At 36.6% G+C, this 57671-nt stretch carries 71 protein-coding genes (1 of these 71 running past the window's edge); 58 read left to right on the top strand and 13 right to left on the bottom strand.

The features are described 5' to 3' along the window. The 41 genes from tuf to rpsI all read left to right on the top strand — a co-directional run. Window positions 1–749, top strand: partial view of an elongation factor Tu gene (gene tuf, locus CD29_RS04085; RefSeq protein WP_036183171.1) — the 3' portion only. The gene continues 439 nt to the left of window position 1, outside the view; the window shows 749 of its 1188 coding nt (coding positions 440–1188); its start codon lies beyond the left edge, outside the window; it ends in the stop codon at window positions 747–749. 140 nt (window positions 750–889) lie between these two features. Beyond that, window positions 890–1579, top strand: coding sequence for a response regulator transcription factor (locus CD29_RS04080; protein ID WP_036183169.1), 690 nt, complete (start codon window positions 890–892; stop codon window positions 1577–1579). A 3-nt stretch (window positions 1580–1582) separates the two neighbouring features. After that, window positions 1583–2599, top strand: a complete 1017-nt coding sequence (locus CD29_RS04075; protein ID WP_036183168.1) for a sensor histidine kinase — start codon at window positions 1583–1585, stop codon at window positions 2597–2599. A gap of 100 nt (window positions 2600–2699) precedes the next feature. Next, the gene (locus CD29_RS04070; protein ID WP_036183166.1) at window positions 2700–3461 is read left to right on the top strand and encodes an ABC transporter ATP-binding protein; all 762 of its coding nucleotides are present in this window, start codon (window positions 2700–2702) and stop codon (window positions 3459–3461) included. 19 nt (window positions 3462–3480) lie between these two features. Continuing rightward, a complete protein-coding gene (locus CD29_RS04065) occupies window positions 3481–5427 on the top strand; it encodes an FtsX-like permease family protein (protein ID WP_235801772.1) in 1947 nt (648 codons plus the stop codon). Between the two features lie 135 nt (window positions 5428–5562). Continuing rightward, window positions 5563–6879, top strand: a complete 1317-nt coding sequence (locus CD29_RS04060) for a Na+/H+ antiporter family protein (protein WP_036183160.1) — start codon at window positions 5563–5565, stop codon at window positions 6877–6879. A gap of 367 nt (window positions 6880–7246) precedes the next feature. Then, entirely contained in the window at window positions 7247–7555 is a 309-nt protein-coding gene (rpsJ, locus tag CD29_RS04055; RefSeq protein ID WP_036172433.1) for a 30S ribosomal protein S10, read from the top strand. Between the two features lie 47 nt (window positions 7556–7602). After that, on the top strand, window positions 7603–8232 hold the full coding sequence (rplC, locus tag CD29_RS04050) for a 50S ribosomal protein L3 (protein ID WP_036183158.1): 630 nt from the start codon (window positions 7603–7605) through the stop codon (window positions 8230–8232). 26 nt (window positions 8233–8258) lie between these two features. Beyond that, complete coding sequence (rplD, locus tag CD29_RS04045; protein ID WP_036183156.1) at window positions 8259–8882, top strand: 50S ribosomal protein L4; 624 nt, start codon at window positions 8259–8261, stop codon at window positions 8880–8882. Then, window positions 8882–9160: a 50S ribosomal protein L23 gene (gene rplW, locus CD29_RS04040; protein WP_036183153.1), complete on the top strand. Its 279-nt coding sequence runs from the start codon at window positions 8882–8884 to the stop codon at window positions 9158–9160. Before rplD ends, rplW begins: the two co-directional genes overlap by 1 nt. A 58-nt stretch (window positions 9161–9218) precedes the next feature. After that, a complete protein-coding gene (gene rplB / locus CD29_RS04035; RefSeq protein ID WP_036183151.1) occupies window positions 9219–10049 on the top strand; it encodes a 50S ribosomal protein L2 in 831 nt (276 codons plus the stop codon). Between the two features lie 60 nt (window positions 10050–10109). Next, complete coding sequence (gene rpsS / locus CD29_RS04030; RefSeq protein WP_036183148.1) at window positions 10110–10388, top strand: 30S ribosomal protein S19; 279 nt, start codon at window positions 10110–10112, stop codon at window positions 10386–10388. 22 nt (window positions 10389–10410) lie between these two features. Continuing rightward, entirely contained in the window at window positions 10411–10755 is a 345-nt protein-coding gene (gene rplV, locus CD29_RS04025; protein WP_036183146.1) for a 50S ribosomal protein L22, read from the top strand. Between the two features lie 3 nt (window positions 10756–10758). Then, window positions 10759–11415, top strand: a complete 657-nt coding sequence (gene rpsC / locus CD29_RS04020; protein ID WP_036183143.1) for a 30S ribosomal protein S3 — start codon at window positions 10759–10761, stop codon at window positions 11413–11415. Window positions 11416–11417: 2 nt separating this feature from the next. After that, a complete protein-coding gene (gene rplP, locus CD29_RS04015) occupies window positions 11418–11852 on the top strand; it encodes a 50S ribosomal protein L16 (RefSeq protein WP_036183126.1) in 435 nt (144 codons plus the stop codon). Then, window positions 11842–12039 carry a 50S ribosomal protein L29 gene (rpmC, locus tag CD29_RS04010; RefSeq protein ID WP_036183124.1) on the top strand — a complete coding sequence of 66 codons (198 nt, stop codon included), beginning with the start codon at window positions 11842–11844 and terminating at the stop codon, window positions 12037–12039. Before rplP ends, rpmC begins: the two co-directional genes overlap by 11 nt. Window positions 12040–12064: 25 nt before the next feature. Then, window positions 12065–12328: a 30S ribosomal protein S17 gene (gene rpsQ / locus CD29_RS04005; RefSeq protein ID WP_036183121.1), complete on the top strand. Its 264-nt coding sequence runs from the start codon at window positions 12065–12067 to the stop codon at window positions 12326–12328. Between the two features lie 42 nt (window positions 12329–12370). Beyond that, window positions 12371–12739 (top strand): 50S ribosomal protein L14, encoded by a 369-nt coding sequence (gene rplN / locus CD29_RS04000; RefSeq protein WP_036183120.1) that lies wholly within the window; start codon window positions 12371–12373, stop codon window positions 12737–12739. A gap of 97 nt (window positions 12740–12836) precedes the next feature. Further along, entirely contained in the window at window positions 12837–13145 is a 309-nt protein-coding gene (gene rplX / locus CD29_RS03995) for a 50S ribosomal protein L24 (RefSeq protein WP_036183118.1), read from the top strand. A gap of 28 nt (window positions 13146–13173) precedes the next feature. Further along, window positions 13174–13713 carry a 50S ribosomal protein L5 gene (gene rplE / locus CD29_RS03990; protein WP_036183116.1) on the top strand — a complete coding sequence of 180 codons (540 nt, stop codon included), beginning with the start codon at window positions 13174–13176 and terminating at the stop codon, window positions 13711–13713. 21 nt (window positions 13714–13734) lie between these two features. Next, complete coding sequence (locus tag CD29_RS03985; RefSeq protein ID WP_036183114.1) at window positions 13735–13920, top strand: type Z 30S ribosomal protein S14; 186 nt, start codon at window positions 13735–13737, stop codon at window positions 13918–13920. Window positions 13921–13949: 29 nt separating this feature from the next. After that, window positions 13950–14348, top strand: coding sequence for a 30S ribosomal protein S8 (gene rpsH / locus CD29_RS03980; RefSeq protein ID WP_036183111.1), 399 nt, complete (start codon window positions 13950–13952; stop codon window positions 14346–14348). A 30-nt stretch (window positions 14349–14378) separates the two neighbouring features. Continuing rightward, window positions 14379–14918 carry a 50S ribosomal protein L6 gene (gene rplF, locus CD29_RS03975; RefSeq protein ID WP_036183108.1) on the top strand — a complete coding sequence of 180 codons (540 nt, stop codon included), beginning with the start codon at window positions 14379–14381 and terminating at the stop codon, window positions 14916–14918. A 34-nt stretch (window positions 14919–14952) separates the two neighbouring features. Further along, entirely contained in the window at window positions 14953–15312 is a 360-nt protein-coding gene (gene rplR, locus CD29_RS03970) for a 50S ribosomal protein L18 (protein ID WP_036183106.1), read from the top strand. Window positions 15313–15333: 21 nt separating this feature from the next. Beyond that, window positions 15334–15834 (top strand): 30S ribosomal protein S5, encoded by a 501-nt coding sequence (rpsE, locus tag CD29_RS03965; RefSeq protein ID WP_036183104.1) that lies wholly within the window; start codon window positions 15334–15336, stop codon window positions 15832–15834. Between the two features lie 13 nt (window positions 15835–15847). Continuing rightward, window positions 15848–16030, top strand: coding sequence for a 50S ribosomal protein L30 (gene rpmD / locus CD29_RS03960; protein ID WP_036183102.1), 183 nt, complete (start codon window positions 15848–15850; stop codon window positions 16028–16030). Window positions 16031–16065: 35 nt separating this feature from the next. Continuing rightward, on the top strand, window positions 16066–16506 hold the full coding sequence (gene rplO / locus CD29_RS03955; protein WP_036183100.1) for a 50S ribosomal protein L15: 441 nt from the start codon (window positions 16066–16068) through the stop codon (window positions 16504–16506). Then, window positions 16506–17801 carry a preprotein translocase subunit SecY gene (gene secY, locus CD29_RS03950; protein ID WP_036183097.1) on the top strand — a complete coding sequence of 432 codons (1296 nt, stop codon included), beginning with the start codon at window positions 16506–16508 and terminating at the stop codon, window positions 17799–17801. The genes rplO and secY overlap by 1 nt, the downstream gene beginning before the upstream one ends. A 61-nt stretch (window positions 17802–17862) precedes the next feature. Continuing rightward, window positions 17863–18519, top strand: a complete 657-nt coding sequence (locus CD29_RS03945) for an adenylate kinase (RefSeq protein ID WP_036183094.1) — start codon at window positions 17863–17865, stop codon at window positions 18517–18519. Window positions 18520–18939: 420 nt separating this feature from the next. Further along, window positions 18940–19158, top strand: coding sequence for a translation initiation factor IF-1 (gene infA, locus CD29_RS03940; protein WP_016429904.1), 219 nt, complete (start codon window positions 18940–18942; stop codon window positions 19156–19158). 37 nt (window positions 19159–19195) lie between these two features. Continuing rightward, complete coding sequence (gene rpmJ / locus CD29_RS03935) at window positions 19196–19309, top strand: 50S ribosomal protein L36 (RefSeq protein ID WP_000868344.1); 114 nt, start codon at window positions 19196–19198, stop codon at window positions 19307–19309. A gap of 24 nt (window positions 19310–19333) precedes the next feature. Further along, window positions 19334–19699, top strand: coding sequence for a 30S ribosomal protein S13 (gene rpsM / locus CD29_RS03930; RefSeq protein ID WP_036183092.1), 366 nt, complete (start codon window positions 19334–19336; stop codon window positions 19697–19699). A 24-nt stretch (window positions 19700–19723) separates the two neighbouring features. Beyond that, on the top strand, window positions 19724–20113 hold the full coding sequence (gene rpsK / locus CD29_RS03925) for a 30S ribosomal protein S11 (RefSeq protein ID WP_036172483.1): 390 nt from the start codon (window positions 19724–19726) through the stop codon (window positions 20111–20113). Between the two features lie 122 nt (window positions 20114–20235). Beyond that, the gene (locus CD29_RS03920) at window positions 20236–21180 is read left to right on the top strand and encodes a DNA-directed RNA polymerase subunit alpha (RefSeq protein ID WP_036183090.1); all 945 of its coding nucleotides are present in this window, start codon (window positions 20236–20238) and stop codon (window positions 21178–21180) included. A 45-nt stretch (window positions 21181–21225) separates the two neighbouring features. Further along, window positions 21226–21606: a 50S ribosomal protein L17 gene (rplQ, locus tag CD29_RS03915; RefSeq protein WP_036183087.1), complete on the top strand. Its 381-nt coding sequence runs from the start codon at window positions 21226–21228 to the stop codon at window positions 21604–21606. A 472-nt stretch (window positions 21607–22078) separates the two neighbouring features. Further along, the gene (locus CD29_RS03910; protein ID WP_036183086.1) at window positions 22079–22924 is read left to right on the top strand and encodes an energy-coupling factor ABC transporter ATP-binding protein; all 846 of its coding nucleotides are present in this window, start codon (window positions 22079–22081) and stop codon (window positions 22922–22924) included. Next, window positions 22900–23772, top strand: a complete 873-nt coding sequence (locus CD29_RS03905) for an energy-coupling factor ABC transporter ATP-binding protein (protein WP_036183085.1) — start codon at window positions 22900–22902, stop codon at window positions 23770–23772. Before CD29_RS03910 ends, CD29_RS03905 begins: the two co-directional genes overlap by 25 nt. Further along, window positions 23769–24566 (top strand): energy-coupling factor transporter transmembrane component T family protein, encoded by a 798-nt coding sequence (locus CD29_RS03900; RefSeq protein WP_036183084.1) that lies wholly within the window; start codon window positions 23769–23771, stop codon window positions 24564–24566. Before CD29_RS03905 ends, CD29_RS03900 begins: the two co-directional genes overlap by 4 nt. Window positions 24567–24579: 13 nt before the next feature. After that, window positions 24580–25320, top strand: a complete 741-nt coding sequence (gene truA, locus CD29_RS03895) for a tRNA pseudouridine(38-40) synthase TruA (protein WP_036183083.1) — start codon at window positions 24580–24582, stop codon at window positions 25318–25320. Between the two features lie 168 nt (window positions 25321–25488). Then, window positions 25489–25926 (top strand): 50S ribosomal protein L13, encoded by a 438-nt coding sequence (rplM, locus tag CD29_RS03890; RefSeq protein ID WP_036183082.1) that lies wholly within the window; start codon window positions 25489–25491, stop codon window positions 25924–25926. Window positions 25927–25948: 22 nt separating this feature from the next. After that, complete coding sequence (gene rpsI, locus CD29_RS03885; protein WP_036183080.1) at window positions 25949–26341, top strand: 30S ribosomal protein S9; 393 nt, start codon at window positions 25949–25951, stop codon at window positions 26339–26341. Between the two features lie 128 nt (window positions 26342–26469). Here the strand turns inward: rpsI and CD29_RS03880 are convergent, their stop codons facing one another. Next, window positions 26470–28002 (bottom strand): glycine betaine uptake BCCT transporter, encoded by a 1533-nt coding sequence (locus tag CD29_RS03880; RefSeq protein ID WP_036183079.1) that lies wholly within the window; start codon window positions 28000–28002, stop codon window positions 26470–26472. Between the two features lie 396 nt (window positions 28003–28398). Between CD29_RS03880 and CD29_RS03875 the strand changes: the two genes are divergently transcribed. Then, the gene (locus CD29_RS03875; protein WP_036183077.1) at window positions 28399–29481 is read left to right on the top strand and encodes a nitric oxide synthase oxygenase; all 1083 of its coding nucleotides are present in this window, start codon (window positions 28399–28401) and stop codon (window positions 29479–29481) included. 60 nt (window positions 29482–29541) lie between these two features. On the opposite strand, the gene CD29_RS03870 is transcribed toward CD29_RS03875, so the two are convergent. Both CD29_RS03870 and CD29_RS03865 read right to left on the bottom strand, forming a co-directional pair. Continuing rightward, window positions 29542–31644 carry an MMPL family transporter gene (locus tag CD29_RS03870; RefSeq protein WP_036183076.1) on the bottom strand — a complete coding sequence of 701 codons (2103 nt, stop codon included), beginning with the start codon at window positions 31642–31644 and terminating at the stop codon, window positions 29542–29544. 105 nt (window positions 31645–31749) lie between these two features. Continuing rightward, entirely contained in the window at window positions 31750–32322 is a 573-nt protein-coding gene (locus CD29_RS03865) for a TetR/AcrR family transcriptional regulator (protein ID WP_036183075.1), read from the bottom strand. A 380-nt stretch (window positions 32323–32702) separates the two neighbouring features. On the opposite strand from CD29_RS03865, the gene CD29_RS03860 reads away from it, so the two are divergent. The 8 genes from CD29_RS03860 (at window position 32703) to CD29_RS03825 (ending at window position 38261) form a co-directional block, all read left to right on the top strand. After that, entirely contained in the window at window positions 32703–33005 is a 303-nt protein-coding gene (locus CD29_RS03860) for an urease subunit gamma (RefSeq protein WP_036183074.1), read from the top strand. Between the two features lie 17 nt (window positions 33006–33022). Further along, window positions 33023–33346, top strand: a complete 324-nt coding sequence (locus tag CD29_RS03855) for an urease subunit beta (RefSeq protein ID WP_036183072.1) — start codon at window positions 33023–33025, stop codon at window positions 33344–33346. After that, complete coding sequence (ureC, locus tag CD29_RS03850; RefSeq protein ID WP_036183070.1) at window positions 33343–35055, top strand: urease subunit alpha; 1713 nt, start codon at window positions 33343–33345, stop codon at window positions 35053–35055. The genes CD29_RS03855 and ureC overlap by 4 nt, the downstream gene beginning before the upstream one ends. A gap of 10 nt (window positions 35056–35065) precedes the next feature. Beyond that, entirely contained in the window at window positions 35066–35521 is a 456-nt protein-coding gene (ureE, locus tag CD29_RS03845; RefSeq protein ID WP_036183068.1) for an urease accessory protein UreE, read from the top strand. Further along, window positions 35514–36200 carry an urease accessory protein UreF gene (locus CD29_RS03840; protein WP_036183066.1) on the top strand — a complete coding sequence of 229 codons (687 nt, stop codon included), beginning with the start codon at window positions 35514–35516 and terminating at the stop codon, window positions 36198–36200. The genes ureE and CD29_RS03840 overlap by 8 nt, the downstream gene beginning before the upstream one ends. Before the next feature lie 41 nt (window positions 36201–36241). Continuing rightward, complete coding sequence (gene ureG / locus CD29_RS03835; RefSeq protein ID WP_036183063.1) at window positions 36242–36850, top strand: urease accessory protein UreG; 609 nt, start codon at window positions 36242–36244, stop codon at window positions 36848–36850. Window position 36851: 1 nt separating this feature from the next. Next, complete coding sequence (locus CD29_RS03830; protein ID WP_036183059.1) at window positions 36852–37676, top strand: urease accessory protein UreD; 825 nt, start codon at window positions 36852–36854, stop codon at window positions 37674–37676. 111 nt (window positions 37677–37787) lie between these two features. Beyond that, the gene (locus tag CD29_RS03825) at window positions 37788–38261 is read left to right on the top strand and encodes a hypothetical protein (protein WP_036183057.1); all 474 of its coding nucleotides are present in this window, start codon (window positions 37788–37790) and stop codon (window positions 38259–38261) included. A gap of 87 nt (window positions 38262–38348) precedes the next feature. Here the strand turns inward: CD29_RS03825 and CD29_RS03820 are convergent, their stop codons facing one another. From CD29_RS03820 to CD29_RS03805, 4 genes are read right to left on the bottom strand one after another with little or no spacing between them, the layout of a single operon-like run. Further along, window positions 38349–39920 (bottom strand): ABC transporter substrate-binding protein, encoded by a 1572-nt coding sequence (locus tag CD29_RS03820; RefSeq protein ID WP_052123990.1) that lies wholly within the window; start codon window positions 39918–39920, stop codon window positions 38349–38351. 28 nt (window positions 39921–39948) lie between these two features. Beyond that, the gene (locus CD29_RS03815; protein ID WP_036183052.1) at window positions 39949–41502 is read right to left on the bottom strand and encodes an ATP-binding cassette domain-containing protein; all 1554 of its coding nucleotides are present in this window, start codon (window positions 41500–41502) and stop codon (window positions 39949–39951) included. After that, the gene (locus tag CD29_RS03810) at window positions 41499–42335 is read right to left on the bottom strand and encodes an ABC transporter permease (protein ID WP_235801771.1); all 837 of its coding nucleotides are present in this window, start codon (window positions 42333–42335) and stop codon (window positions 41499–41501) included. The genes CD29_RS03815 and CD29_RS03810 overlap by 4 nt, the downstream gene beginning before the upstream one ends. Next, window positions 42332–43300: an ABC transporter permease gene (locus tag CD29_RS03805; RefSeq protein ID WP_036183050.1), complete on the bottom strand. Its 969-nt coding sequence runs from the start codon at window positions 43298–43300 to the stop codon at window positions 42332–42334. The genes CD29_RS03810 and CD29_RS03805 overlap by 4 nt, the downstream gene beginning before the upstream one ends. Window positions 43301–43489: 189 nt before the next feature. Here CD29_RS03805 and CD29_RS03800 point away from each other — a divergent pair, with 189 nt between their 5' ends. The 3 genes from CD29_RS03800 (at window position 43490) to CD29_RS03790 (ending at window position 46245) form a co-directional block, all read left to right on the top strand. Next, entirely contained in the window at window positions 43490–43747 is a 258-nt protein-coding gene (locus tag CD29_RS03800; protein ID WP_036183048.1) for an alpha/beta-type small acid-soluble spore protein, read from the top strand. A gap of 378 nt (window positions 43748–44125) precedes the next feature. Then, a complete protein-coding gene (gene uvsE, locus CD29_RS03795) occupies window positions 44126–45091 on the top strand; it encodes a UV DNA damage repair endonuclease UvsE (RefSeq protein ID WP_036183045.1) in 966 nt (321 codons plus the stop codon). Window positions 45092–45159: 68 nt separating this feature from the next. Beyond that, window positions 45160–46245 carry a PQQ-dependent sugar dehydrogenase gene (locus CD29_RS03790; RefSeq protein WP_036183043.1) on the top strand — a complete coding sequence of 362 codons (1086 nt, stop codon included), beginning with the start codon at window positions 45160–45162 and terminating at the stop codon, window positions 46243–46245. 85 nt (window positions 46246–46330) lie between these two features. Here CD29_RS03790 and CD29_RS03785 read toward each other — a convergent pair whose 3' ends face one another. The 4 genes from CD29_RS03785 to CD29_RS03770 form a co-directional block, all read right to left on the bottom strand. Beyond that, a complete protein-coding gene (locus tag CD29_RS03785; protein WP_036183040.1) occupies window positions 46331–47290 on the bottom strand; it encodes a cation diffusion facilitator family transporter in 960 nt (319 codons plus the stop codon). A 33-nt stretch (window positions 47291–47323) separates the two neighbouring features. Beyond that, window positions 47324–47659, bottom strand: coding sequence for an ArsR/SmtB family transcription factor (locus CD29_RS03780; RefSeq protein ID WP_328286472.1), 336 nt, complete (start codon window positions 47657–47659; stop codon window positions 47324–47326). A gap of 139 nt (window positions 47660–47798) precedes the next feature. Next, the gene (locus tag CD29_RS03775) at window positions 47799–48461 is read right to left on the bottom strand and encodes a GNAT family N-acetyltransferase (RefSeq protein ID WP_036183038.1); all 663 of its coding nucleotides are present in this window, start codon (window positions 48459–48461) and stop codon (window positions 47799–47801) included. A gap of 12 nt (window positions 48462–48473) precedes the next feature. After that, window positions 48474–49331 carry a carbon-nitrogen hydrolase family protein gene (locus tag CD29_RS03770; RefSeq protein ID WP_036183034.1) on the bottom strand — a complete coding sequence of 286 codons (858 nt, stop codon included), beginning with the start codon at window positions 49329–49331 and terminating at the stop codon, window positions 48474–48476. A 205-nt stretch (window positions 49332–49536) separates the two neighbouring features. Between CD29_RS03770 and CD29_RS03765 the strand changes: the two genes are divergently transcribed. The 4 genes from CD29_RS03765 (at window position 49537) to CD29_RS03750 (ending at window position 55215) form a co-directional block, all read left to right on the top strand. Continuing rightward, window positions 49537–51276 (top strand): ABC transporter ATP-binding protein, encoded by a 1740-nt coding sequence (locus CD29_RS03765; protein WP_036183033.1) that lies wholly within the window; start codon window positions 49537–49539, stop codon window positions 51274–51276. Beyond that, window positions 51269–53110 carry an ABC transporter ATP-binding protein gene (locus tag CD29_RS03760; RefSeq protein ID WP_052123988.1) on the top strand — a complete coding sequence of 614 codons (1842 nt, stop codon included), beginning with the start codon at window positions 51269–51271 and terminating at the stop codon, window positions 53108–53110. The genes CD29_RS03765 and CD29_RS03760 overlap by 8 nt, the downstream gene beginning before the upstream one ends. A gap of 190 nt (window positions 53111–53300) precedes the next feature. Then, window positions 53301–54014 (top strand): N-acetylmuramoyl-L-alanine amidase, encoded by a 714-nt coding sequence (locus CD29_RS03755; protein ID WP_036183032.1) that lies wholly within the window; start codon window positions 53301–53303, stop codon window positions 54012–54014. 142 nt (window positions 54015–54156) lie between these two features. Further along, the gene (locus CD29_RS03750) at window positions 54157–55215 is read left to right on the top strand and encodes an Mrp/NBP35 family ATP-binding protein (protein WP_036183030.1); all 1059 of its coding nucleotides are present in this window, start codon (window positions 54157–54159) and stop codon (window positions 55213–55215) included. Window positions 55216–55251: 36 nt separating this feature from the next. On the opposite strand, the gene gerD is transcribed toward CD29_RS03750, so the two are convergent. Beyond that, window positions 55252–55878, bottom strand: coding sequence for a spore germination lipoprotein GerD (gerD, locus tag CD29_RS03745; RefSeq protein WP_036183028.1), 627 nt, complete (start codon window positions 55876–55878; stop codon window positions 55252–55254). A 154-nt stretch (window positions 55879–56032) separates the two neighbouring features. Between gerD and CD29_RS03740 the strand changes: the two genes are divergently transcribed. Continuing rightward, entirely contained in the window at window positions 56033–56716 is a 684-nt protein-coding gene (locus CD29_RS03740; protein ID WP_036183025.1) for a KinB-signaling pathway activation protein, read from the top strand. Window positions 56717–56770: 54 nt separating this feature from the next. On the opposite strand, the gene CD29_RS03735 is transcribed toward CD29_RS03740, so the two are convergent. After that, window positions 56771–57424, bottom strand: a complete 654-nt coding sequence (locus CD29_RS03735; RefSeq protein ID WP_052123987.1) for a hypothetical protein — start codon at window positions 57422–57424, stop codon at window positions 56771–56773. Window positions 57425–57671 lie beyond the last annotated feature (247 nt).

Genomic DNA, 57671 nt, shown 5'->3' with positions numbered 1-57671 from the left:
TAGAATTAGTAGAGATGGAAATCCGTGACCTACTTTCTGAATACAACTTCCCTGGTGATGACATTCCTGTAATTAAAGGTTCAGCTCTTAAAGCTCTTGAAGGTGAACCAGAATGGGAAGAAAAAATCGTTGAGTTAATGGATGCTGTTGATAGCTATATCCCAACTCCAGAACGTCAAACTGACAAACCATTCATGATGCCAGTTGAGGACGTATTCTCTATTACTGGTCGTGGAACAGTTGCAACTGGTCGTGTTGAACGCGGTCAAGTTAAAGTTGGAGACGTAGTAGAAATTATCGGTCTTGCTGAAGAAGCTAAATCTACAACTGTAACTGGTGTAGAAATGTTCCGTAAATTATTAGACTATGCTGAAGCTGGAGACAACATCGGTGCATTATTACGTGGTGTTGCTCGTGAAGAAATCCAACGTGGACAAGTATTAGCTAAACCAGGTTCAATCACTCCACATACAAACTTCAAAGCTGAAGTTTACGTTTTATCAAAAGAAGAAGGTGGACGTCATACTCCATTCTTCTCTAACTACCGTCCTCAGTTCTACTTCCGTACAACTGACGTAACTGGTGTTATCAACTTACCAGAAGGCGTAGAAATGGTTATGCCTGGTGACAACATCGAAATGACTGTAGAACTAATCTCTCCAATCGCTCTTGAAGAAGGTACTAAATTCTCTATCCGTGAGGGTGGACGTACTGTAGGCGCTGGTGTAGTAGCTACTATCCAAAAATAATTAGCTTTTATTAGCTTTAAAACCAACTTTAAGGGACGCCTTAGAGTTGGTTTTTTTATTTTAAGATTTTTTACTATTCTTCTTTACATTATCTATTGGAAATACATGTTACAATGTAAACTAATGAGAGGTGAAAATCTGTGGATTTTAAAATTTTACTTATTGAAGATGATCCATCAATTTTTGAAACAATACAAGACAGATTTCAACAATGGACTTTTGAAGTTGTAGGTCCAATAGATTTTCAAAAAGTGATGGATTATTTTTTAGAGGAAAAACCTCATTTAGTCATTATTGATATTCAGCTTCCTGCATTTGATGGATTCCATTGGTGTCGAGAAATTAGAGCTTTTTCAAAAGTTCCTATTATCTTCTTATCATCTCGTGATCATCCAATGGATATGGTAATGGCAATGCAATTAGGTGCAGATGATTTTGTTCAAAAACCATTTCATATGGAAGTTCTTCTAGCAAAGGTGCAGGCATTACTTCGTCGTACATATGACTATTCAGATGAACAAACAGATATTGCTCGATGGAATAATGCTATCATTGATTACGCAAAAGGAACAATTAATCATCACAACCAATCAATTGAGCTAACTAAAAATGAACTTTTTATATTACGTGTACTTGTCCAGCAAGTGGACCATATAGTGTCAAGGGATGAGTTAATGAGGAAGTTGTGGGATGATGAACGATTTGTTAATGACAATACATTATCAGTGAATGTGAATCGATTAAGGATTAAACTTGAAGAGATTGGGCTTATTGATGTCATCGTAACTAAAAAAGGACTAGGATATATGGCAGTAACACAAAAGAGGTGACATATGATCTTATTATTTCTCAGGGAACGATGCGCATGGATTGTATTCTTTTTATCCTTACTTGTCGTCATCAATGGATTATTCTATCTTGATATAGGTTTAGCTGGGATATCAGTTGGATACTTTAATTTAATAATAATCATCTTGTTCGTAATGTTTTTGATTTGGCGCTATTTTAAAGAAACAACACAATTAAAAAATTTCCTAGGAAATATATTTGAAAATAATAATATTCCCGAAATAAATGGTGAACTATTATCACCATATCAAAGGAAGTATTTAGAACATATCGTAACAATCCTGCAAGCAAAGGATCTTAGATTAAATTCAATGAAAGTAAGAACGCAAGAGGATACAGAAGATGTTCTTGCTTGGATTCATGAAATGAAGACACCACTTACTGCAATGAAGCTAATGATTGAACAAGTTGATGATTATAGAATTAAGCAAAAAGTTGATAAGGAATGGGTACGTATAAATTATCTACTCGATCAACAGCTCCATAACACTAGATTAGATACTATTGAAAAAGATAACAGATTTGAAACAGTTACTTTAAAACCAATCGTCCATAAGGAAATAAAAGATTTTCAGTCGTGGTGTATGGAAAAAGGCTTAGGGTTTCAGATTGATGGTCTAGATTGTTGCGTAATAACAGATAAAAAGTGGCTTTCCTTTATCGTTAGGCAAATATTATCAAATGCAATAAAATACAGTTATGAAAATACAGATATCAATCTATATACTGAGATGGATGCTAAGGGTCACTTATTGCTTCATATTAAAGATCAAGGTATTGGAATACCGGACGAAGATTTACCACGAATCTTTCAAAAATCTTTTACTGGTACAGTAGGAAGAGAATCATTTCAATCTACCGGTATGGGACTGTACTTAGCAAATAATGCAGCAGAAAAATTAGGAATAACAATCTTTGTTAATTCAAAGGAAAATGTAGGTACGATTGTTACATTACAATTCCCAAATCAAAATGAATATCAACACATTCTCGGTAGATGACAAAATTGTCACCTACCGTTTTATTTTGTCATCTAAAACAAGGGAAGAAATTAATTGTTAACGATAAAATGAAAATAGTTAATAGAGAGGAGCATATTACATGGCTGTATTAATAGGAAGAAAAGTAAGGAAAACATATGGGAAAAAGTCAAACGCACATGAAGTGTTAAAAGGAATAGATTTAGAAGTAAATGAAGGAGAATTTGTAGGAATCATGGGACCTTCTGGATCCGGGAAGACAACGTTGCTAAACGTATTATGCTCTATTGACTTTCCAACAGAGGGTATTGTAGAAATTAACGGGCAAAATTTAAGAGGAATGAAAGAAAAAGCGTTAGCCAACTTTAGACGTGAACAACTAGGTTTCATCTTCCAAGATTACAACTTGCTTGATACTTTAACTGTTAAAGAAAACATTCTACTACCACTCTCTATCAGTAAACTACCTAAAGTTGCTGCTGAAAATCGTTTGAAAGAACTGGTAGGCTTATTAGGGATTACCGATATATTAAACAAATATCCAAGTGAAATATCAGGTGGTCAAAAGCAACGTACTTCTGCGGCACGAGCTTTAATCGCAAATCCAACATTAGTGTTTGCAGATGAGCCAACTGGGGCCCTAGATTCAAAGTCAGCAACTGCATTACTTACTAATTTAGAAAAAATAAATCAACAAAAGTCTGTAACTATCATGATGGTAACGCATGATTCAGTGGCAGCAAGTTTCTGTTCCAGAGTGCTATTTTTAAAAGACGGACAAATATATACAGAGTTATACCGAGGGGACAAATCACGAAATCAGTTTTTCCAACAAATATTAAATACCCAAAGTGTGCTGGGTGGTGACGGATATGACGCTTAGTAAGTTAGTACTCCGAAGTATGAGGAAAAATTTAAAGCATTATTATCTCTATTTCTTCGCTCTTATTTTTAGTGTTACACTATGTTTTTCTTTTACAACGTTATACACTAATCCATCCGTTATTGAAACATTAAAATCAAGCGGAACTGCAAGTACTGGATTTGAAGTTGCAAGTTATATACTTTATTTTATAGTGACGTTTTTTGTCTTATATGCAAATCATCTTTTCATGAAAAGACGAAGTAAAGAAATCGGTTTATATCAACTAATCGGGATGACGAAGGGGTTAGTAGTAAGGCTAATTGCTTTAGAAAATATCATATTATTTATCCTTGCTGTTGGTGTAGGGATGTTATTTGGCTATTTAAGCTCAAGGGTTTTTGCGATGATTCTTCTAAGATTAGTAGAACTAGAGGCAGTTGTAGATCTAACATTTTCATTTGAAGCATTAAGACAATCAATATTTGTATTTACTATTCTTTTAGTTGTAATTCTTCTTCAAATGATATGGATAATTCAAAGAGTATCGCTATTATCACTTTTTAATGCGTCAAAAAAAGCAGACGAGCGTATTAAGCCATTTGGTTTATTCCAAATGATTATGGGGATTATAGGCATTGCACTAATCATTTACGGTTATTATAAATCAACACAATTGTTTAATATTGCAGATGCAAATGCAGCGAGTAATCTCTTTTTAAATATGTTAATAATTTTAGTATCAACAATTTTTGGTACATTTTTATTTTTCCGTTACTCTGTAGCGTTCTTAATGAATCTGTTACGAATTAGAAAGAAAGGCCATTTAAATGTAGTCGATGTATTGGCTGTTTCGCCAATAATGCACAGAATGAAATCTAACGCAAAATCGTTAACATTAATTACAACATTAACGGCATTAGCGATAGGGATTACAAGTCTCTCGTACATTTCATATTATTCATCGGAAAATAATGCAAGACAGTCTTCACCGTACGATTATATGATTATTGACGATCAAGGTATTGAATTTCTTGATTTACTGACAGATGGAGGAATTGAGTTTGAAAAAGAATTCTACCAGATGTCTGAAGTAGAACTAAATATTGAGGAATTGATCAGTGATAATTTAAAGGATAGTCCTTTATTCACTAATGAAATGGAAACTAGCGTTATATCTATAAATGATTTCAATAAGAGGGTACCAAACGTTGATATTAATGAAGGTGAAGCGATATTGACTAGTTATGTGAATATACTGTCTGAAATTATGCCACTTCAGAAAGAGAAGAACTTAGTAGCAAAAACAGATGACTTAGAAGTGTCTTTATTTGTTACTGATATACGAAAAGATTTCTTATTATATAGTGCGGTAAATATGGGAGGGCCAGTTCTAGTTGTAACGGACGAATTGTTCGAAGATATTGCTGAAAGTGGATTAGTTAGAACTCAAATAGGAATAAATTTAACTGATAAAGATGATATTGAAAAGGCAGAGGCCATTTATAAAAGTTTAGCAGAAGTACGAGGAATTGAACTTGAGATAGTAGAAGGTCATCCTTTTATACACACTCCATCATCTTATGAAGAACTACGTAAACAAAACATAGCAACCTTTGGGATGACCATTTTCGTAACAGCCTTCTTAGGTTTAGCGTTCTTATTAACTACAGGAAGTATTTTATACTTTAAACAAATGGCAGAAGCTGAGGATGAAAAAGAGTCTTATACAACATTAAGAAAAATTGGTTTCTCTACATCACACCTTTTGAAAGGTATATATGCAAAACAACTGTTTAGTTTTTGTGTCCCGTTACTTATTGGATTATTCCATAGTTACTTTGCGGTGAAATCAGGGTGGTTTTTATTTGGTACAGAATTTGAGGCCCCTTTATTGATAATAATGAGTCTCTACATTTTGATGTATGCAGTATTTGCTGTGCTCTCGATTCAATATTATAAAAAGGTAGTTAGGAATTCACTATAAGATAGAAGAAAGTCGTTATAATTTCTCGAATTTAGGGAAAATTATAACGATTTTTATTTGCATTGACATTTATACTAGATGCGAATACACTTTAACACGTTAGTATATTAGTATTAGAAAGTATGGGGTTTAATCATGAATGCAGTTTTAATAGCAGTTTTCGTTATGTTAGTCTTAAGCTTATTACGTGTCAATGTTGTCCTATCTTTAGTAATTGGGGCTGTTGTAGGTGGGTTATCCGGCGGCATGACATTAATGGATACTATAGATGCTTTTCATAATGGCTTAGGTGGGGGAGCGCAAGTCGCTTTAAGCTATGGTCTACTTGGTGGGTTTGCTATAGCTATATCTAAAACCGGTATAACGGAATTACTAATAGATAGAATATTAAAGATTGTAAACGGAAATGGTCGTTCGCAAAAGAAAGGTTTAGTAAAAGCATTAGTCTTTCTGTTTTTACTTATGATGGCGATTTTTTCACAAAACCTAATACCAATACATATCGCCTTTATTCCGCTGTTAATACCACCAATTTTAAAGATATTAAATATGTTGGAAGTGGATCGTCGATTAATCGCATGTATTTTAACATTCGGATTAATTACACCTTATATCTTTCTACCATATGGGTTTGGTTTTATATATCAAGATATAATTGCGACACAAATGGGCCTTGCAGGGTTACCGATAGAAATTGGACAAATATCAAAAGCAATGGCTATACCGGTATTAGGGATGGTTGTAGGACTGATTTGTGCATTCTTCTACTTCCGTAAACCTCGGCAATATAAAGACATAGATATAATAGAGAAAAAGTTAGAAGTTACTATTAATAAGAGAAATATTTTGTTTACCGTTTTGTCATTACTTATTGCGGTAATAGTACAAGTTAATACAGATTCGATGATTATGGCTGCACTTGCTGGAATTCTTGTATTGTATATTACAGGTGCATTAAAGTGGACAGCAGCAGATGCGATTTTATCCGATGGTTTACGTATGATGGCCTTTATCGGATTTGTAATTATATCAGCTAATGGGTTTTCTGCCGTGATAAATGCAACCGGGCATGTGGAATTACTAGTGGAAGACACTTTGGATATGTTAAATGGTAATGTTAGTTTGGCGGTATTGCTGATGTTAATTATCGGGTTAGTTGTAACGATGGGAATTGGATCATCATTTGCAACAATCCCAATTATCGCAGCAATCTTTGTTCCATTATCGTTAGAGCTAGGGTTAAGTTCGTTAGCTATTATTGCTTTAATAGGTACAGCTGGTGCACTAGGTGATGCTGGTTCACCTGCATCGGACTCAACATTAGGACCAACGTCAGGATTAAATGCCGACGGACAACACAATCATATATGGGACACATGTGTACCAACATTTATATTCTATAATATCCCATTAGTTTTATTTGGATGGATCGCAATTACGTTTATATTATAGAAAAAGAACAAGACAACAAATAAGAGTAGCTTCTAAAATGAGGCTACTTTTTATGTTTAGAACCAATTGATTAAATTACCAGTATAAAATGTTATTAAAACAATTGATAACTGTAGGTAATTTATATATACTGTAAAAGGTCTTAAAAATCATACAGACAGCTACAAACATCCAGCAATAACAATATTAAATAGTTTTAGCAAAAAACACTTGCTTATTCTTTTTTTATTATGTATAATGTTGAATGTTGGTCTTTGACTGCGATGAAGCGGGAGGTTGCCGACACACCCGGCCGCTTTGCCATGGCGGATGTGTGGGAAATTTCCGTGGAGAATGTCTAGAAAATAGGCGAGAAGGAGGGAAAATAATGGCAAAACAAAAGATTCGTATCCGTTTAAAAGCGTATGATCACCGTGTTTTAGATCAATCAGCTGAGAAAATTGTGGAAACTGCTAAACGTTCAGGTGCAAGTGTATCAGGTCCGATCCCGTTACCAACTGAGAAGTCTGTGTACACAATTCTTCGTGCGGTTCACAAGTACAAAGATTCTCGTGAACAATTCGAAATGCGTACGCATAAACGTTTGATCGACATCATTAACCCAACACCACAAACTGTTGATGCGTTAATGAAACTTGACTTACCATCTGGCGTTGATATTGAAATCAAACTTTAATGGTAAAAACAAATAGAAACTTTTAAATATCACAGGAGGTGTGACAAATGACTAAAGGAATCTTAGGTAGAAAAATTGGTATGACTCAAGTTTTCGCAGAAAACGGAGATTTAATCCCAGTAACAGTTATCGAAGCTGCTCCAAACGTAGTGCTTCAAAAGAAAACTGTTGAAACTGATGGCTACGAAGCAGTCCAAGTTGGTTTTGAAGACAAACGCGTTAAGCTTTCAAACAAACCACAACAAGGTCATGTAGCAAAAGCGAATACTGCTCCTAAGCGCTTCATTCGTGAATTCCGTAACGTAAACGTTGCAGAATACGAAGTTGGTCAGGAAGTCAAAGTAGAAATTTTCGCTGAAGGCGAAGTAGTAGACGTAACAGGCGTAACTAAAGGGAAAGGTTTCCAAGGCGCAATTAAACGCCACGGACAATCTCGTGGACCTATGTCTCACGGTTCTCGTTACCACCGTCGTGTTGGTTCTATGGGTCCGGTTGCTCCAAACCGCGTATTCAAACAAAAGAAATTACCTGGTCAAATGGGTGGTAATGTAGTTACAATCCAAAACTTAGAAATTGTTAAAGTTGATGCAGATCGTAACTTACTACTTGTTAAAGGTAATGTTCCTGGTTCTAAAAAAGCATTAGTTACAGTGAAATCAGCTGTAAAATCTAAATAATTTCTCGAAGAAAGGAGGAAACAGGAATGACAAAAGTATCTGTACTTAGTCAAACAGGTGCTTCAGTTGGTGAAATCGAATTAAACGATGCGATTTTCGGAATCGAGCCAAATGAAGCGGTATTATTCGACGCAGTAGTTGCTCAACGTGCTTCTCTACGTCAAGGTAATCACAAAGTGAAAAACCGTTCAGAAGTTGCTGGTGGTGGACGTAAACCATGGCGCCAAAAAGGAACTGGTCGTGCTCGTCAAGGATCTATCCGCTCTCCACAATGGCGTGGTGGTGGTATCGTATTCGGACCAACTCCAAGAAGCTATGCTTACAAATTACCGAAGAAAGTTCGTCGCTTAGCTCTTAAATCTGCTTTATCAGCTAAAGTTGTAGAACAAAACTTCCTTGTTCTTGATGCATTACAATTAGATGCACCAAAAACAAAAGACTTCAAAGCAATCTTAGGTAACTTAAACATTGCTAAAAAAGCATTATTTGTTACTGCTGAATTAGATGAAAACGTAGCATTATCTGCTCGTAATATCCCTGGTGTAACTGTTTTAACAGCTTCTGGTATCAACGTTCTTGACCTTGTAGGTCACGAAAAAGTTGTATTCACAAAAGCTGCAGTAGAAAAAGTTGAGGAGGTGCTTGGATAATGGAAGCACGTGATATTTTAAAACGTCCGGTCATTACTGAGCGTTCTTCTGAGCTTATGGCTGAGAAAAAATATACTTTCGAAGTTGATGTTCGTGCGAACAAAACGGAAGTAAAAAGCGCTGTAGAAGAAATCTTTGGAGTAAAAGTTGAGAAAGTAAACATCATGAACTACAAAGGTAAATTCAAACGCGTAGGTAAATTCGGTGGTTACACAAACAAACGTCGTAAAGCGATCGTTAAATTAACTGCTGATTCTAACGAAATCGAAATTTTTTAATTCATAAATAGAGATTTCATAAGAACAGACATGAACAATTAAGAAGGAGGGAAAACACATGGCGATTAAAAAGTATAAACCAACCTCAAATGGTCGTCGTAATATGACGGCATCTGACTTTGCGGAAATTACAGCATCTAAACCAGAGAAATCGTTACTTGCTCCTAAAAAACGCAAAGCTGGTCGTAACAACCAGGGTAAAATTACTGTTCGTCATAATGGTGGTGGTCACAAACGTCAATACCGTATTATTGACTTTAAACGTGTGAAAGATGGCATTCCTGGACGCGTTGCTACTATCGAATATGATCCAAACCGCTCAGCTAACATTGCATTAATTAATTACGCTGATGGTGAAAAAACATACATCTTAGCTCCAAAAGGATTAGAAGTTGGTCAAACAATCGTTTCTGGTCCAGAAGCTGATATTAAAGTAGGTAATGCATTACCACTTTCTAACATTCCAATGGGTACTACAATCCATAACATCGAGTTAAAACCTGGTAAAGGCGGACAATTAGTACGTTCAGCTGGTACTTCTGCGCAAGTACTTGGTCGTGAAGGTAAATATGTAATCGTTCGTTTACAATCTGGTGAAGTACGTTTAGTATTAGCTACTTGCCGTGCAACAATCGGTCAAGTTGGTAATGAACAACACGAACTTATCCACATTGGTAAAGCAGGTCGTACTCGTTGGTTAGGTAAACGCCCAACTGTACGTGGATCTGTAATGAACCCTAATGATCACCCACACGGTGGTGGTGAAGGACGTTCACCAATCGGACGTAAATCTCCAATGACACCTTGGGGTAAACCGGCTCTTGGCCTTAAAACTCGTAAGAAAAAGAATAAAACTAATAAGTTAATTATTCGTGGTCGTAAAAAATAAAGTGATGGAGCTACGGTTCGCTAGTCGTACCGTGGTGATGTCACGGAGGGAGGTTCCTAAATGGGTCGCAGCTTGAAAAAAGGACCTTTTGTCGATGATCATTTAATGAAAAAGGTCGAAGCACAAGAAGGTTCAGAGAAAAAACAAGTAATTAAAACTTGGTCTCGCCGTTCTACTATCTTCCCAAACTTCATTGGGTTAACAATTGCTGTATATGACGGACGTAAACATGTTCCTGTATACGTAACTGAAGATATGGTAGGTCACAAATTAGGCGAGTTCGCACCAACTCGTACTTACAAAGGTCACGGTGCGGATGACAAGAAAACAAGACGCTAATTTTGAGAGGAGGTAAATTCGAATGACACAAGCTAAAGCTATCGCTCGCACAGTGCGTATCGCTCCTCGTAAAGTACGTCTAGTTGTAGACTTAATCCGAGGTAAGCAAGTAGGTGAGGCAGTTGCAATTTTACGTCATACTCCAAAAGCGGCGTCTCCAGTCGTTGAAAAAGTGTTGAAATCTGCAGTTGCTAACGCTGAGCATAACTATGAATTAGATGTAAATAACCTAGTTGTTTCTGAAATCTTTGTTGATGAAGGACCAACATTAAAACGTTTCCGTCCACGTGCTCAAGGACGTGCAAGCGCAATTAACAAACGCACAAGCCACATTACTGTAGTGGTATCAGAGAAGAAGGAGGGTTAATCCGTGGGTCAAAAAGTACATCCAATAGGATTACGAGTTGGTATTATTCGTGACTGGGAGTCAAAATGGTACGCTGAAAAAGACTATGCTACTCTTTTACACGAAGATATCAAAATTCGTAAGTATATCGAGTCTGCTTTAAAAGAAGCTGCTGTTTCTAAAGTAGAAATCGAACGCGCTGCAAATCGTGTTAACATTACAATTCACACTGCGAAACCAGGTATGGTAATTGGTAAAGGCGGTCAAGAAGTTGAAAACTTACGCAAATACCTAAGTGATACAACTGGTAAACGTGTGCACATTAATATTATTGAAATTAAAAAAGCTGATCTTGATGCTCGTTTAGTAGCAGAAAATATCGCTCGTCAACTTGAGAACCGCGTATCTTTCCGTCGTGCTCAAAAACAAGCAATCCAACGCACAATCCGTGCTGGTGCAAAAGGAATTAAAACACAAGTATCTGGTCGTTTAGGTGGCGCTGATATCGCGCGTGCTGAACATTATAGTGAAGGAACTGTTCCACTTCATACTCTTCGTGCAGACATCGACTATGCTCACGCAGAAGCTGACACAACTTATGGTAAATTAGGTGTTAAAGTATGGATTTACCGTGGTGAAGTCCTTCCTACGAAGAAGAACTCTGTGGAAGGAGGCAAATAATTATGTTATTACCAAAACGCGTTAAATATCGTCGTGAACACCGTGGTAACATGCGTGGTGAAGCGAAAGGCGGTAAAGAAGTAACTTTTGGTGAATGGGGTTTACAAGCTCAAACAGCTAGTTGGATTACTAACCGTCAAATCGAAGCTGCTCGTATTGCAATGACACGTTACATGAAACGTGGCGGTAAAGTTTGGATCAAAATCTTCCCACATAAACCTTACACGAAAAAGCCTCTAGAGGTACGTATGGGTTCCGGTAAAGGTTCTCCAGAAGGTTGGGTAGCAGTAGTAAAACCAGGAAAAGTAATGTTTGAAGTTGCTGGGGTTTCTGAAGAAATCGCTCGTGAAGCACTTCGTTTAGCATCACACAAACTTCCTGTTAAATGTAAAGTAGTTAAACGTCAAGAAACTGGTGGTGAATCTAATGAAAGCTAATGAAATCCGTGACCTTGCCACTTCTGAAATTGAATTAAAAGTGAAATCACTGAAAGAAGAGCTTTTCAACCTTCGCTTCCAATTGGCGACTGGTCAATTAGAAAACACAGCTCGCATTCGTGAGGTTCGTAAAGCGATCGCTCGTATGAAAACTGTGATTCATGAAAGAGAAATCAGTGCAAAATAACTGATGATAAAGGAGGTTGTAAAGTATGACTGAGCGTAATCAACGCAAAGTTTACACTGGCCGTGTAGTTTCTGACAAAATGGACAAAACAGTAACCGTTCTTGTTGAAACACATAAAAAACACAAGTTATACGGTAAGCGTGTAAAATACTCTAAAAAATTCAAAGCTCATGATGAATTAAATGAAGCGAAAATCGGTGATATCGTACGTATCATGGAAACTCGCCCACTTTCAGCTACAAAACGTTTCCGTCTATTGGAAATCGTAGAAAAAGCGGTTATTATTTAATAACATTTTCGGATGTTTAATTTCCGAAGGGAGGTAACCTAAATGATCCAACAAGAAAGTCGTATGAAAGTTGCTGATAACTCAGGTGCTCGTGAAGTATTAACGATCAAAGTACTAGGCGGTTCAGGACGTAAAACTGCTAACATCGGCGATATCGTTGTATGTACAGTTAAGAAAGCAACACCAGGGGGCGTTGTCAAAAAAGGTGACGTTGTAAAGGCTGTTGTTGTTCGCACGAAGTCTGGTGTACGTCGTAAAGATGGTACTTATATCAAATTTGACGAAAACGCTTGTGTAATTATCAAAGAAGATAAATCCCCTCGTGGAACACGTATTTTCGGACCTGTTGCACGTGAATTACGTGATAGCAACTTCATGAAAATCGTATCTCTAGCACCAGAAGTTCTTTAATTTCTAAAAGCAGAAGCAATCCTTCTGTAGGTGTAGGGTATTTAAAATAATAAAATTGATTTACATGACAGTACCAATCAAGGAGGTGCGACACATAATGCATGTAAAAAAAGGCGACAAAGTAAAAGTTATTACTGGTAAAGATAAAGGTAAAGAAGGCGTAGTATTAGCAGCTTTCCCTAAAAAAGACCGTGTTCTTGTTGAAGGTATTAACATCGTTAAAAAACACGTTAAACCTAACCAGTTAAACCCACAAGGTGGTATTGTAAGCCAAGAAGCAGCAATCCACGTATCGAACGTAATGCTAATCGATCCTAAATCTGGCGAGCCGACTCGTGTAGGTTACAAAATCGAAGATGGCAAAAAAGTTCGTGTTGCAAAAAAATCAGGTGCAGTAATCGACTAATAAGTAAAATAAGAAGGGAGGTACGAACATGAGCCGCCTAAAAGAAAAGTATTCAAAAGAAGTTTCTCCAGCTCTAATGAGCAAATTTAACTATAAATCTGTTATGCAAGTGCCTAAAGTTGAAAAGATCGTTATTAACATGGGTGTTGGTGACGCTGTTCAAAACTCAAAATCACTTGATGCTGCTGTAGAAGAATTAACAATTATTACAGGTCAAAAACCAGTTGTAACTAAAGCGAAAAAATCTATCGCAGGTTTCCGTTTACGTGAAGGTATGCCAATCGGTGCGAAAGTTACATTACGTGGTGACCGTATGTATGAATTCTTAGATAAATTAATCGCAATTGCACTTCCACGTGTACGTGACTTCCGTGGTGTATCTAAAAAAGCATTTGACGGTCGCGGTAACTACACTTTAGGTGTAAAAGAACAATTAATTTTCCCTGAGATCGATTACGATAAAGTTTCAAAGGTACGCGGTATGGACATCGTGATCGTAACGACTGCGAATTCTGATGAAGAAGCTCGCGAGTTATTGACACAATTCGGTATGCCGTTCCAAAAGTAATAAAATAAGGAGGGCGAGAACGTGGCTAAAAAATCAATGATTATTAAACAACAACGTAAGCAAAAGTTTAAAGTACAAGAATACACACGTTGTGAACGCTGTGGCCGTCCACACTCTGTGTACCGTAAATTTAAACTTTGCCGTATTTGTTTCCGTGAACTTGCATATAAGGGACAAATTCCAGGCGTTAAAAAAGCTAGCTGGTAATCCCCTAATTTGGGAAGGAGGTAAAATATATGACAATGTCTGATCCAATTGCAGATATGCTTACTCGCATTCGTAATGCGAACATGGTTCGTCACGAGAAATTAGAAGTTCCAGCTTCAAATTTAAAGAAACAAATCGCTGAAATTTTAAAGCGTGAAGGTTTCATCCGTGATGTAGAGTATGTTGAAGACAACAAACAAGGTATCATCCGTATCTTCTTAAAATACGGTAAAGATAATGAACGTGTTATTACTGGTTTAAAACGTATTTCAAAACCTGGACTACGTGTTTACGCTAAAACAAACGAAGTACCAAAAGTATTAAACGGCTTAGGTATCGCTTTAGTATCAACTTCTCAAGGTGTTGTAACTGATAAAGAAGCTCGTGCTAAACAAGTTGGCGGAGAAATCTTAGCTTACATTTGGTAATATGCTATAAACGAATGGAGGTGCAACTATATGTCTCGTGTAGGTAAAAAACCAATCGAGGTTCCAGCAGGCGTAACAGTTACTATCGCTGATGATAACACTGTAACTGTTAAAGGACCTAAAGGCGAACTTACTCAAACTTTTAATCAAGATATTAAAATCGAACAAGAAGGCAGCGTGATTACTTTAACACGCCCTACTGAATCAAAAGAACACCGTACGATCCACGGTACAACTCGTGCTTTATTAGCAAACATGGTAACTGGTGTTTCTGAAGGATTTACTCGTTCACTAGAACTTATCGGTGTTGGTTATCGTGCGCAATTACAAGGCAATAAACTTGTATTAAACGTTGGATACTCTCATCCAGTAGAGTTCACACCTGAAGAAGGTTTAGAAATCGAAGTTCCTTCAAACACAAAAGTTATTGTTAAAGGGATCAACAAAGAACGTGTTGGTGCATTGTCATCAAACATCCGTGCTGTACGTCCACCAGAGCCTTACAAAGGTAAAGGTATTCGTTACGAAGGCGAACAAGTTCGTCGTAAAGAAGGTAAAACAGGTAAATAATGCTAGATAAGCGTTAGAAAGGAGTGACCTCACAGTGATTACGAAACAAGATAAAAATCAAGTTCGTAAAAAACGTCATGCGCGTGTTCGTACTAAAATTTCTGGTACTGCAGAACGTCCACGTCTAAACGTATTCCGTTCAAACAAGAACATTTATGCGCAACTTATTGATGATGTTGCAGGTGTAACAATTGTTAGTGCATCAACTCAAGAAAAAGATTTTGAGGGTGCTGGTAACAATGCTGAAGCTGCAGCAAAAATCGGTCAAATTATCGCTAAACGTGCTGTGGAAAAAAATATTACAAACGTAGTATTTGACCGCGGTGGTTACTTATATCATGGACGTGTTAAAGCTTTAGCTGAAGCTGCACGTGAAAACGGCTTAGAATTTTAATAAGAAGGAGGGACATACTTCATGAGTCGATTTGACGCAAACAATCTTGAATTTGAAGAACGCGTAGTAACGATCAACCGCGTTGCTAAAGTTGTTAAAGGTGGACGTCGCTTCCGCTTCTCAGCACTAGTTGTTGTTGGAGATAGAAACGGTCATGTTGGTTTCGGTACTGGTAAAGCACAAGAAGTTCCAGACGCAATCAAAAAAGCTGTTGAAGATGCGAAGAAAAACTTAATTGAAGTACCACGTGTTGGTGGAACTACTCCACACGAAGTACACGGTCGCTTTGGCGCAGGTAAAATTTTAATTAAACCTGCATCTGCTGGTACAGGAGTTATCGCTGGTGGTCCAGTACGTGCTGTACTTGAACTTGCTGGTATTACTGATATTCTTTCAAAATCTCTAGGTTCAAACACACCTATTAATATGGTTCGTGCTACAATCGCAGGTCTTAAAGAACTAAAACGCGCAGAGGAAGTTGCAAAACTTCGCGGTAAATCAGTGGAAGAATTATTAGGATAAGGGGGGAATCATAATGGCTAACAAACTAGAGATCACCCTTACTAAATCTGTTATTGGTGCAAAACCTGCTCAACGCAAAACAGTTGAGGCATTAGGTTTACGCAAACTTAACCAAACTGTGGAACATGCTGATAACGCAGCTATCCGCGGAATGTTAGACAAAGTAGCTCACTTAGTTACTATAAAAGAAAATTAATATCCCTAAACAATGAACAAGGAGGTGCCACCCATATGAAACTTCATGAGTTAAAACCAGCGGTAGGTTCACGTAAAGAACGCAACCGTGTTGGTCGTGGTATCGGTTCTGGTAACGGTAAAACTGCAGGTAAAGGTCACAAAGGACAAAACGCCCGTTCTGGCGGCGGAGTACGCCCTGGATTTGAAGGTGGTCAAAACCCACTTTTCCGTCGTTTACCTAAACGCGGCTTTACGAACATTAACCGTAAAGAATACGCTATCGTGAACATTGATACATTAAATCGTTTTGAAGATGGCATTGAAGTAACACCTGCATTATTAGTTGAAACTGGTGTTGTGAGTAATGAAAAAGCTGGCATTAAGATTCTAGGTAATGGAACTCTTAATAAAAAGCTAACTGTAAAAGCTCACAAGTTCTCTTCATCAGCTAAAGAAGCTATTGAAAATGCTGGTGGAACAACAGAGGTGATTTAATGTTTCAGACAATCTCTAACTTCATGCGTGTTCGAGATATAAGAAATAAAATCATCTTTACATTATTAATGCTACTGGTGTTTCGTATCGGAACTTTCATTCCGGTACCAAACGTAGATGCTGGAGTATTACAAGTAGCCGATCAATTTAACTTAATTGGCTTCTTAAATACTTTCGGTGGTGGGGCATTGGCAAACTTCTCAATCTTTGCATTGGGAATTATGCCTTACATTACAGCATCAATTATCGTTCAGTTACTACAAATGGACGTTGTACCTAAGTTTTCTGAATGGGCTAAACAAGGTGATGTTGGACGCCGCAAACTTGCACAGTTTACACGCTACTTTACAATCATCCTTGCATTCCTTCAAGCATTTGCGATGTCATTTGGATTTAACCAAATGTATGGCGGACAATTAATCACTGACACTAGTGTAATGTCTTACATAACTATTGCAATTGTTTTAACTGGTGGTACTGCATTCCTATTGTGGTTAGGTGAACAAATTACTGCACATGGTGTAGGTAACGGTATATCAATCATTATCTTTGCCGGGATTGTTGCTGCAATTCCAACAGCAGTAAACCAAATCTACGCACAACAACTTGAAGGTGCTGGAGATCAACTTTTCATTAAGATTATCATCCTTGCTCTTTTAGTAGTAATTCTTTTAGCAATTGTTGTTGGAGTTATTTACGTGCAACAAGCACTTCGTAAAATTCCAATTCAATATGCTAAACGTGTTGCAGGTCGTGCATCTCAAGCAGGTGGACAGCAAACCCATTTACCGTTAAAAGTAAATGCTGCTGGGGTTATCCCAGTAATCTTTGCAATGGCATTCATTGTTACACCTCAGACATTAGCTATGTTCTTCGGGCAAAATAGTGTAACTACCTTCATTACTAATACGTTTGATTACACAAAACCTGTTGGTATGTTAGTATATATTGCACTAATTACTGCATTCACTTACTTCTATGCATTTATCCAAGTGAATCCTGAAAACTTAGCAGATAATCTGAAAAAACAAGGTGCTTACATTCCTGGTATTCGTCCAGGTAGTGATACGCAAAGTTACTTAACAAAAGTTTTATATCGTTTAACTTTTGTAGGTGCTCTATTCTTAGTTGTTGTCTCTGTTCTACCGATCCTATTTATTAATTTCATGAATCTACCTGCCTCAGCGCAAATTGGTGGTACTAGTGTTATTATCGTAGTCGGGGTTGCTCTAGAAACAATGAAACAGTTAGAATCACAATTAGTTAAACGTCATTATAAAGGCTTTATGAAATAATGTTGGTAAATAGGAAACGAATAGTTTCCTATGCCAGCTGAATTAGGGGGAGACTAAACGTATGAATATCGTTTTAATGGGTCTGCCTGGTGCTGGTAAAGGTACTCAAGCAGATAAAATTGTTGATAAATACGCGATCCCTCATATTTCTACAGGCGATATGTTCCGTGCCGCTATTAAAGATGGTACAGAGTTAGGATTAAAAGCAAAATCGTTTATGGACCAAGGAGCACTTGTTCCTGATGAAGTAACGATCGGTATCGTTCGCGAACGACTTAGCCAAGAAGATTGTGAAAAAGGTTTCTTACTTGATGGATTCCCACGTACAGTACCACAAGCGGAAGCACTAGATAATATTCTAGATTCACTAGGGAAGAAAATTGATCACACAATTAATATCCAAGTTGAAAAAGAAGAACTGGTTGCTCGTTTAAGTGGTCGTCGTATTTGTAAGGTTTGCGGTGCTTCGTACCATGTTATCTTTAATCCTCCAAAAGAGGAAGGTAAATGCGATAAAGATGGTGGCGAATTATACACTCGTGCTGATGATAATCCTGAAACGGTTGCGAACCGTCTGGAAGTAAATATGAATCAAGCGCAACCTTTGCTAAACTATTATGAAGCAAAAGGTGTTTTAACGAATATTAACGGACAGCAACATATTGATAATGTGTTTGCTGATCTAGACGCTCTTTTATTACAGGGCAGCCGCAGCTAATACCCGGCATTAGGCGAACTAAACTATTTTTCGCGCGTGAACTGCGGTGCAACAAAAAATTAATGAGAGTTGCAAAAGCATATTGTGCCCGGTATACACTTATAAAGTGTAATGCTTATTTTAAATAGGATGACACTAAAAAGTGTGTTAAGGGTTTCGTGGAAGCATCTGTGTAAACGGGTATGAATCTCTCATCCAAGACATTCCGGCTATCGTTAAACAATGTGGATTACATAATCTATTAGTTGGATTTTGTATTTCCGTGGATTGTGTGAAGCGAAACCAGACGAGCGTCTTTCGAACATCTCTCATACAATCCATGCATATGTTAATGGTGTTGCTTCTTTTGAAGAAAACAATTGGATGGTTTCTCAAATTTGAGAATCGGAAAAAGTTGCATATAGAAGGGAGATAGGGTTGATGGCGAAAGACGATGTAATTGAAGTCGAAGGAACAGTAGTTGAGACTTTGCCAAACGCGATGTTTAAGGTAGAATTAGAAAATGGGCATACGATTCTTGCTCACGTATCTGGAAAGATTCGCATGCATTTTATCAGAATTTTACCTGGAGATAAGGTTACTATAGAGTTATCTCCTTACGATTTAACTCGCGGTCGTATCACATACCGTTTTAAATAATCTTTTGCACTCCGAAATAATAAGGAGGTTGGGTTAGATGAAAGTGAGACCATCTGTGAAACCGATCTGCGAAAAATGTAAAGTAATTCGCCGACGCGGTAAAGTAATGGTAATCTGTGAAAATCCTAAACATAAACAAAAACAAGGATAATTTAGAAGGAGGTGCACTAAAAGTATGGCACGTATTGCTGGTGTTGACATTCCTCGCGACAAACGCGTTGTAATTTCATTAACATACATTTACGGTATTGGTAAAACAACTGCTAAAAAAGTATTAGCAGCTGCTGGTGTATCTGAAGAAACTCGTGTACGCGATTTAACTGAAGATGAACTAAACCTAATCCGTGAACAATTAGATTCTTATAAAACAGAAGGTGACTTACGTCGTGAAATCTCATTAAACATCAAACGTTTAATGGAAATCGGATCATTCCGTGGTATCCGTCACCGTCGTGGTTTACCTGTTCGTGGTCAAAATACGAAAAATAATGCGCGTACGCGTAAAGGTCCTCGTAAAACTGTAGCGAACAAGAAAAAATAATAAGTAAAGGGGGTTCCTTTTAACATGGCTCGTAAACAACAAACACGTAAACGTCGTGTGAAAAAGAATATCGAATCAGGTATTGCTCACATCCGTTCTACATTTAACAATACAATTGTAACGATTACAGATATGCAAGGTAATGCAGTGTCTTGGTCTAGTGCTGGTGCACTTGGTTTCAAAGGCTCACGTAAATCTACACCTTATGCTGCGCAAATGGCTGCTGAAGCTGCTGCAAAAGCATCCCTTGAACATGGTCTGAAGACGTTGGAAGTAACTGTTAAAGGTCCTGGTGCTGGTCGTGAAGCTGCAATTCGTGCTCTTCAAGCAGCAGGTTTAGAAGTAACTGCAATTAAAGATGTTACTCCAGTTCCACATAACGGTTGCCGTCCACCAAAACGTCGTCGTGTGTAATGGGTGCATCTTAAGTTCTCTTAAGTCATCATCTTTGTGCTAAACGCTAAGTTGTGCAATTATTAGTAGTATATGATGGTATGAACCTAATACATTCGATGTTTTGAAGGAGGGTAAATTGAATGATCGAAATTGAAAAACCAAAGATTGAAACTGTGGAAATCAGCGAAGATTCCAAACATGGTAAATTTGTTGTTGAACCGCTTGAACGCGGATATGGAAACACTTTGGGTAATTCTTTACGTCGGATCCTTCTGTCTTCACTTCCAGGAGCTGCTGTTACTAGTATTCAAATCGACGGAGTACTACATGAATTCTCTACTGTTGAAGGTGTAGTTGAAGATGTTGCTTCTATTATCTTGAATATTAAAAAACTTGCACTTAAAATCTACTCTGACGAAGAAAAAGTTATTGAGATTGATGTGAAAGGTGAATCGGTAGTTACAGCTGCTGATATTACACATGACAGTGACGTTGAAATTTTAAATCCAGATCTATATATTGCAACAATTGCTAAAAATGGTCATTTACGTATTCGTATGTATGCACGTCGTGGCCGTGGGTATACTCCTGCTGATCAAAACAAACGTGAAGATCTTCCTATCGGCGTGATCCCGATCGACTCTATTTACACTCCAGTTTCACGCGTTAATTTTCAAGTAGAAAATACTCGTGTCGGACAAAATTCTGACTTCGATAAATTATCACTTGATGTGTGGACTGATGGAAGCATTGGTCCAAAAGAGGCGATTTCGCTCGGCGCAAAAATTTTAACTGAGCACCTTAATATCTTTGTTGGTTTAACGAACGAAGCTCAAACGGCTGAAATCATGGTTGAAAAAGAAGAAGATCAAAAGGAAAAAGTTTTAGAGATGACTATCGAAGAACTTGATCTTTCTGTTCGTTCTTACAACTGTTTAAAACGAGCTGGTATCAATACGGTATTAGAGCTTGCTAATAAATCAGAAGATGACATGATGAAGGTACGTAACCTTGGTCGTAAATCATTAGAAGAAGTAAAAGCGAAATTAGAAGAGCTTGGTTTAGGATTACGTAAAGAAGACTAATCATGCTTTTTGCAAGACTTAGATCAATTGAAGGAGGGAACATCTATGGGTTACAGAAAACTTGGTCGTACAAGTTCTCAACGTAAAGCGTTACTACGTGACTTAGCTACTGATTTAATCGTTAACGAACGCATTGAAACAACAGAAGCTCGTGCGAAAGAATTACGCTCTGTTGTAGAAAAAATGATCACTTTAGGTAAACGTGGAGATTTACATGCTCGTCGTCAAGCTGCTGCATTCATCCGTCGTGAAGTTGCAACAACAACTGATGAGAATGGTAATGAAACATCTACATTTGCTTTACAAAAGTTATTTAACGATGTAGCACCACGTTACGCAGATCGTCAAGGTGGTTACACTCGTATCCTTAAAAAAGGTCCTCGCCGTGGAGACGGTGCGCCTGTAGTTGTAATTGAATTAGTTTAATTTAATTCTTACAATACTGCCAAAGTAGGTGTCCGGTTCACCGGTTGAATCCGGACCCTTTTTTTAAAATGATTTATACGACAATAAAATGGCATGAGCGTTATAATGAGCGAGTCCTTAGTGACGGCGTCTCGTCTAGCTCTCCGCACCTCATTCATAAAGGCTTGGAAATGAGCAGCCAAGCTTTTACAATAAAATACGCTAAGGCGCATTTCTCTGAATGAGGTGCGCGCTTTTTTATTCTATTAAAATTGTAATATATTTACAGTTTTTAATGATAGATACCAAATTGTTTAAAGTTAAATACATATGTAAAAATAAGATACGTTCCATTCCAGAAAGCTTCTGCTGATTGTTAACGTACCTTATTTTTGTATATGTGGAAGTTTTAAAATGACTTATTGATGCAAAAACATAAAGAAAAGATCTATACGTTGTGATGAGTAGAGTAAGCCTGAGAGGAGCATTATACTTGAGTGAGATACTGTCGTTTAATAATGTAAGTTTTTCATATACACCAGAGGTAAAAGATGCACGTAAAGCTGTTCAAAACGTATCGTTTACGATAAATGAAGGTGAATGGATATCAATTGTTGGTCATAACGGATCAGGTAAATCTACCATGGTTAAAATTATTAGCGGTCTATTATTTCCCCAAGAAGGGGAAGTTCATGTTATGAAAAACGTATTAACAGAAGAAAACCTGTGGGAAACGCGCACACAAATTGGAATGGTTTTTCAGAATCCTGATAATCAGTTCGTTGGTGCAACAGTTCAAGATGATGTAGCTTTTGCTTTAGAAAATAACGGAGTTCCGCATGAAGAAATGGTAAAACGTGTTCATACATCGTTAAAACAGGTTAATATGGACTCATTTCTAAATCATGAACCTCACCATCTATCAGGTGGGCAAAAACAGCGTGTTGCGATTGCAGGCGCGTTAGCAATGCGTCCAAAGATACTCATTCTAGACGAAGCAACTGCAATGCTTGACCCACAAGGACGTGCAGAGGTGTTAAATACAGTACAAGAATTGCGAGAAGAAACTAGATTAACTGTTTTGTCCATTACTCACGATGTTGAGGAGGCGCTACTCGCTGACCGTATACTGTTTATGAATGATGGTAAAAAATATGCTGAAGGCTCTCCACAAGAAGTATTCTCACTAGGGGATAAACTAGTGGAGTTTGGATTAGAACTGCCATTTGCGATGAGAATGACAAAATTACTTAAAGCAAACGGGGTTAGTTTAATTGGGGAACATATGACAGAAGAAGAGTTGGTGAATGATCTATGGACATCAAACTTCAACAAGTAAGTTACGCGTATTCAATGGGCACACCTTTTGAAAAGCGTGCATTATTTGATGTGGATTTAGAGATTCCAAGTAAGACATATCAAGCTATTATTGGTCACACTGGATCAGGTAAATCTACGATATTGCAACACTTTAATGGGTTACTAAAACCATCAAAGGGTGAAGTACATATTGGAGAACGAGTAATTGTTGCTGGGAAAAAGGCAAAAGAATTAAAACCGATTCGCCAAAAAGTGGGTATTGTTTTTCAATTTCCAGAACATCAATTATTCGAAGAAACAGTCTTAAAAGACATTATGTTTGGACCGATGAACTTTGGCGTCTCTCCAGAGGAAGCAGAACAACGTGCAAGGGACTTAGTTGGCCTTGTAGGACTACCTAATTCAGTTTTAGAAAAGTCTCCATTTGATTTGTCTGGAGGGCAAATGAGACGCGTTGCAATAGCAGGTGTACTTGCCTTACAACCAGAAGTGATAGTGTTAGATGAACCTACTGCTGGGCTTGACCCACGTGGACAACGGGAAATAATGGACATGTTCTATCAACTTCACAAAGAACAAGGTTTAACAACGATTCTTGTAACACATAGTATGGAAGATGCTGCAAGATATGCTGACAATCTAGCCATTATGCATGAGGGACGCTGTGTATTAACTGGTGCACCACGTGATATTTTTGCTGATGCAAAAACGCTAGAAAGTTATCGATTAGAATTACCACGTATTATTAAATTCCAACACAAAGTTGAGAAGTTAATGGATAAAAAGCTCTCCAAAATCTGTTTAACTGAAGAAGAATTGGCGTTAGAAATTTCTCATTCAGTGAAAAGGGAGAGTGATGAGCAATGATGGAAAAAATGATCTTTGGTCGCTATATTCCTGGAGACTCCTTTGTTCATCGACTTGATCCACGATCTAAATTGGTTTTTGTTTTTGCATTTATCATTATAGTATTTCTTGCAAATAATACAATTACGTACGGGCTATTATTAGCCTTTACATTATTTATTATTTTGTTGTCTCGTATCCGTCTATATTTCTTAATTAACGGTTTAAAGCCAGTATTAATATTGTTAGTATTTACATTTTTAATACACATTATTTTTACAAGAGAAGGTAATATCGTATTTGAATTAGGATTTTTTAAGATATATGAAGAAGGGGTTAGGCAAGGGATTTACATCTCCATTCGATTTGTTGTTCTTGTTTTTGTAACTTCTGTATTAACTTTAACGACATCTCCTATATCCATTACAGATGGAATTGAAGTGTTATTAAATCCGTTAAAGAAAGTAAAGCTTCCTGTACACGAATTAGCATTAATGATGTCAATTGCGTTACGTTTCATTCCTACATTAATGGATGAGACAGATAAAATTATGAAAGCGCAAATGGCACGTGGATCTGATTTAAGTGCAGGACCTTTAAAAGATCGTATAAAAGCAGTTGTCCCATTATTGGTCCCACTATTTGTGAGTGCATTTAAACGTGCTGAAGACCTAGCAACTGCGATGGAAGTTCGAGGCTATCGTGGAGGCGAGGGTCGAACACGTTACAGAAAGCTAAAATGGGATTGGCGCGATTCCATTAGTTTAGTAGTGTTAATTGCACTAGCAGCATTATTAATCTATCTACGTACTTAAGGGGTGATCTTGTTTGCGTCGTTTAAAGGCAACGATAAGTTATGATGGCACACTGTTTTCAGGCTATCAAGTGCAACCAGGCGAACGAACGGTTCAGCTCGAAATAGAAAAAGTATTATCCAAAATGCATAAAGGTGAAATGGTACGAATTACAGCGAGTGGACGTACAGATTCAAAAGTTCATGCAACTGGACAAGTTATTCATTTTGATACGAATTTATCAATACCAACAGATCGTTATCAGAAGGCATTAAACGTTCAACTACCAAGTGATATCCGAGTAATGCAGGTAGAAGAGGTTCCTTCTGACTTCCATGCCCGTTTTAGCGTGACAGGCAAGCGTTATCGGTACATTTGGAATTGCAACAATGTACAAAGTCCATTTCGTAGGTATTACGCAGTAGATACGAATGGTGTTAAACCGAATATAGGTAAAATGAAAGAAGCTGCCCAATACATTGTAGGTACTCATGATTTTTCTTGCTTTTGCGCCGCAAACACAAGCGTTGTTGATAAAGTCCGTACAGTCCATACATTGGATTTTGAATGGCATGATCAGGAATTACATATGATCATCGAAGGCAATGGATTCTTATATAACATGGTAAGAATAATTGCGGGTACACTTTGGGAAGTCGGCACTGAAAAACGCGCTGCAAGTCAATTGAAAGAAATCATTGCATCAAATGACCGTGGAAGTGCTGGCAAAACAGCACCACCACACGGTTTGTATTTGGAAAAGGTATTTTATTGAAGAAAAAACAACTTCTCCAGGTGTTCATATTTTTTCTTGACTTAGTTCGAAAAATATTATAAGATGACATATGGTATTTTCATTACCAACCACGGATAAGCCCCGAATCTTATAAGTGATTATATAATGAAAAATAACGGTAATCGAATCGATTAGGAGGATATATACATGCGTACAACATTCATGGCTAAAGGTCACGAAGTAGAGCGTAAATGGTTAGTAGTTGACGCAGAAGGCCAAACTCTTGGACGTTTAGCTTCTGAAGTAGCTTCTATCTTACGCGGTAAACATAAACCAACATTCACACCAAACGTTGACACTGGAGATCACGTGATCATCATCAACGCAGAGAAAATTGAATTAACAGGTAACAAATTAGAAGGTAAAATTTACTACCGTCACACTCAATTCGCTGGTGGTTTAAAACAACGCACAGCTGGTGAAATGAAAGAAAAATACCCACGTCAAATGCTTGAATTAGCAGTTAAAGGGATGCTTCCTAAAAACTCTTTAGGTCGTCAAATGTTCTCTAAACTTCACGTATACGCTGGAGCAGAACATCCACATGCAGCACAAAAACCAGAAGCTTACGAGCTTCGCGGATAATTAATTAGAGGAGGATATACACTTGGCACAAGTACAATATATCGGCACAGGTCGCCGTAAAAGCTCAGTAGCTCGCGTACGTCTAGTACCAGGCGAAGGTAAAATCGTTATCAACAACCGTACTATCGAAGAGTACTTACCATTCGAAACTTTACACTTAATCATCAACCAACCATTAGAAGCAACTCAAACTAAAGGTAGTTATGATGTACACGTAAACGTAAACGGTGGTGGATTCACAGGTCAAGCTGGTGCAATCCGTCACGGTATCGCTCGTGCGTTACTACAAGTTGACCCAGATTTCCGTCCAGCACTTAAATCTGCAGGTTTACTAACTCGTGACCCACGTATGAAAGAACGTAAAAAATACGGTCTTAAAGGTGCTCGTCGTGCGCCTCAGTTCTCAAAACGTTAATTATTACTTTCAACGTTTCAACCCTTTCTCGAAATTCGAGAAAGGGTTTTTTCTATTTTAGAACTTGAATATAAAAACTGGATCTCAATGTACAATGAAATCCAGTTTACATACTAATAACTTTTTAGCTAATTTTTTTGATTTTCTCCTTTTTTCCTTGGCTTTGGTTTATGATACAACCCCAGTTCTTTTTTATCTTTAACTAATGATTTGTAAAGTGAAATCATCATTAAAATCATAATAAAAGAAAAAGGAAATGCAGCTATGATTAATGCATTTTGCAGTGCTTGTAATCCACCACTATATATTAATACTAAAGCCACAACTGACTGCGAAATCCCCCAAGTTAGTTTTACTGCCGTTAATGGGTTAAGTGAACCATAAGTTGTTTGCATACCAAGCACAAAGGTTGCTGAATCTGCTGAGGTAATGAAGAATACACTAACAAGTGCAATTGCAATGATCGATAAAATTGTGGACCAAGGTAATTCGTTAAAAATTGCAAATAAAACTTCTTCTGTTGCTAATTGAGATATATCATGAGTTACTGATTTTTGAACCTCAATTCCTGCTGTACCAAATACCGCAAACCAAATAAAGCAGACAAGAGTAGGAAGTAATAACACTCCGATGACAAATTCTCGAATCGTTCTTCCTTTCGATACACGAGCGATAAAAATACCTACAAATGGTGACCAAGAGATCCACCATGCCCAATAAAAGACTGTCCAACCATTAATCCAAGAACGATCTTCTTCATTTAGTGGAGCAATACGGAAGCTCATCTGAACAATATTTTGTATGTAGCCACCAAGAGAGTCTGTTAACATATTTAAGGTAAGGAGAGTTGGTCCTATGATAAACATTAATACTAGTAGTAAAACTGCCAATATCATATTTGCATTACTTAAAATTTTTATCCCTTTCCCTAATCCAGTTGATGCTGAGATGGAAAATAAAATGGTAACAATAACAACGATAATTAATTGAACGGTAAAATTACTTGGAATTCCAAATAAAAAAGATAGTCCCCCATTAATTTGTGTTGCGCCAAATCCTAGAGTTGTTGCAACTCCAACAACTGTTGCTACAACAGCTAATACATCAATAATAGTACCGAGAGTTCCTTCCATTGCTTTTTTTCCTAGTACAGGCTTCAAAGTAGCAGATATAAGGGCAGGTTCTCCTTTACGGAAGTTGAAGTAGGCTAAAGATAATGCTACTATCGCATAAATTGCCCATGCATGAATACCCCAATGGAAAAAAGTGTACCTCATTGCTTCTTTATGAGCTGCATCAGTACCTGGCTCAGCTAGAGGAGGGGTCATGAAATGAGAAAGTGGTTCTGCCGCTCCCCAAAATACAAGACCAATTCCCATACCTGCACTAAATAACATTGCAAACCAAGAGGCTCTTGTAAATTCAGGTTCTTCATCTGTTTTTCCTAACTTTATGATTCCCACTGGACTGAAAATGAGAAAAATACAAAAGGTTACAATAATTGTAACTAAAATTAAGTAATACCAACCGAAAGTTGATGTAAGAAATGCTTGTATATTTCCTGTTACTTCTTCGAAATTCTTTGGTGCAACAACACCGAATATACATGCAGCTAGAACAATCATCACTGAGATCCAAAATACGTTCGAAACCTTTTTCATCATGAATTCCTTTCTGGCTAGAAGTTTCACTTTATTATTTCAATAAAAATATTTACGTATTGAAGTATCTATATGTTCTGCTTTATTCTGTCCCTAAGTGTATTGCATTATTACAAAGAGAAAAAAGGTGTTTATCATTTACCAAAAGCAATTAAAAAATTGCTAAAAATAGAAAGAAACTTGTTGGAAAAAACTCAACAATTCTGGGGTTGTGAGATTTAGTTATTTGTGGGGTTAATTGGGGTTCTGATAAGATTTTTCAATTGCCCTTACAAAAAAACGAAAGTATTGTGTCAAATATGTAAAACACAGTTATATTTGCTAAATCGTTAACGCTCTAGTGCATTTGAACTGTGTTATAGTTAGCTTGGATTGAACTTCATTGGAGGTTTTATATTGGACAACACTCTATTATGGAAAGAAGCAAAAGAATTTCTCGAGTTAAGTTATAAAGAATTACATAAATCAGAGCAACACTTACAATCACGATTAGCTGAAGTAAAAGAAATGATTGAACAACAAGGTTATTATATCCATACAACAGAAGAACTTGATTATGGTGCAAAATTAGCTTGGCGAAATAGTAATCGTTGTATTGGAAGGCTGTTTTGGAACAGTTTAACTACGTTCGACGAGAGGCATTTAAACACGGAAGAAGATATATTTAATGCACTGTTGCGACATATTGAATATGCAACAAATGAAGGACGTATACGACCAACGATATCAGTTTTTCACCAGAACACACCAACAAAGAAAGTTCGACTATGGAATCATCAATTGATTCGTTATGCAGGATATCGTATGGAAGATGGAATAATTGGGGATCCACATTCCCTTGAGTTCACTGAAGCTTGTATAGCACTCGGCTGGGAACCAAAATATGGACAGTTTGACCTGCTCCCAATCGTTATACAACTAGATGAAAACCCTCCAAAACTGTTTGACATCCCACAACATCTCGTAATGGAAGTACCACTAAGACACTCACAATACGAATGGTTTGAGGACCTCGAGCTTAAATGGTATGCAGTCCCAATTATTACAGAAATGAGTCTTGAAATTGGAGGACTTACATATTCAGCTGCCCCATTTAACGGATGGTATATGGGGACAGAAATCGGCGCACGTAATTTAGCTGATGATTCAAGATATAATATGCTGCCCAAAGTAGCATCTCTCATGGGGGCAGACACGAAAAGTAATATATCTTTATGGAAAGACCGAGCACTTGTAGAACTTAATGCCGCCGTCTTATATTCTTTTAAGGAAGATGGTGTTAGTATTGTGGATCACCATACAGCAGCCCACCAGTTTAAGTTGTTCGAAGAAAAAGAGGCGGAAGCTAATAGACAAGTTACAGGAAATTGGGTTTGGCTTATTCCACCGGTATCTCCAGCAACTACACATATATACCATAAGCCATATAACAATGAAGTGAAAAAGCCCAATTATTTTTATCAAAAAAAGCCATATTAACGTCTTTCGCATATAAAAGAGCCTGAGGAAATAATCCCTCAGGCTCATATTCATATAAAATTACATCTCTTTCTTTGCTTTATCCTTTTCTAATAAGACAATTATACTTGGCAGTAAAATTCCTCTTATTAAGAACGTGTCAATCAATATACCAACCGCTACGATAAATCCAAATACAAATAATAGTTGAATTGGCTGTGTCATAAGAACAGCAAACGTAGCTGCAAGAATAATACCTGCAGAAGATATCACGCCACCAGTACTTGCAACTGCTATTTGTGTTGCTTCTCTTACAGAATGCTTTTCACGTTCTTCTAAGAACCTAGACACTAAGATAATATTATAATCGATTCCAAGTGCAACAAGGAATATGAATGCGTATACTGGCACTCGAGTGCTAATTGTATCGATACCAAAAAATAGATTAGTTAAAAACATTCCTAGTCCTAATGCTGCAAAGAAGGAAACAAGGATCGTTCCCATCATGTATATTGGCATTTTAATGGACTTTGTTAGGAAAATAAGCATAACAAAAATCAATATAGTCTCTAACAATACAATCACAATAAGATCTCGATCGTTCGTATTTCGATCATCAAGAGATGATGCTGTTTCACCAGCAAAATATAAGGTACCCTCAATGTCACTAGCATTTAATATTTCATCTGCTTTTTCTTGAATCACTTCTAATGCATTGATGGATTCAATTGCATATGGGCTATCATCAAATGTAAGGCTATAGGATAATACTTTACCATCCTCTGTTTGATTATCTACTCGTACAGTGTTAACGTAATCCTGACTCGCTAATGCGTCTAATAAAGCCTGACGATTTTCTTCGGAGACTTCAGTTTTAGACTCCAATAATACCGTAGTTGGCGCGAGGTCACCTGGTGCAAATTTTTCTTCTAATGCTTCATAACCAACCCTAGAAGGCATATCTTCTGGGAAAGATTTGATCAAGTCAAACTCATATTTTAAATTTACATTGTAAGATGCACTTACTAATATAAAAATACCGATAACTAATAATGAAACAATAGGTTTTTTCGTAACAAAACGTCCTATTTTACTCCAAATTGAATTTGGCTTTACAGTAGTATCACCAACCTTTGGAATAACTGGCCAGAATGATTTTCTACCAAAGATTGTAAATAAGGCTGGTACAAGTGTAACAGATGAAATCATAATCACCGCTAAAGCGGTACCGAAAATAGGTGCTAAGTTTTGATAGTCCCCTAAATTGGCAAAGAAAAGAACAATCATAGCTAAAAATACTGTACCGCCAGAATAGAAGACAGGCAATCCTGTTCCTCTCATCGCAACTTTCATGGCTGTATATTTGTCTTCATAATGTTTTAATTCTTCTTTAAAACGAGAGAATACAAATAATGAATAATCAATTACTGCTGCAAACAGCAACACTGACATAATGGACACCGACTGAGAACTCATTAACAGTCCTGATTTTCCTAGCAATCCAAGCAACTGAGTAACAATTTGGTAAACAAACACTGCTGCTAGTAGCGGAATAAATGCTATTAAAGGTGAACGATATATTACAATTAAAAGAACTAAAATAATCCCAACAGTGGCTAATATTAAAACAACATCGGCTCTTGTAAATAAATCTGTAGTATCTACGGCGATTCCAGCAGGGCCAGTCACATATAAATTCAAATCCGTTTGATCGTTTACAATGGCTGCAATTTCTTCTAAAACAACGTTTACTTCTTTAGTATCTAGATTAGAGTCTAAATTTGCTGGAATGATAGCAGTTGTACGATCCTCAGAAAAGAATGCGTTTGTTGCTGGTTCTGGCAATTTCCCCATTGGAACAATTTCTTTCAAACCTTCAAACTCTTTTTCGATAATCGAATCTGTTATAGTGACTAAATCCTCTAATAGTACCTCATCTTCTGATTGTAATACTAAGATTGCTGGTAGTAATTCACTATCACCAAAATATTCTTCAATTTTCTCACTGGCAATGACAGACTGCATTTCCTCAGGGAGAGAGTCAATAGAAGTAACCTGATAATCCCTTACACTTGGGACAGCTACAGTCAATATGACCATCGCAAGTATCCAAATACTAAGAGTTATCCAACTCCCCTTTCTAGTCGAAACTCGGTCTGTTATTTGTTGCAATAAGTTTTTCATAATTTTAAGTCCTTTCTCAAAAGTGACGGATGTGTAACTTTGGATTAAAAAATAACGGTGTGATACCGCTATTTAATTATTACTCGAAAGTTACACTAGTGTCAATTAATCTTTTGTAAATAATCCGTGACAAATAACGTCTTTAATCATCTCTACCCATTCAGGAAGTGGAATATTACCGCGATTTGGGATATTCACCGTTTCAAAAATCATTCCTAAAATAAGGTTGTTAGGGATATCTTTCTTGAACACTTTTTCCTCTTTCCCTAACTCTACAAACTGTTGTAATGATGAATACAATTCAACAATAATCCCACTTATTTTTTGTTTATTGTTTTTGATTTTCTTATTGATAATGGGGATTTGCATGCCCATCGCTCGAATTTCGTATAGACTCAAATCGGCAAAAATCATATCAAACAAAGCATCAAATTGCTCGTTAAATGTTTTCTTTTCGCCAATTGCCTTTAGATCATTCAAAAACTTAATTAGTTCATAAACCATATATTCACTAATTAGTTCTTCTTTATTGTCATAATATTTATAAATTGCAGCTCTTGAAACATCAAGGAAGCTTGCAAGTACAGTAAAAGTAAAACCATCATAACCATGTTTAAGTAGTAAATGCTTTACTGCGTGATATAATTCCTCTTTTGTAAATTTTCTTTCGCGTGCCAAGTTGTTCACCTCCCCTATAATAATGAACGTTCATGTATAAAAATCAAGAAATATTAATTAGATCTTTTATATCTTCTAAATATTCCTTGCATTAACAGATTGTTTAATAGTTTTAATATTATACGAAATACTGTAATACCTGTTCATAGGTCTACTAAATTTTCTATAAAATAATACTATTAAAGAAATAACTTTTATTGTACATTAAAATCATTTCACTAATAATTTACCTTTAAAATTTAATATGCTAATATCTTCTAAAGGAAGATTATTAGGGTAATTGGGGGGATAACAATTATATTAAACTTTAGGTCGTGACCCCTTTTTTTCTAAAAAGGGAGTTTTTTATTATACAAAATAATAAAAGGTGGTTTTAATGAATGCATTTAACGCCAAGGGAAATAGACAAGCTAATGATAGTAGTGGCTGCTGATCTTGCAAGGCGCCGGAAAGAAAGGGGATTAAAATTAAATTATCCGGAAGCCGTTGCACTTATTACATATGAAGTAATAGAAGGTGCAAGGGATGGTAAGACGGTTGCCGAATTGATGGAGTACGGAGCTTCCATCTTATCTCGAGAAGATGTAATGGATGGGATACCTGAAATGGTCGATGATATTCAGGTTGAAGTTACTTTTCCAGATGGTACAAAATTGGTGACTGTTCATAGCCCAATACGATAGTTAGGAGGAATTCCTTAATGATACCAGGAGAATACATTTTAAAAGAAGAAGATATTATTTGTAATGAAGGAAAAGAAATTATTACGATTTCAGTTACGAACATGGGTGATCGTCCAATTCAGGTCGGATCGCATTTTCATTTTTATGAGGTAAATGAAGCTCTTCAATTTAATCGCGAAGAGGCATACGGGAAACGTTTAAACGTTCCAGCTGGAGCAGCTGTTCGTTTTGAACCTGGCGATGAAAAAGAAATCCAGCTCATCGATTTTGCTGGAGAACGCCGTGTGTATGGCTTCAATAATAAAGTAGATGGAGCATTAAAAAGCGAGGGTAAATCATGAGTTTTAAAATGTCCAGAAAACAATATGCTGAAATGTTCGGACCAACAACTGGAGACTCTATCCGTCTTGCTGATACGAACTTATTTATTCAAATAGAAAAAGATTATACAAAGTATGGAGAAGAAGTTGTCTTTGGTGGCGGAAAAGTTATTAGGGACGGTATGGGCCAACATCCACTTGCAACACGCGGTGATGGCGTGGCAGATACAGTTATTACGAACGTTGTTATTTTAGATTACACGGGAATTTACAAAGCAGATTTAGCGATTCGTGATGGGAAAATATTTGGTATTGGTAAAAGTGGTAATCCGCTAATTACTGATAATGTGGATATTATCATTGGTGCTTCAACAGAGATTATTGCTGGTGAAGGACTAATTGTTACTGCTGGAGCGATTGATACACATGTTCATTTTATTAATCCTGAACAAGTTCAAACAGCGTTAACATCTGGAACAACAACATTGATTGGTGGCGGTACAGGACCAGCAGCAGGATCGAAAGCCACTACAGTTACACCAGGTGAATGGAATATACACCGTATGTTATTAGCTGCAGAAGGTCTCCCTATTAATATTGGTTTTACGGGTAAGGGACATGCCGCTTCAATGTCACCCTTAGTTGAGCAAGTTAAAGCTGGGGTTATTGGTCTTAAAGTTCATGAAGACTGGGGTGCTACGGGCTCGTCTCTTGACTACGCGCTTAGAGTAGCGGATGAATATGACATTCAAGTTGCACTACACGCAGATACTTTAAATGAAAGCGGATTTATGGAAAATACGATGGCAGCAGTGAAGGGGAGGGTTCTTCACATGTACCATACGGAAGGTGCTGGTGGTGGACATGCTCCGGATTTAATTAAATCAGCCAGCTTCCTTAATATTTTACCATCATCAACAAACCCTACCCTCCCTTATACGATTAATACAATAGATGAGCATCTTGATATGGTAATGGTTTGTCACCATTTAAATCCTTCTGTTCCGGAAGATATCGCTTTTGCTGATTCAAGAATAAGAAGGGAAACGATTGCAGCAGAAGATATTCTACAAGACATGGGTGTTTTTAGTATGGTTAGTTCTGATTCGCAAGCAATGGGTCGCGTAGGAGAAGTAATTATTCGTACATGGCAAGTTGCGGATAAGATGAAAAAGCAAAGAGGAATTATGCAAGGTGACAGTGAATATGCCGATAACAACCGAGCTAAGCGCTATATTGCAAAATATACAATTAACCCAGCTATCACACATGGTATTTCTAAACATGTAGGGTCTATTGAAATTGGAAAAATGGCGGATCTTGTGCTTTGGTCTCCAAAATTCTTTGGAGTAAAACCTGAAATGGTTATTAAAAATGGACTAGTTGTTACTGGGCTAATGGGAGATGCAAATGCTTCTATCCCGACGCCACAACCATATATTTATCGTCCTATGTATGCTCAATATGGAAAGGCATTGTCAAAAAGCTCAGTTACTTTCATTTCTCAAGCAGCTTATGATGACGGTGTTCATGAAAAACTTGGACTTGAAAAAATCATACTTCCTGTCGGTGGAATACGTACGCTAACGAAGAAAGATATGAAACTAAACTTTGAAACACCTGAAATTACGGTGGATCCGCAAACATATGAAGTAAGAGTAAACGGTGAGCTGCTGACATGTGACCCAGTTGATACTGTGCCAATGGGGCAGCGTTATTTCCTATTCTGAGGTGAAAGTATTGATTATTGAAAAAATTGTAACGAATATCGAAAAGATGGATAAAAGCGAAATTGAAAAACGTCATATTGAAAAAGTGTACTTAGAAAGTGCTCATTTAGTAAAACGAATCCAGCGGGTTAAAACAGACCATGGAAACGAGATAGGTATTCGTTTAAAAGAACAGCGCGATCTTTTAGCAGGTGACGTATTATATATGGACGATAAAAACATGATTGTTATCGACGTGTTAACAGAGGATCTCCTTATTATTAGTCCTAGAAGCATAAAAGAAATGGGGACAATTGCACATCAGCTGGGCAATCGACACTTGCCAGCTCAATTTGAGGCCGACGATATGCTCGTTCAATATGATTATTTGGTAGAAGAATTACTTAAAGAGCTTGATATTCCGTTTAAACGTGAAGATCGTAAAGTGAAACAGGCATTCCGTCATATAGGTCACAGTCATGGATAATAATATTCTCCCATTGTTTCAGCTGTGTGATTCCAACTTTCCTACAGGAGCGTTTAGTCACTCTTTTGGTTTGGAGAGTTACATACAAGAAGGAAAAGTACACGACCAGGAGACTTTTTTTCAATGGCTCAAACTATATCTTCATGAACAGCTTATCTATACAGATGGGCTAGCGTGTATGCTTGTTTACGATGCACTAATGAATAATGAACACTCGCAAATTTGGAAGCTGGACCGAATGCTAACAGTTCAAAATTTGCCGCGTGAAACTCGTGAAGGAACGCAAATGATCGGAGATCGAATGCTAAAACTTACAGAGACATTATACGGTTTGCCAATCCTCTCACAATACAGAGATGAAATTCGTAAAAAGAACTCGTTCGGTCACCCATCTATTGTTTTTTCAATGGTTGCCCATAGTCTTGGCATAACAAAATCAAATACGATTCTATACTATTTGTATTCTGCTATTTCTAGTCAAGTACAAAATGCAGTGCGAGCCATACCACTTGGCCAAACAGCAGGACAAACGATTATTTATAAATTCATACCTGAATTATCTGAAGCGGTTGAGAAAATATTAAAGCTGTCTTTAGATGACTTCGGAATTGTTTCCCCAGGACTTGAATTATCACAAATGAAGCATGAACGAGTTAATATTCGAATTTTTATGTCTTAGTTTGTTATTAATCATTTAGTAAAGAAAGAAGGATTTTTTAAATGGAACCAATTAAAATCGGTGTTGGAGGACCTGTTGGAGCAGGAAAAACAATGCTTGTGGAAAAACTGACTCGCCATCTTGAAGGAGTAAGTATGGCAGTCGTTACAAATGACATTTATACAAAAGAAGATGCTAAGTTTTTAATGCAAAACGGTGTACTACCAGAAGACCGAATTATTGGCGTGGAAACAGGTGGTTGCCCTCACACTGCAATACGTGAAGATGCATCTATGAACTTTGCCGCTATTGATGAATTAATGAAACGCCATCCAGATGTGGAACTAATTTTTGTTGAAAGTGGCGGAGATAATCTTGCAGCTACATTTAGTCCCGAGTTAGTGGATTTCTCAATATACATTATTGATGTGGCACAAGGAGAAAAAATCCCTCGAAAAGGTGGACAAGGTATGATTAAATCAGATCTGTTCATCATTAACAAAACTGATTTAGCTCCATTTGTAGGCGCTAGCCTAGAAGTAATGGAAAAGGATACAAAAGTCTTTCGAGGAGATAAGCCGTTTGTGTTTACAAACTTAAAGAATAATGAAGGACTTGATGAGGTAATCGACTGGATTACGAAAAATGCTTTATTAAAAGGGTTAGAATAACATGTCAAACTGGACTGGTATTCTATCCTTAGACCTTGAAAACCGAAATGGAAAAACAGTTGCAAAAAGGGCGTACTTTCAAGGTGCATTAAAGGTTATGCGCCCAATCTATCATGATGATTCCGGACAGGTGTGTTATTATCTTCTAAATCCAGGCGGTGGATATTTAGACGGGGACCGATATAGAATGGAGATTTCTGTAGATGCGGGAGCAGAGGTTATTTTAACAACCCAATCTGCGACAAAAGTATATAAAACTCCTAAAAGCTTGGCATATCAAGAGACAGAGATTACCCTTAAGAAAGGCAGTTTGTTAGAATATTTGCCTGATCCACTTATTGCTTATCAGAATGCCCATTATAAGCAAAAAAATGTAATTCATATGGAAACAGGCGCAACGTTTATATATACAGATATTCTGACACCAGGCTGGTCTCCAAATGGAGAAAAGTTCAGCTATAATACCGTCCAATTAGTGACTGAAATCTACTTAGATGGGCAACTTGGAGTGTTCGATCATATTAAATTAACTCCAGGAAAGCACTCTATTTCAGGAATAGGATTTATGGAAGGGTATACTCATTTGGGTTCTATGATTGTTGTAAGTGAACTAACTAATAACAGCCTTCTTGACGAACTTTATGAAATGATTCAAGAAGAAAGTACAGATTTTAAATTTGGACTATCTCGACTTCCAGTATCAGGACTAAGTATACGTATTTTAGCTCACTCAACCCAGCTAATCGAACGTATTTTTGACAATTGTCACCGTCTAATTAAAAAATCGTGGTTCGAGACGGTTCCGAGCTCATTAAGAAAATATTAAAAATTGTAAGGCCCGGTAAGTTCTCCGGGCATTTTTTATTGCAAGGAAAGTATATTTACTGTAATCTATTGAGAATACTTTATGTAGAAGATTTTTGTGAGGGGGTTTAGGATGTCTGAAGAAAAAAATGCAAAACCTGTATTAAAAGGTTTTGAAGTAGAAACAGTGTTTGAAGACCGTATCCATGAGCGTTACGCATTCTCTTTTAATATAGAGGGCAATGAATTTAAAGGCCATTTCCATGAAGAAGAGATTCAATGGCTTCATCCTCACCCAAAACAAATGATTGGCGAACATAAAATGGAGATAGTTGAATCTACGATCTATGACTTAATGAGACAATATGGAATTTCAAGCGGCATTCAAGATATTGAAATAACAACCGCATTTGAAGATAGGGTCCATGAGCGTCAACAATTTACCTTGCAAATTCAAGGTGAAGAATTTAAAGGTTTTGTGCATGAAGGGGAAATTCAATGGTTCCACCCTCAACCTCAGCAAAAGCTTGATGATGACCAAGTACAGTTAATAGAATCAGAGATTTATGAAAAAGTAGTGGAGCAAGAAAAGAACCTCTGCGAATAACAAGAAAATTAACCATTAAATATGTATTAAAAGCTGTCTAGAAAGTGTTTCTATCTAGACAGCTTCTTTAATTTTCTAAAAAGTATTCTATTCCTTATCCCATTCTTCAATGTTCCATAGGATTCCGAATCCGTGGTGACCAAGTGTACGATTACTTATTCCACTTACGTTTTTATTAACTCCGTACAGTGCATCAAGATAAACTAGGAAATTATAGGCTGGATCTATGGCTAGTTCTTCTTGAAACTTCCTGTAATAGTTTTTTCTATCTTCTGTGTTAGTCGCAGTACGGGCTTTTATAAGTAGTTCATCTACAGTTTGGTTCTGATACGCTCCGAAATTATATTTTCCATCTCCAATTTCGTTGCTATGGAAAAGACGGTATGTGTGATCGTCAGGGTCAAACTCACTCCCCCACCCGATTATTAGTGCATCTTCCCCATCATAGTCTACCGCATGTTGGTCAATTGGCTTTGGAACTGCTATTATACCAAGTGGCTTTAATTGCTCAGATACGACATTGGCTAGTGCAACGCGTACCTTATCTTGAATAGGTGAAACGAGTTCAAATTCAAAGCGCTCACCGTCCTTAGTAAGAATGCCGTCAGCACCCTTTACCCATCCTGCTTCTATTAAAAGCTGCTGTGCTTTTTCTGGGTCATAAGTATACCACTCTTTTTGTGGGATACCTGCCCATGATTTTTGAAGTGGGCCATAAGCAGGTTCACCTTTCCCGGCTAGAACCCCTGTTACCAATTCCTCTCGTTTTACTGCTAAATTCATCGCTTGACGAACACGTTTATCTTGAAATAGTGGTAAACGAAGGTTATACATTACTGCCCGGTAATCTGCTGTAGATATTTCATGTACAGTGAAGGGATCATCTTCGTGTATGCTTGCAAGTTGATTTGGTTCGAGCAATGCTAGGTCAATCTCACCTGTTTTCAGCTGCAATACTCGCGTATTAGCATCAGGCACAACTTTAAAAATGACTTCCTCTAGCTTTGGTGCAGGTCCATAATAACTACTGTTACGTTCCAAAATAATCGTATCATCACTTTTCCATTCCTTTAATTTAAAAGGTCCATTGCCAATAGGATTCTGGTTAAAGTCTGTTTCATTTATATTTTCATTACGTAATATATGTTCTGGTACGATGCCGACTTTTAACTTATCTAATAGAGGCGGATATGGATGATGGAGTGTGATGACAATCTCATAATCCTCTGTTGCTTCAATTGACTTTAACTGATTGAACTCGCCAGAAATAGGAGTATTTGTCGATGGATCTATAATTTTATTGAATGTGAAGGCAACATCCTTCGCTGTTACCGGTTGACCATCTTGCCATACAGCGTCTTTACGAAGCTGAAATGTATATGTCAGGTTATCCTCAGATATATTCCAGCTTTCTGCTAAATCAGGCTGCGGGTTATTGTTCTCATCTGGTTTCGTTAAACCACGAAAAAGAAGCGTGTCGATTTCCTGACTTTCATCAAGAATTGGATTCACTTTCTTAATTTCCGATTCGACAGCATAGATAAGCTGTTTTTTTTCAGCAGTGTCCACCTGTTCTTTGTTATCTCCTAAGCATCCGGCCAATACAAAAACACTAAAAAAAGCAATAGCAACGAAAATAAACTTAATATTCTTATACATTAGTTTCCACCTTTGCAGTACAATTTTACTATTTTTTGTAATTATCGATCATCGGCATTCCTGATAATAGCTCTTGTGTATAATTATTAGCTGATTGGAAAAGGTTTGAAGGATAAGTCTCTTCAACAATCATTCCTTTTTTCATTACATAAATACGTTGACAAAGTGCCATCGCTGCTCGTATATCGTGTGAAATGAAAAAGAACGACATTTTTTCACGCTCATTCAATGATTGGATAAGCGATATTGTTCTTGATTGTGAGCTCATATCTAGATTTGCAAATGGCTCATCAAGCACAATCAGCTCAGGTTCGACTAATAGAGCGCGGGCAAGAGAAACTCTTTGTCTCATACCGCCTGAAAGTTCGTGCGGATATAAAGACAAAGTTGATGATGAAAGTCCGACTTTATGTAAAGCAGCTACCACCAAGTCTTTTTTAGATCCTTTGCCCTTCTTCCAATAATCATAACCTTCTCCTATAATTTTCTCGACTGTCCATCTCGGGTCAAAGGATGCAATAGGGTCCTGATGCACCCATTGTACGCTACTACGATTCGCGTTTTCGCCATACCAATACACCTTCCCGCTGCTAGTGTTTTCAAGCTTTAGTATTAGACGAGCTAAAGTACTTTTACCACCACCGCTTTCACCTATTAATCCGACAATCTCACCATAATTAATATGTAGGTTGACATTGCTAACAGCTTCTATCTTTTCTTTTTTAAACAAAGTCTTCTTTATATAAGTCTTTGAAACTTGATCGACTTTTATTATTAACTTTTCTTTTAAACTAAGAGATGTTTTTGCAGATTTCGAAAGTACATGGTAATCCTTTAGAAGTTGTTTAGCCTGCTCCGATTTAGGGTTTTCAAGCAAATCCTCTATCGGAGAAATTTCGACAACTTTTCCATTGCTCATCACAATTACTTCATCTGCAATTTCTGCTACTACACCAAGATCGTGTGTTATAAACAGAACGGCACTACCTGTTTGTTTTTGCCATTCTTTAATAAGTGAAAGAATGTCCGATTGAATTTTCAAGTCAAGAGCTGTGGTTGGTTCATCTGCAATAAGTAGCTGGGGATTTAATGCGATTGCTAATGCCAACTGAACACGTTGTCTCATTCCACCGGATAACTCATGAGAATATGAACGAAAGATTATTTCAGGATTATCCATTTTCACAAGCTTTAATAGGTGTAGGGCTTTTTCTTTTGCTTCATGTTTCTTTAATGTTGTGTGAACACGAAACAATTCCAAAAAGTGATATCCGATTGTTTTAATTGGATCGAATGTTTGCCATGTATCCTGAAATACTATTCCAACGTTCTTTCCTCGATATTTCCTATTTGTGCTCACTTTACATAGATTTTCTCCAGCGAATTTAATTGACCCAGAAGTAACGTTAAAACCTTGTGGAAGTAAGTCAATAATTGCTCTAGCAGTCAAACTTTTACCAGAACCGCTTTCTCCGATTAGTGCTGTAAGGGTTCCTTTCTTTACACTAAAAGTAGCATCTGATACGAATAATTGGTCATGAGAGCTGATTTTGAGATTTTCAATTTCTAGTAAATATTTCATCGTATTTTTCCTACCTGTCTGAACTTATAGCCTTCAAATCTATCTTGCAGTAACTCCCCAGAAGATGTTATTGCAAGAATAGTAATAATTATGCACATAGCAGGGAAGAACGCTAGCCACCAAGCTCCTGAAAGTAAATGACTTTGTGCGTCCATAAGCATATTTCCCCAGGAAGGTTCATGAGGTGGAATCCCAATTCCTAAAAAACTAAGTGTTGCTTCCGCAAGAATTGCATGACTGATGCCGCTAATCGCCATGATTGTAATAGTTGGCCAACATTGTGGTAGCAAGTGTCTATACAAGAGCCGTATAGGTGTCGCACCTACAACTTTCGATGCTTGAATAAATACATCATTTTTCATAACCATAATTTCTGTACGAATCATTCGAGCAACCGGCATCCAACTTGTTAAACTAATAACAAAAATAATTGTTATTAAACCTTGAGAAAAAAGAAGCTGTAAACCAATCATGAGAATAAGGGAGGGAATGCTTAAACAGGCATCTAAAAACCGCATCAATACACGGTCAATAAAACCGCCCACAAAACCACTAATTGCCCCGTAACTTACTCCTATAATAATTGAGACAAACATGGCTGTTGCACCAACGAGGAGAGAAACTTGCCCTCCATGTAATAGTCGAGATAAAACATCACGCCCAAGTTCATCTGTTCCAAACAAATGCATGAAATCGGGTGGATGAAGAACCTTCGACATATTTACAGTCTGGGGTTCATATGGCGTAAAGATAGGAGCCATAAAAGTAACAACAATTAAAATTAGGAAGGAGATAGACGTAGCTTTCAGCATCCATGAATGTTTTACAATCATTTTTTTCCCTCCTCAAGGAAATTTGTACGTATGCGAGGATCGATCCACGCACATATTAGATCTACCAAAAGGTTAACAGTAATGACAAAAAACATACTTAGCATTATTACTGCTAAAAGTACGGGATAATCGTGTGTAAGAGCAGATTTCAAAGCAAGCCTTCCGATACCTGGCCAAGAAAAAATGGTCTCTACTAAAACAGAACTTGCTAGTGAAACTGCAATTGACATACCTGTAAAAGATAAAAATGGAATAAATGCATGCGGAATCAGGTGATTGAGCAAAATTAAATGCTCAGGAATACCCCGTGCCTTTAGTGCAAATACAAATCCACTTTCTTTTGAAGTAGCAATATGATTTCGTAAGAGACGAATATAATAACCAACATGAGATAAAGCGATAACCAGTGAAGGCATAATGATATAGCGAAGAAACTCTCCCCAATTGCTATTTCCAATACCAGACGTTGGCAGAACCCTTAAATATACAGAGAAAAACAGCATAAGTATAATTGCGAGCCAAAAAGACGGTATGGACATAAATAAAAAACTTACTACAGTGATGGCCTGATCAATGAAGGATTTTCGGAAATATCCTGATATGATACCAAACACGATAGCAAGAACAAAAATTATTAAGTGGGAGGACAACATTAACATAAATGTCGGTTGCAATGCTTGTACAACAATTGTGGTGACATTCTCTCCGGAACTTAATGACTGTCCCCATTCTCCATGAAAAACTTGAGAAAGCCATTTTCCATATTGGTTGAAGATTGGCTCATTAAGACCGAGGTTTTCGTTAATACGAACACGATCGGCTTCACTCATTTTTTGGAGCTGATCTCCGTATAAAGCTGCTGCTGGGTCTCCTGGAAGCATTCGGATAAAAATAAAACAAAGCATGCTGCCAATGAATAAAACAATCAATGACTCGACAATCCGCTTCAAAATAAATTGACTCATTCACATCCTGCTTTCATAAAATTTAAGCTAATTCCTTGATGAATAGTCCAATAGAATTCACTCAAATATATTACCATACTTTTATATGTATTTTAATATTTAAATAGGAAGATTCTCACTGCACCGATTTAAATACATAACATTTTTTTGTCTCCTTTAGGACATTATAATTGAAAAGGAGGGAAATCTATGTCACGCAGAAATAAGAATAAAATTCTAGTTCCAGAAGCACGACAAGGACTAGATCAATTAAAAGCAAAAGTTGCTGGTACAAATGACCCTGAGCAAGCGAAGTATGAAATTGCAAAAGAAATAGGTGTACCGTTAAACAATGGATATAACGGAAAACTTACTTCCGAGGAAGCGGGTAAAGTTGGCGGAAGATTAGGTGGAAATATGGTAAAAGAGCTTGTAAAAATGGCTCAAGAAAACTTAAGTAAAAAATAGATTTTTCCTTTTTAGGGTTCGTCTCAAAATTAGACGAACCCTTTCATACGAATTTAAGTCATCTGATTCCAAATTGTAATGCAACTTTGGAAATGGGATTATCTTTTAACTTCATTAAAACTGGTTCTACACTAAGATTAATTTGTTGTAATTCATACATTCTTAACCGTTCCATAAAATAACGGTTGATAAGGATTGATAAAAATAAAGAAGTTCAAAAGAGTGTTAATGTATCAGAAGAAGGTGCAGTACAAAACGAGTAATGTTTCAACAAAATAGAAAAGACTCTTCCATAAAGGAGAGTCTTTTTTACTTAGAAATTAAAACAAGTGACTACTACATTCAAAGTTTTCCTATACTAGCCTAGAGGTGGAAATGATGACAATTGTACGATTAGGATACGTTGCAATGAGTATGGAATTAAAAAATGCTTCTCCATCAAAAACAATGACTTATACTGCATTTCAGAAACTTGCAGATCGTGAAGCTGCAATAAGGAAACTAGAGCGGATTGCACTTTCTAATTTAGAAAATACACATAGGCTATTAAAACATAATGCATTTAGTGAAATTCATTTTTATCGCCTAACTTCTAGATTGATACCCCTTGCAAATCATGAAGTACTTCTAGATTGGGATTATATGAAACCACTAAAGGAAAAGTTGCAAGAGATAGGTGAGTTTGCCAACGAACATAAGATGAGATTAGATTTTCATCCCGATCATTTTGTTGTTTTAAATTCTTCAGATTCAGGTGTGCTGAAGAACTCCCTAAAAACACTGAAAATGCACTACTTACTGTTAAAAGGCATGAAGATAAACCCATCTCATCGATGTGTCCTTCATGTTGGTGGTAATTACAATGATACAGAGCAATCACTGGAGCGCTTTATAGAAAATTGGATGGATATTCCAAGGGGTATTCAGAAGATGATAATTCTTGAAAATGATGATACATCGTTTACTCTAGATGATACCTTATATTTATGTGAAAAATTAGGGATACCACTCGTGTTTGACTATCATCATCATCTTGCCCACCATCACAATGACAACTGGGAAGGAAATTGGGAGAGGGTAGTCGCAACTTGGAAAGATTCAACACTTCCGATTAAGATGCATATTTCAAGCCCAAAAAGTGAATCAGAGTTCCGTCATCATTCGGATTATGTTGATGTTAATATGTTCTTTACATTTCTAAATGAGATTAAGGGAACAGTTCAAGAAATCCATTGTATGATAGAAGCAAAAAAGAAGGACGCAGCGCTTTTTACCTTAATGGAGGATATCCGGAAAAGGGAAGATGTTGAAATCATTGATGGTTCTAGCTTTTATATAAAATAGTTATTTTTGAAAGTAAAGGAAATATGCGATAGACTGTTGCAAATATAACAAAATGGGAAGTGGTTTTGTTGAGGAAAGTTTTCATTTTATCATTTTTGCTAGTACTTGTAGTAGCAGGTTGTAATCCCCCAGAGCCAGAGGTCATAGTAGAACAGAGTACGGACCCGATCATTGAAGTATCAAAAATTACAGAAAAGCCAGTGGTCATTGCGCAAAATTTAAATACACCATGGTCAATAAATAAGATAAACGACACAATTTATATAACAGAGCGTCCAGGAACAATAACTAAAATTGAAGGTGGGCAAGCTGTTCGCCAAAAGGTAGAACTCAATAAGCAACTCTCTCAATCAGCTGAGGCAGGTTTAATGGGTTTTACACTTGCGCCAGATTTCAAGGATTTTAATAGAGCTTATGCTTATTACACTTATGAAGATCAAGCAGGTAGATTTAATCGTATTGTAACACTAATTTTAGAAAATAATGTATGGACAGAAGAAAGTGTACTTCTTGATAAAATACCAAGTGGTAACTTTCACCATGGAGGAAGACTAAAAATAGGTCCTGACGGGAAGCTCTATGCCACTGCAGGAGATGCATCACAAACTTCTTTAGCGCAGAACTTGAATTCTTTAGCTGGTAAAATTTTGAGAATGAATTTAGATGGAACAATTCCAACTGATAATCCATATCCAAACTCTTACACTTATAGCTATGGACACCGTAATCCCCAAGGAATAACATGGGCACTTGATGGAACGATGTATGCAAGTGAACACGGAAATAGAGCAAATGATGAGATTAACAAAATCGAATCTGGTTTAAATTATGGTTGGCCAGAAATTGAAGGTTTTGAAGAAAGAGAAGGAATGGTAACACCAATCTTTACTTCAGGGAGAAATAATACATGGGCGCCTTCAGGAATGGCCAATTACAATGCTAAATTGTATGTTGCTGCACTGAGGGGAAATGCAATTATAGAATTTAATCTAGAAACAGGTGAACAAAGGCAGTTTGTAACAGGTTTAGGTAGAATTCGTGATGTGTTCATAGAAGATGATAATCTATATTTTGTTACTAACAATACAGATGGGCGAGGAAACCCTGAACAAAATGACGACAAATTATATCGCCTTTCACTAATAAATGAATGATTGGATATCAAGCTCTTTTCACAATATTGAAAGGAGCTTATTTGAATAAATAAAAAAGTGAACTCAGAAGGAATTCACTCAATCTTTAATGATGATGATGGTGATGACCTGTTTCCCCTTTAATTTGGCAGAGGATCGATTCATCATGTGTGTGCGCGGTTGTTTCAAGTTGAATGGTAACGTGTTGAATACCTAGATGTAACAGGTCATGTTCAATTTTTCGAAGCATATCTTCACTTTCAGCAATGGTCATCGAATCAATAACTACTGCATGACAAGACAATGCATTTAAACCACTAGTAATACTCCATATGTGTAAATCATGGATACTAATGATTCCATCTGTTTTTTGAATAGTTTGAATCACATCATCTACATTTGTGTTTTCAGGTGTACCCTCCATTAAAACATTCACCGCTGATTTTGTAACATAAAAACCACTGCGCAAAACGAGCGCTGCCACGATAACACTTGCTAGTGGATCTGCCCAGCCAAATCCGTAGAACATCATTAGTAGCGCGGCAATAATAGCTCCAACTGAACCGAGCATATCACCCAATACGTGTAAGTACGCACCCCGCATATTAAGGTTTTCTTCTGTATCGCCACCACGATGCATAATCCATGCAACAAGAATATTAACAAAAAGCCCTATAGAACTAATGATGAGCATCCCTGTTGTAGCAACCTCCGGTGGGTTAGCAAAACGATCAATGGCTTCATAGAAAATAAACCCAGCAATGAGCATTAAAGTAACTCCGTTTAAAACAGCTGCTAAAATCTCAAAACGTTTATATCCAAAGGTTTTTCGTTGATTGGCAGCTTTTTCTCCTAAAATAAATGCAAAGAGTGCTATACCAAGTGCAACCGAATCACTTAACATATGGCCAGCATCAGAGAGTAAGGCAAGGCTATTGGTTACAAACCCTCCAATCGCTTCTACGATCATATAGGCAGTAATAATGATAAACGAAATTAGCAAAACTTTTTTATTTGCACCATGTGTGTGATCATGGTGACTATGATTATGGTGATGTGTACCCATGGTTTTTGCCCCCGTTCTTTAATAATATCTCAACTAAGTATGTGTCGCATGATCGATGGCTTGCTGAAGCAAATTCATAATATGATCATCATCATTTGAGTAATAAAGCGTTGTACCTTCTCTTCTAAATTTCACAAGACGTAGGTTCTTTAAAAATCTTAGCTGGTGTGAAACAGAAGATTGGCTTAAGTTAAGCTTTTCTGCAATCTCATTAACAGAATGTTCTTCCGAGCAAAGAAAATTTAGAATCCGAATTCTTGTTGGATCACATAAGGCTTTAAAGGTTTGTGAGACGACAAATAATGTCTCATCATCTAAATCTATAATAGGTTCACGAAGTACATCGTCTTTAGTTGTATCTTGGCTCAAATTCATCACCTTAACCTTTCTTTTCGTATATGAGCATATGTTCATATATTATGTATATGTGAATTTTGAGAAAGTGTCAATAAAATTTGAAAAATAAAAAGTACCTTTTCTCTTAAAGAGAATAAGTACTTTTGGTAAATTATTTAAATGGATTTTTCCATTCCATCAAAACACCGTAATTTAATGATTCTTCATCATCTAAATAGTCTTCTACAACCGCAATTGGCATTCGACCTGCTCTCAGTAAAAATGAAATGACAGGATCATGGATTTTACCAGCTAGTATAGCATCGACATATTCTTTTGCAGTCATTTCTGATGCGACTCTTTGGTAACCAGGCATTCGTCCGCCACCAAGTAAACGGTCTAATCCTAGTTCAATGACAATTTGATACATAGACTGCATCATAATTTTCCCTAGTCCTAAAGAGCGATAAGAAGGCCTTACACTAATATCTACAATGTAAAGTGTATTACCATTAGGATCGTGGTTTTTAATATAGCCGTTGTCAGTTGCTTCTGCCCACGAATGATTTGGATGTTCAGGATCAAAATCCACGCACAATCCTGTTAAGGAGCTAACAATCTTCCCGTCTATTTCAATACAGAGTGTCCCTTGCGGAAAAAGTGACACATGATTCGTTAACTGTTCCTTATTCCACCAAAGCTCAGAAGGGAATGGTGGAGGAAAACATTCAGATTGAATTTCAATCAGTTGATCAAAATCCTTTGTTTCATAATTCCTTATAATAATCCGGACAGGTTTTCCATTAGAAAAGAGTAACTGTTCACTTCGATACAAAGGTAAACCCCCTTATTTCCAATCTGTATAAAGATCAGTTCGTCTGTCTCTCCAAGTTGTAACAGATCCTTTTTCACGTACTTGATATAATAAGTCAAGGTCAAGGTCAGCAGTAACTAACATATCGTTATTAATTTCACCTTCAGCTAGCAACCCTTTTGGAGGGAAAGGTACATCATTTGGTGTAATAATTGCAGCTTGCCCAAAGTTCATGCGCATAAAGTCTACTGTTGGCAGAGCCCCCACTGTACCAGTTAGGACAACGTATACTTGGTTTTCGATTGCGCGGGCATGGCTTGTATAACGAACGCGATGGAAACCATGGCGATCGTCTGTACAAGAAGGACAGAAGATAACATCTGCTCCTTTTGCTTTAGCCATTCGTACGATCTCAGGGAATTCGATATCGTAACAAGTAAGAAGGGCAATTCTACCTTTATCTGTATCAAAAACTTCTAGGCCATCCCCTTTTGACATATTCCATTCATGCACTTCTGTTGGTGTAATATGGAGTTTATCTTGGGTTACAACATTTCCATTAGGGTAAAATAGATGTGCTCGATTGCGAAGTTTTCCTTCTACATTTACAACATGTGTACCAGCAATAATATGAACATTATATTGCTTAGCGAAATTTGTAAATGTATCAACATACTGTTCTGTAAATGATGGTAAATCATTGATTGTTAAAGATTCCCCATTCTCTCCTTTAATAGATAACAGTTGTGTTGTGAAAAACTCAGGGAATAAAATAAACTCAGTTTCAAATTCAAGAGCAGCTTTTATATAGTGCTCACATTGATTTGCAAAGTCCTCAAATCTTTCAATGGTATGTAAATGATATTGCACTGCTGAAACACGGATTTTCATACAATACCTCCTAATTTCCTAATTTTGTTTATCGTAGCATATAACAGGTAGAATTTTGAAATGATTTACTATACAATATCAATCCAAGATTTCATTCTTATAATAGAATAAGAAACTAATTAATTTTTACTGTTTTCAAATCCAAGTATGTATTGCTTACTGCGTATACAAATGCATACAAAACTGTTAGGAAGAGGCGTAAAAGATGCGATCTGCAATTAAACTCACAAAATATTTAAAGCCATATATGTTCTTTACTATTATTGCCCCCTTAATGATGGTATTAGAGGTGGCAATGGATTTATTACAACCAACGATTATGCAACATATTATTGATGATGGAATTGCAAATAATGACACTGAATACGTAGCGACAATGTTCGGTTTAATGATTCTTTGCGCAATAATCGGTTTAATCGGTGGTGTAGGCTGTTCTATCTATGCGACAAAATCGGCAGTCAATTTTGCTACGGACATAAGAAAAGATTTATACGAAACTATTACATATTTTTCAAGTCGTAATAAAGACCATTTTACTCTTGGGAAATTAATAACTAACATTACTAGCGATGTCGAGTCACTGCAACGAGCGCTAACAATGCTCCTAAAGATATTTGTTCGTGGACCTTTAACATTCATTGGTGCAGTCATCATTGTCTTTTTCACTGCCCGAGAGCTTTTTCCTGTTCTGTTGTTCGTAGTGCCAATCTTAGCTTTTTCGATATACTTCTTTACGAAAATATCTGGAAAGTTATTTTTAAAAGTTCAAGAAGCCATTGACCAGGTAAACACGAAAGTACAGGAAAATTTAGCTGGTATAAGAGTTGTAAAAGCTTATAATCGTAAACAGCATCAAATTGCCCAATTTACATCAGTAAATGGATCATTAATGCAAAGAAATATAAAAGCGGGTCAAATTATTGGTATTTTAGGTCCATTAACAATGTTCGTTGTAAATATAGGGATTATCATCGCCCTGTGGCAAGGGGCTATAAAGGTAGATAATGGGACAATCCAAGTAGGGGTGATTGTAGCTTTTATTAACTATCTAATGATGATTATGGGTGGCCTTATGAGTTCTTCAGCAGTTTTAATGAATATAGCACGCGCCATTCCAAGTGCCAATCGAATCGTTGAAGTGTTAGAAGAAACACCAGAAATTAAAAGTGCAAGAAGTGTAGAAACTACTCCACTAAAAGGTGAAGTAGAGTTTGTTGGAGTTAGTTTTGCTTACAATGAAGAAAACGAGCCAGTTTTAAAAAATATTTCATTTAAAGCACTTCCCGGGGAGACGATCGGTATTATTGGTGCTACAGGTAGCGGCAAATCTACCTTAGTAAAATTAATTCCAAGATTATTTGAAGTTTCTAAAGGTGAAATTCGTATAGATGGCATGTCGATCAAGAAGATCGATATACAAACATTGCGTGGTGCAATTGCTTTTGCACCTCAAAGAGCAACCCTATTTTCAAAAACGATTGAGGAAAATGTGAAATACGGAAAAGATGATGCGAATATTGATGAGATTATCGAGTCTTTACAATCTTCTCAAGCCTATGAATTTGTAGAAAAACTCGAAGCAAAGGAAAAGCATATTATCACACAAGGGGCAACCAATTTGTCTGGTGGGCAAAAACAACGACTGGCAATGGCACGCGCTTTTGTAAGGAAACCTGCGATATTAATATTAGATGATACAACTTCTGCTGTAGACAGCATTTCTGAAAGCAAAATACAAAAGGCAATAATAGATAACTTTAAAGAAAGCACAAAATTTATTGTTTCGTCTAAAATATCTTCGATTCGTCATGCGGATCAAATCCTTGTCTTAGAAGATGGATATATTGTAGGTCACGGGTCTCATGACGACTTGATGGAAAATAATAAGGCATATCAAGAGATTGTAGAAACGCAACTTGTTAAAGGAGGAACGCTTGATGACTAATTCAGTACAACCTCCAACTACACAAAATGGAAGACCACCGGAAGCACGGAATGTTTTAAGGCATCCTGGTGGTCGATTTAATGGCCCGGCAGAAAAAGCAAAAGATCAAAAGGGAACAATTAAACGTATATGGACTTATTTGAAAAATGAACGACTAGGGTTAATTAGCGCTGTTATTTACGTAGTTTTCTCTACTATATTAAGTTTACTTGGTCCATTATTAATCGGGGTTATTATAGATAAATATATATTAGTAAATGATATAGACGGTACTATTCGGATGGTACTTCTACTTGCTGCTATCTATGTCGCAGGTGCTATTTTGACATGGATGCAAACCTTTGTGATGATTCGTGTGTCCCAAAAAACGATCTGGAAACTTCGACAACATTTATTTGAAAAGTTTCAGTTGTTGCCATTATCAATTTTCGATAAACGACAACAAGGCGATTTAATGAGTCGAATGACAAATGATATAGAAAATTTAAATGCTGCTCTATCACAAAGTGTTGTCCAAATTATATCTACAATATTAACTGTTATTGGTTCTGCTATAGCAATGTTTTACTTAAATTGGATACTCGCAATTGTAACGATGCTTATCATCCCATGTATTCTATGGTCCGCAAAACAAATCATCAAACGAAGTAGTAAAAACTATAAAGCAAAACAAAGAGATTTAGGTAGTTTAAATGGATTTGTTGCTGAAACAATTTCAAACTCAGATATTACAACATTGTTCGGAAAAGAAAGACAAACAATAGAGCAGTTTAATATTGCAAATGAAAATTTAAGAAAATCAGCCATGCGTGCTGAAATTGTCACAGGGCTAATGGGACCAGTTAATAACTTCATAAACACGTTAGGAATAGGAATCGTTGTAGGAGTTGGGGCATTAATGTCCATTAATAATTTAGTTACCATTGGTGTAATTGCTTCATTTATTACTTATTCAAGACAGTTTTTACGTCCAATAAATCAGCTCTCAAACTTATTTAACACATTCCAATCTGCTATCGCTGGTGCAGAGAGAGTTTTTGAAATTATTGATGAAGAAGAAGAACCAAAAGATCTTGAAAATGCTACTTCAAAACAGAAGTTTAATGGGAATGTGGAATTTAGGAAAGTAGCTTTTCAATACAACAAAGAAAAGTATGTACTTCATAATATTTCATTTAAAGCAAAAGCTGGAGAAACAATAGCTCTTGTTGGCCCGACTGGATCTGGTAAGACGACAATTATTCAATTGTTAAATCGTTTTTATGATGTATCGAATGGTGAGATTCTCATTGATGGTATTAATATTAAAAACTATCGACTGGAAAACTTACGAGACCATATAGGAGTAGTTCTGCAAGATACTTATTTATTCTCTGGAACTGTACGGGATAATATTCGATACGGAAAACTCGACGCCACAGACGAAGAAGTAGAGCAAGCGGCAAAAATAGCTTATGCACACAACTTTATCAAGTATTTACCGAAGCGTTACGAAACGATGCTTGTTTCAGGTGGTATGAATTTAAGTCAAGGGCAACGTCAGTTAATAGCAATTGCGCGGGCTATTTTGGAAGACCCTGATATTCTAATCTTAGACGAAGCTACTTCCAGTGTAGATACAATGACAGAAGTTCATATTCAAAAAGGGTTAAATAATCTAATGAACGGTCGCACAAGTTTCGTCATCGCTCACCGATTAAAAACAATAGAAAATGCAGATAAAATCTTAGTCATTAAAGATGGTTCTATACTAGAAGAAGGCAATCACGAATCCTTGATGAACAAACAAGGATTCTATGCTAACTTACAAAACCAACTTCATATCCAAGAATAAACTCACTTGCTGTCCATCTATAATAAGGTGGACAGCTTTTAACTTTTAGAATAAAAACTAAAGATAATAGGGTTAAATTTTTAAAAGATATGAATATATTTTCTATTATTTCATAATCAAAACTTTACGCATACAAGCCCTTTTTCAAGCGTATAGTAGTGCAAAAGGTTGCAAAAGGCGGTGTTATAGTTTGAAGCGTTGGCTTGCACTAATTGTTATTTTATTAGTTTGTTTAGCGGTGGTTGTATATGAGACAAGCGCATCTGACAGAAAGTTTTTCCTACCTGAACCATTAGGCGGGGTAAAAATTGTCGTTGATGCAGGGCATGGTGGTGTTGATGGTGGTGCTTCTTCTCAAGCTGTAATCGAAAGTAAGATTACACTTGCAATTGCAAAAAAGGTTGAACACCAATTAAAGCGTATGGGTGCAGAGGTTATAATGACAAGATCGACTGACGGAGATGTGCTGGACGAGCATAAACCGAGTGAGGAATTTGCCACTTTAAGAGAGCGTAAAAAACAGGATATCTTTTTGCGTGAAGAAATCGTGAAATCGAACCAACCAGACATTTTTATTACTATCCATGCAAATGCCATTCCAGAAGATAAATGGAGAGGCGCACAAGTTTTCTACCATCAAACGGGACACCCAAATAGTGAAATGTTAGCAAAGTCAGTTCAAGATTCTATTAAAAACACTTTACAAAATACGGACCGTGAAGCTTTGGCAATAAAGCAAATCTATTTACTGAAAAAGGCAGATGTTCCGGCTGTACTTATTGAAACAGGATTCTTAAGTAATAATGAAGAACGTGATTTATTAGCAGACGAGAAATACCAAGAGAAAATGGCTAGTGCCATTGTCAATGGGATTGAAAATTACGTGAATATTGAATTTGAGTAAAAAAAGTTAGCCATTCACAAATGTAACAGTGGATGGCTTCTTTTTTTGCCTATATTCTAATTGGAAACGCAATCATTTTCACTAAGTTTTCACTAACCACTATGCTATACTAAAATTACATTAGAATATAGGGGTGTTGGACTTGATAAACGAACAACAAGTTAGAGAAATACTAGGGAAACTTGAAGACCCATTTTTACATAAAACATTAGAACAGACAAACGGGGTTCTGAATGTAAGTATAAAAGAAGAAAAACAACACGTGAGCGTTAAAATTGCAATTGCAAAAACAAATACACCAGAGCAAATGCAATTACAAATGAAGGTTGTAGAAGTATTAAAAGAAGCAGGGGCATCTACTGTAGGAATTCGATTTGAAGAATTAACTACTGAGGTTCTAGAAAGTTTCCGTGGAAAAGCAACAGCTTCTGAAGCTCATGATATATTGTCACCGCTATCTACAGTTCAAGTTATTGCTATTGCATCAGGAAAAGGTGGCGTAGGAAAATCTACTGTTTCCGTAAACTTAGCGGTTGCGCTTGCTCGATTAGGTAAAAAAGTTGGCCTAATTGATGCGGATATTTATGGATTTAGTGTTCCAGACATGATGGGTATACAAGAGATGCCTGTTGTAAAAGAAGATCGTATTTATCCTGTAGACCGTTTAGGAGTAAAAGTTATTTCAATGGGATTCTTTGTTGAAAATAATGCTCCTATTGTTTGGCGCGGACCAATGCTTGGTAAAGTATTAGATCAGTTCTTCCGTGATGTTGAGTGGGGAGACCTTGATTATTTATTATTAGATTTACCACCAGGTACAGGTGACGTAGCACTTGATATTCACCAAGCACTACCTACATCTAAAGAAATTATTGTCACTACACCACATCCAACAGCAGCATTTGTAGCAGCACGTGCAGGGGCAATGGCTTTACAAACAAATCATGACATCCTTGGTGTTATTGAAAATATGTCATGGTTTGAGTCAAAAGTTACAGGAGAAAAAGAATACGTCTTCGGTAAAGGTGGAGGACCTAAACTTGCGGATGAATTGCGTACAGAGTTATTAGGACAAGTCCCTCTAGGACAACCTGATTGGACAAAAGAGGATTTTGCTCCTTCAGTTTATGATACAGAGCATTCAACAGGAAAAATCTATCTAGAAATTGCTAAAAGTGTTGTAAATCAATTAGAAAAATAACAAAAAAGCGGATTGTTTACGCAATCCGCTTTTTTTTTAACCTCCAGAACCGCCGCTGCCGTCCCCGCCGCCACTGCCTTCATCGGCACCTTTGGACTCGCCGCCGCCTTCACCTTCTTTACTACTCTTAGAAGTTCCCTCACCTGATTTTTTAATCAAATCTTGCCATTTCGTTTGAAGTAAAGGGTCTTCTATTGTTTGCATAACAACCTCTTCCATTTGCTTTCTGAGAGTACTGCTCTTAAGAATGGTTTCTAATTGTTTTTGCATTTCGGGCTGTCCGAAGAATTTAACTAAATCTTCTTGGAAAGTAGCATTTTTAATAAGGTCCTTCATAATATCGGTTTGCTGTTCCTTCATACTCTTCGCAATTGATTCTTTAAATTTAGGATCTTCAAACTGTTTTTTCCAAAACTCCTTAGCTTCTTCAGATAATAAAGTGTCTTTTATTGCAGTTTCTACTTGATCATGTTCAAGTACAACTAAATCACGAATACTAGGGTCTTCCAGAAGCTGCCTAAGTGCTTTCTTACCATCCTCTGTCTGAATCGAATCAATCATTATTTTCTTTATTTCATCATAAGACATCGTTTGATTTGGAGCATCAGAACAGCTTGCAAGAAAAAGCACTACAAATATAAGGGATAGTGATCGTTTTAACATTGAATGTTCAGTCCTTTCGTTTAAAGGCTCTCTTTCATTTATTGTTCACATTTTGAAAAAGAATATGTATACGTTTGTTTACATGGATTAGCTTTTTTTACAAACGGTTGTTAAAATATACAAGGACTATTTGAAAAAAGGGGACGGGCTCATCGTGACAATACGAAATTGGATTAAATTTTTCTTCATGTGCATACTCATCGGTGGCATCGTTACAGGTGTTGCTGGTATTTTCATAAGATGGAACTTCTTTCAACCATATTTAGCAGCAGGTGAAATTGGTGAATTTATAGCTGCATTTAGCTGGATGATTCTATTAGGCGTTACAATGAGCGTTATTGCACAAGCAGGATACTTTGCTTATTTAACATTGCACCAAGTAGGTGTAGGAATTTTTCGTACATTAACTTTATGGAACTGGGTTCAAGCTTTATTAATTGCATTTGTTATTTTTGATTTAATTGTTTTCCGATTTGCACCTAGTGCAAAAGGTTTTCAAGATTGGTTATTCTATGGTGGATTACTTATCTTTTTAATTTCTGCGTCAATTGCAACAGCGGTAAAAAAAGTACAATTAACAAATAAGAAACATATCCTCGTTTCTTCTTTATTCTTTATGATTGTTGTTACATCGTTAGAGTGGATCATCGCATTAATGGGTAGACAAGGTAATATTGATACATATGTTGCACTGTTATTATTCCCACTTGTTGTAGTTAATGCATACCAATTGTTAGCATTACCAAAATATAATGCTAAATCTGATGAGGATCGAAGAAGATTAGAGGAACGTAGAAAAGCACGTAAACTTGAAGCTAAGCAAAAAGCAAAAGCATAATCAAAAAAATAGAAAAGGACTAGTACATAATTCCATGTACTAGTCCTTTTCGTATTATTCAGGCATTTTCTTAGATTTAATAGAGTACCCAAAAATATTTTCTTCAATTGATACAAATTTTTGTGAGTTTAAAAACTTCGATATTGATTCAAAATTAGACGAAGAATTTTCGTGTAATGGAATGGATATTATATCGCCTTTTTCACTCTTAAAGTTTTCACCCTCTATATAAATAACTGAAGGTGTTAGCATGTTTACGTGTTCATTAAATATAGTTTGTTTTAGTTCCTCTGTATAATTATAATCTGAGGTCATGAACCATAGTGGCTTATTTTCTAAATATTTCTCGTAAATAGCTAGATCTTTATTGAATAACTCCGTAGTATAATCCTTAGCACCTTCTCCTCCAAGTAGCCCTATAGGGATATTCTTTTTCTTAATTATATCCATATACTTAGAAGAGCGTTCAATCCAATCAGCACTTGCCATTATTAGTGGATAAGGTTGTTTTATCGAGTTTAACCATTCAAGAAAGCCATCATGTGAAAAAGACACTTCAATTATTATGGATTGTCCATAATTTCCTTTAGCTATAACTACTGGTTCTTCAGACATTTGGAACACAGAAACAATAGCCTCTCTTTGTGGAAAGACTAAAAAGAATAATACAAGAGCAACGGCAAATGCTAATGCAAATTTACGAATCATTCATTTACTCCTTTTTATTAAATTTAAAATATAAAAAGTTGTCCTTTAAAAAACTTATGAAATTATATTGACTTTCATGAATTAATGATGTTAATATAGAAAAGTCGCCGCTAACAAAGGCGATGATTTAAAAAAAGTTATTGACATCATATTTTCAAAATGTTAATATATGAATTGTCGTTGTCGAATGATGACGAAATAAATGAACCTTGAAAACTGAACAACAAAACGTTAATGAATTAAACGT

It is taken from the genome of Ureibacillus manganicus DSM 26584 (assembly GCF_000772945.1).
GTDB classification, from domain to species: Bacteria; Bacillota; Bacilli; order Bacillales_A; family Planococcaceae; genus Ureibacillus; species Ureibacillus manganicus.
This window is presented reverse-complemented; position numbering and strand designations above follow the sequence as displayed.

Excerpts from the sequence above, each read along its gene's own strand:
- rplW (WP_036183153.1), top strand. The coding sequence starts at position 8,882 with ATGGAAGCACGTGATATTTTAAAACGTCCGGTCATTACTGAGCGTTCT.
- rpsQ (WP_036183121.1), top strand. The coding sequence starts at position 12,065 with ATGACTGAGCGTAATCAACGCAAAGTTTACACTGGCCGTGTAGTTTCT.
- rplB (WP_036183151.1), top strand. The coding sequence starts at position 9,219 with ATGGCGATTAAAAAGTATAAACCAACCTCAAATGGTCGTCGTAATATG.
- CD29_RS03880 (WP_036183079.1), bottom strand. The coding sequence starts at position 28,002 with ATGAAAAAGGTTTCGAACGTATTTTGGATCTCAGTGATGATTGTTCTA.
- CD29_RS03760 (WP_052123988.1), top strand. The coding sequence starts at position 51,269 with ATGACTAATTCAGTACAACCTCCAACTACACAAAATGGAAGACCACCG.
- gerD (WP_036183028.1), bottom strand. The coding sequence starts at position 55,878 with ATGTTAAAACGATCACTATCCCTTATATTTGTAGTGCTTTTTCTTGCA.
- CD29_RS03815 (WP_036183052.1), bottom strand. The coding sequence starts at position 41,502 with ATGAAATATTTACTAGAAATTGAAAATCTCAAAATCAGCTCTCATGAC.
- rplM (WP_036183082.1), top strand. The coding sequence starts at position 25,489 with ATGCGTACAACATTCATGGCTAAAGGTCACGAAGTAGAGCGTAAATGG.
- CD29_RS04070 (WP_036183166.1), top strand. The coding sequence starts at position 2,700 with ATGGCTGTATTAATAGGAAGAAAAGTAAGGAAAACATATGGGAAAAAG.
- uvsE (WP_036183045.1), top strand. The coding sequence starts at position 44,126 with ATGACAATTGTACGATTAGGATACGTTGCAATGAGTATGGAATTAAAA.
- CD29_RS03825 (WP_036183057.1), top strand. The coding sequence starts at position 37,788 with ATGTCTGAAGAAAAAAATGCAAAACCTGTATTAAAAGGTTTTGAAGTA.
- secY (WP_036183097.1), top strand. The coding sequence starts at position 16,506 with ATGTTTCAGACAATCTCTAACTTCATGCGTGTTCGAGATATAAGAAAT.
- rplE (WP_036183116.1), top strand. The coding sequence starts at position 13,174 with ATGAGCCGCCTAAAAGAAAAGTATTCAAAAGAAGTTTCTCCAGCTCTA.
- CD29_RS03855 (WP_036183072.1), top strand. The coding sequence starts at position 33,023 with ATGATACCAGGAGAATACATTTTAAAAGAAGAAGATATTATTTGTAAT.
- ureC (WP_036183070.1), top strand. The coding sequence starts at position 33,343 with ATGAGTTTTAAAATGTCCAGAAAACAATATGCTGAAATGTTCGGACCA.
- rplD (WP_036183156.1), top strand. The coding sequence starts at position 8,259 with ATGACAAAAGTATCTGTACTTAGTCAAACAGGTGCTTCAGTTGGTGAA.
- rpsH (WP_036183111.1), top strand. The coding sequence starts at position 13,950 with ATGACAATGTCTGATCCAATTGCAGATATGCTTACTCGCATTCGTAAT.
- rpmC (WP_036183124.1), top strand. The coding sequence starts at position 11,842 with ATGAAAGCTAATGAAATCCGTGACCTTGCCACTTCTGAAATTGAATTA.
- infA (WP_016429904.1), top strand. The coding sequence starts at position 18,940 with ATGGCGAAAGACGATGTAATTGAAGTCGAAGGAACAGTAGTTGAGACT.
- rpsE (WP_036183104.1), top strand. The coding sequence starts at position 15,334 with ATGAGTCGATTTGACGCAAACAATCTTGAATTTGAAGAACGCGTAGTA.
- CD29_RS04065 (WP_235801772.1), top strand. The coding sequence starts at position 3,481 with ATGAGGAAAAATTTAAAGCATTATTATCTCTATTTCTTCGCTCTTATT.
- ureG (WP_036183063.1), top strand. The coding sequence starts at position 36,242 with ATGGAACCAATTAAAATCGGTGTTGGAGGACCTGTTGGAGCAGGAAAA.
- rplC (WP_036183158.1), top strand. The coding sequence starts at position 7,603 with ATGACTAAAGGAATCTTAGGTAGAAAAATTGGTATGACTCAAGTTTTC.
- rplP (WP_036183126.1), top strand. The coding sequence starts at position 11,418 with ATGTTATTACCAAAACGCGTTAAATATCGTCGTGAACACCGTGGTAAC.
- rpsM (WP_036183092.1), top strand. The coding sequence starts at position 19,334 with ATGGCACGTATTGCTGGTGTTGACATTCCTCGCGACAAACGCGTTGTA.
- CD29_RS03820 (WP_052123990.1), bottom strand. The coding sequence starts at position 39,920 with ATGTATAAGAATATTAAGTTTATTTTCGTTGCTATTGCTTTTTTTAGT.
- CD29_RS03870 (WP_036183076.1), bottom strand. The coding sequence starts at position 31,644 with ATGAAAAACTTATTGCAACAAATAACAGACCGAGTTTCGACTAGAAAG.
- CD29_RS03840 (WP_036183066.1), top strand. The coding sequence starts at position 35,514 with ATGGATAATAATATTCTCCCATTGTTTCAGCTGTGTGATTCCAACTTT.
- CD29_RS03830 (WP_036183059.1), top strand. The coding sequence starts at position 36,852 with ATGTCAAACTGGACTGGTATTCTATCCTTAGACCTTGAAAACCGAAAT.
- rplN (WP_036183120.1), top strand. The coding sequence starts at position 12,371 with ATGATCCAACAAGAAAGTCGTATGAAAGTTGCTGATAACTCAGGTGCT.
- rpsK (WP_036172483.1), top strand. The coding sequence starts at position 19,724 with ATGGCTCGTAAACAACAAACACGTAAACGTCGTGTGAAAAAGAATATC.
- rplF (WP_036183108.1), top strand. The coding sequence starts at position 14,379 with ATGTCTCGTGTAGGTAAAAAACCAATCGAGGTTCCAGCAGGCGTAACA.
- CD29_RS03810 (WP_235801771.1), bottom strand. The coding sequence starts at position 42,335 with ATGATTGTAAAACATTCATGGATGCTGAAAGCTACGTCTATCTCCTTC.
- CD29_RS04075 (WP_036183168.1), top strand. The coding sequence starts at position 1,583 with ATGATCTTATTATTTCTCAGGGAACGATGCGCATGGATTGTATTCTTT.
- CD29_RS03905 (WP_036183085.1), top strand. The coding sequence starts at position 22,900 with ATGGACATCAAACTTCAACAAGTAAGTTACGCGTATTCAATGGGCACA.
- CD29_RS03920 (WP_036183090.1), top strand. The coding sequence starts at position 20,236 with ATGATCGAAATTGAAAAACCAAAGATTGAAACTGTGGAAATCAGCGAA.
- rplQ (WP_036183087.1), top strand. The coding sequence starts at position 21,226 with ATGGGTTACAGAAAACTTGGTCGTACAAGTTCTCAACGTAAAGCGTTA.
- rpsS (WP_036183148.1), top strand. The coding sequence starts at position 10,110 with ATGGGTCGCAGCTTGAAAAAAGGACCTTTTGTCGATGATCATTTAATG.
- rplX (WP_036183118.1), top strand. The coding sequence starts at position 12,837 with ATGCATGTAAAAAAAGGCGACAAAGTAAAAGTTATTACTGGTAAAGAT.
- rpsJ (WP_036172433.1), top strand. The coding sequence starts at position 7,247 with ATGGCAAAACAAAAGATTCGTATCCGTTTAAAAGCGTATGATCACCGT.
- CD29_RS03800 (WP_036183048.1), top strand. The coding sequence starts at position 43,490 with ATGTCACGCAGAAATAAGAATAAAATTCTAGTTCCAGAAGCACGACAA.
- CD29_RS03770 (WP_036183034.1), bottom strand. The coding sequence starts at position 49,331 with ATGAAAATCCGTGTTTCAGCAGTGCAATATCATTTACATACCATTGAA.
- rplV (WP_036183146.1), top strand. The coding sequence starts at position 10,411 with ATGACACAAGCTAAAGCTATCGCTCGCACAGTGCGTATCGCTCCTCGT.
- CD29_RS03735 (WP_052123987.1), bottom strand. The coding sequence starts at position 57,424 with ATGATTCGTAAATTTGCATTAGCATTTGCCGTTGCTCTTGTATTATTC.
- CD29_RS03860 (WP_036183074.1), top strand. The coding sequence starts at position 32,703 with ATGCATTTAACGCCAAGGGAAATAGACAAGCTAATGATAGTAGTGGCT.
- CD29_RS03900 (WP_036183084.1), top strand. The coding sequence starts at position 23,769 with ATGATGGAAAAAATGATCTTTGGTCGCTATATTCCTGGAGACTCCTTT.
- CD29_RS03805 (WP_036183050.1), bottom strand. The coding sequence starts at position 43,300 with ATGAGTCAATTTATTTTGAAGCGGATTGTCGAGTCATTGATTGTTTTA.
- CD29_RS03945 (WP_036183094.1), top strand. The coding sequence starts at position 17,863 with ATGAATATCGTTTTAATGGGTCTGCCTGGTGCTGGTAAAGGTACTCAA.
- CD29_RS04060 (WP_036183160.1), top strand. The coding sequence starts at position 5,563 with ATGAATGCAGTTTTAATAGCAGTTTTCGTTATGTTAGTCTTAAGCTTA.
- rpmJ (WP_000868344.1), top strand. The coding sequence starts at position 19,196 with ATGAAAGTGAGACCATCTGTGAAACCGATCTGCGAAAAATGTAAAGTA.
- rpmD (WP_036183102.1), top strand. The coding sequence starts at position 15,848 with ATGGCTAACAAACTAGAGATCACCCTTACTAAATCTGTTATTGGTGCA.
- CD29_RS03765 (WP_036183033.1), top strand. The coding sequence starts at position 49,537 with ATGCGATCTGCAATTAAACTCACAAAATATTTAAAGCCATATATGTTC.
- rplO (WP_036183100.1), top strand. The coding sequence starts at position 16,066 with ATGAAACTTCATGAGTTAAAACCAGCGGTAGGTTCACGTAAAGAACGC.
- CD29_RS03785 (WP_036183040.1), bottom strand. The coding sequence starts at position 47,290 with ATGGGTACACATCACCATAATCATAGTCACCATGATCACACACATGGT.